49 protein-coding genes (1 of these 49 running past the window's edge) are annotated in these 57,671 nt (G+C 30.0%); 30 read left to right on the forward strand and 19 right to left on the reverse strand.

Annotated elements, in window-relative coordinates; genetic code table 11:
* A partial coding sequence (locus N2251_RS05270) for an HYR domain-containing protein (protein WP_260585671.1) occupies positions 1–3,189 on the reverse strand: 3,189 nt, incomplete at its 3' end.
* 33 nt (positions 3,190–3,222) lie between these two features.
* Positions 3,223–3,648 carry a hypothetical protein gene (locus N2251_RS05275; RefSeq protein ID WP_260585672.1) on the reverse strand — a complete coding sequence of 142 codons (426 nt, stop codon included), beginning with the start codon at positions 3,646–3,648 and terminating at the stop codon, positions 3,223–3,225.
* Positions 3,649–4,070: 422 nt separating this feature from the next.
* On the opposite strand from N2251_RS05275, the gene mnmE reads away from it, so the two are divergent.
* From mnmE to N2251_RS05335, 12 genes are all read left to right on the forward strand, one after another.
* On the forward strand, positions 4,071–5,465 hold the full coding sequence (mnmE, locus tag N2251_RS05280) for a tRNA uridine-5-carboxymethylaminomethyl(34) synthesis GTPase MnmE (protein ID WP_260585673.1): 1,395 nt from the start codon (positions 4,071–4,073) through the stop codon (positions 5,463–5,465).
* Between the two features lie 216 nt (positions 5,466–5,681).
* Positions 5,682–6,053, forward strand: a complete 372-nt coding sequence (locus N2251_RS05285; RefSeq protein ID WP_260585674.1) for a helix-turn-helix transcriptional regulator — start codon at positions 5,682–5,684, stop codon at positions 6,051–6,053.
* Positions 6,054–6,066: 13 nt separating this feature from the next.
* Positions 6,067–7,173: a site-specific integrase gene (locus N2251_RS05290; protein WP_260585675.1), complete on the forward strand. Its 1,107-nt coding sequence runs from the start codon at positions 6,067–6,069 to the stop codon at positions 7,171–7,173.
* 2 nt (positions 7,174–7,175) lie between these two features.
* A complete protein-coding gene (locus N2251_RS05295; protein ID WP_260585676.1) occupies positions 7,176–8,273 on the forward strand; it encodes a DUF6617 family protein in 1,098 nt (365 codons plus the stop codon).
* Between the two features lie 116 nt (positions 8,274–8,389).
* A complete protein-coding gene (locus N2251_RS05300; RefSeq protein WP_260585677.1) occupies positions 8,390–8,692 on the forward strand; it encodes a helix-turn-helix domain-containing protein in 303 nt (100 codons plus the stop codon).
* Positions 8,693–8,694: 2 nt separating this feature from the next.
* Complete coding sequence (locus N2251_RS05305; protein ID WP_072554958.1) at positions 8,695–8,979, forward strand: helix-turn-helix domain-containing protein; 285 nt, start codon at positions 8,695–8,697, stop codon at positions 8,977–8,979.
* Positions 8,969–11,263, forward strand: a complete 2,295-nt coding sequence (locus tag N2251_RS05310) for a DUF3987 domain-containing protein (protein ID WP_260585678.1) — start codon at positions 8,969–8,971, stop codon at positions 11,261–11,263. The genes N2251_RS05305 and N2251_RS05310 overlap by 11 nt, the downstream gene beginning before the upstream one ends.
* A gap of 108 nt (positions 11,264–11,371) precedes the next feature.
* The gene (locus N2251_RS05315) at positions 11,372–11,659 is read left to right on the forward strand and encodes a helix-turn-helix domain-containing protein (RefSeq protein ID WP_260585679.1); all 288 of its coding nucleotides are present in this window, start codon (positions 11,372–11,374) and stop codon (positions 11,657–11,659) included.
* 53 nt (positions 11,660–11,712) lie between these two features.
* A complete protein-coding gene (locus N2251_RS05320; RefSeq protein WP_260585681.1) occupies positions 11,713–13,764 on the forward strand; it encodes a site-specific DNA-methyltransferase in 2,052 nt (683 codons plus the stop codon).
* Positions 13,765–13,772: 8 nt separating this feature from the next.
* The gene (locus tag N2251_RS05325; RefSeq protein WP_260585682.1) at positions 13,773–16,586 is read left to right on the forward strand and encodes a DEAD/DEAH box helicase family protein; all 2,814 of its coding nucleotides are present in this window, start codon (positions 13,773–13,775) and stop codon (positions 16,584–16,586) included.
* 6 nt (positions 16,587–16,592) lie between these two features.
* Positions 16,593–18,656 carry a Piwi domain-containing protein gene (locus tag N2251_RS05330; RefSeq protein ID WP_260585683.1) on the forward strand — a complete coding sequence of 688 codons (2,064 nt, stop codon included), beginning with the start codon at positions 16,593–16,595 and terminating at the stop codon, positions 18,654–18,656.
* Positions 18,657–19,741: 1,085 nt separating this feature from the next.
* Positions 19,742–20,173, forward strand: a complete 432-nt coding sequence (locus N2251_RS05335) for a DUF6943 family protein (RefSeq protein WP_260585684.1) — start codon at positions 19,742–19,744, stop codon at positions 20,171–20,173.
* Between the two features lie 149 nt (positions 20,174–20,322).
* Here the strand turns inward: N2251_RS05335 and N2251_RS05340 are convergent, their stop codons facing one another.
* Positions 20,323–21,126 (reverse strand): hypothetical protein, encoded by an 804-nt coding sequence (locus N2251_RS05340; RefSeq protein WP_260585685.1) that lies wholly within the window; start codon positions 21,124–21,126, stop codon positions 20,323–20,325.
* A gap of 92 nt (positions 21,127–21,218) precedes the next feature.
* Here N2251_RS05340 and N2251_RS05345 point away from each other — a divergent pair, with 92 nt between their 5' ends.
* The 6 genes from N2251_RS05345 (at position 21,219) to N2251_RS05370 (ending at position 26,989) form a co-directional block, all read left to right on the forward strand.
* Positions 21,219–21,710 (forward strand): thermonuclease family protein, encoded by a 492-nt coding sequence (locus tag N2251_RS05345; protein WP_260585686.1) that lies wholly within the window; start codon positions 21,219–21,221, stop codon positions 21,708–21,710.
* 453 nt (positions 21,711–22,163) lie between these two features.
* On the forward strand, positions 22,164–23,042 hold the full coding sequence (locus N2251_RS05350; RefSeq protein WP_260585687.1) for a hypothetical protein: 879 nt from the start codon (positions 22,164–22,166) through the stop codon (positions 23,040–23,042).
* A gap of 156 nt (positions 23,043–23,198) precedes the next feature.
* Positions 23,199–24,434, forward strand: a complete 1,236-nt coding sequence (locus tag N2251_RS05355) for an alginate export family protein (protein ID WP_260585688.1) — start codon at positions 23,199–23,201, stop codon at positions 24,432–24,434.
* Between the two features lie 4 nt (positions 24,435–24,438).
* Complete coding sequence (gene ric, locus N2251_RS05360) at positions 24,439–25,158, forward strand: iron-sulfur cluster repair di-iron protein (protein ID WP_260585689.1); 720 nt, start codon at positions 24,439–24,441, stop codon at positions 25,156–25,158.
* Between the two features lie 690 nt (positions 25,159–25,848).
* Positions 25,849–26,499, forward strand: a complete 651-nt coding sequence (locus tag N2251_RS05365) for a hypothetical protein (RefSeq protein WP_260585690.1) — start codon at positions 25,849–25,851, stop codon at positions 26,497–26,499.
* Between the two features lie 43 nt (positions 26,500–26,542).
* A complete protein-coding gene (locus N2251_RS05370) occupies positions 26,543–26,989 on the forward strand; it encodes an RrF2 family transcriptional regulator (RefSeq protein ID WP_260585691.1) in 447 nt (148 codons plus the stop codon).
* Between the two features lie 27 nt (positions 26,990–27,016).
* Here N2251_RS05370 and N2251_RS05375 read toward each other — a convergent pair whose 3' ends face one another.
* The 6 genes from N2251_RS05375 to N2251_RS05400 all read right to left on the reverse strand — a co-directional run bounded on the left by N2251_RS05375 (position 27,017) and on the right by N2251_RS05400 (position 33,203).
* A complete protein-coding gene (locus tag N2251_RS05375; RefSeq protein ID WP_260585692.1) occupies positions 27,017–28,816 on the reverse strand; it encodes a hypothetical protein in 1,800 nt (599 codons plus the stop codon).
* A 321-nt stretch (positions 28,817–29,137) separates the two neighbouring features.
* Positions 29,138–29,857 (reverse strand): SCO family protein, encoded by a 720-nt coding sequence (locus tag N2251_RS05380; RefSeq protein ID WP_260585693.1) that lies wholly within the window; start codon positions 29,855–29,857, stop codon positions 29,138–29,140.
* Positions 29,854–30,624 (reverse strand): formylglycine-generating enzyme family protein, encoded by a 771-nt coding sequence (locus N2251_RS05385; RefSeq protein WP_260585694.1) that lies wholly within the window; start codon positions 30,622–30,624, stop codon positions 29,854–29,856. Before N2251_RS05385 ends, N2251_RS05380 begins: the two co-directional genes overlap by 4 nt.
* Before the next feature lie 11 nt (positions 30,625–30,635).
* A complete protein-coding gene (gene nirK / locus N2251_RS05390) occupies positions 30,636–32,096 on the reverse strand; it encodes a copper-containing nitrite reductase (protein WP_260585841.1) in 1,461 nt (486 codons plus the stop codon).
* A gap of 99 nt (positions 32,097–32,195) precedes the next feature.
* A complete protein-coding gene (locus N2251_RS05395) occupies positions 32,196–32,702 on the reverse strand; it encodes a c-type cytochrome (protein ID WP_260585695.1) in 507 nt (168 codons plus the stop codon).
* Positions 32,703–32,852: 150 nt separating this feature from the next.
* On the reverse strand, positions 32,853–33,203 hold the full coding sequence (locus N2251_RS05400) for a winged helix-turn-helix domain-containing protein (protein WP_260585696.1): 351 nt from the start codon (positions 33,201–33,203) through the stop codon (positions 32,853–32,855).
* Between the two features lie 188 nt (positions 33,204–33,391).
* On the opposite strand from N2251_RS05400, the gene N2251_RS05405 reads away from it, so the two are divergent.
* From N2251_RS05405 to N2251_RS05435, 7 genes are all read left to right on the forward strand, one after another.
* Positions 33,392–33,688 (forward strand): hypothetical protein, encoded by a 297-nt coding sequence (locus tag N2251_RS05405; RefSeq protein WP_260585697.1) that lies wholly within the window; start codon positions 33,392–33,394, stop codon positions 33,686–33,688.
* A gap of 3 nt (positions 33,689–33,691) precedes the next feature.
* Positions 33,692–36,016 carry a molybdopterin-dependent oxidoreductase gene (locus N2251_RS05410; RefSeq protein WP_260585698.1) on the forward strand — a complete coding sequence of 775 codons (2,325 nt, stop codon included), beginning with the start codon at positions 33,692–33,694 and terminating at the stop codon, positions 36,014–36,016.
* A 3-nt stretch (positions 36,017–36,019) separates the two neighbouring features.
* Positions 36,020–36,703, forward strand: coding sequence for a nitrate reductase cytochrome c-type subunit (locus N2251_RS05415; RefSeq protein WP_260585699.1), 684 nt, complete (start codon positions 36,020–36,022; stop codon positions 36,701–36,703).
* Positions 36,700–37,329 (forward strand): cytochrome c3 family protein, encoded by a 630-nt coding sequence (locus N2251_RS05420; RefSeq protein ID WP_260585700.1) that lies wholly within the window; start codon positions 36,700–36,702, stop codon positions 37,327–37,329. Before N2251_RS05415 ends, N2251_RS05420 begins: the two co-directional genes overlap by 4 nt.
* A gap of 59 nt (positions 37,330–37,388) precedes the next feature.
* Complete coding sequence (locus N2251_RS05425; RefSeq protein WP_260585701.1) at positions 37,389–38,516, forward strand: 4Fe-4S dicluster domain-containing protein; 1,128 nt, start codon at positions 37,389–37,391, stop codon at positions 38,514–38,516.
* 151 nt (positions 38,517–38,667) lie between these two features.
* Positions 38,668–39,888 carry a sulfate reduction electron transfer complex DsrMKJOP subunit DsrP gene (dsrP, locus tag N2251_RS05430; protein ID WP_260585702.1) on the forward strand — a complete coding sequence of 407 codons (1,221 nt, stop codon included), beginning with the start codon at positions 38,668–38,670 and terminating at the stop codon, positions 39,886–39,888.
* 114 nt (positions 39,889–40,002) lie between these two features.
* Positions 40,003–40,578, forward strand: coding sequence for a helix-turn-helix domain-containing protein (locus N2251_RS05435; RefSeq protein WP_260585703.1), 576 nt, complete (start codon positions 40,003–40,005; stop codon positions 40,576–40,578).
* On the opposite strand, the gene N2251_RS05440 is transcribed toward N2251_RS05435, so the two are convergent.
* The 4 genes from N2251_RS05440 to N2251_RS05455 are packed head-to-tail and all read right to left on the reverse strand — an operon-like array spanning position 40,575 to position 46,603.
* Positions 40,575–41,267, reverse strand: coding sequence for a phosphonatase-like hydrolase (locus tag N2251_RS05440; RefSeq protein WP_260585704.1), 693 nt, complete (start codon positions 41,265–41,267; stop codon positions 40,575–40,577). The two genes, N2251_RS05435 and N2251_RS05440, sit on opposite strands and share 4 nt — an antisense overlap.
* A gap of 5 nt (positions 41,268–41,272) precedes the next feature.
* Positions 41,273–42,433 carry a TIGR03364 family FAD-dependent oxidoreductase gene (locus N2251_RS05445; RefSeq protein ID WP_260585705.1) on the reverse strand — a complete coding sequence of 387 codons (1,161 nt, stop codon included), beginning with the start codon at positions 42,431–42,433 and terminating at the stop codon, positions 41,273–41,275.
* On the reverse strand, positions 42,423–43,706 hold the full coding sequence (locus N2251_RS05450) for a DUF5690 family protein (RefSeq protein WP_376740999.1): 1,284 nt from the start codon (positions 43,704–43,706) through the stop codon (positions 42,423–42,425). The genes N2251_RS05445 and N2251_RS05450 overlap by 11 nt, the downstream gene beginning before the upstream one ends.
* Before the next feature lie 44 nt (positions 43,707–43,750).
* Positions 43,751–46,603 (reverse strand): TonB-dependent receptor, encoded by a 2,853-nt coding sequence (locus tag N2251_RS05455; protein WP_260585706.1) that lies wholly within the window; start codon positions 46,601–46,603, stop codon positions 43,751–43,753.
* 232 nt (positions 46,604–46,835) lie between these two features.
* On the opposite strand from N2251_RS05455, the gene N2251_RS05460 reads away from it, so the two are divergent.
* The 5 genes from N2251_RS05460 to thrC all read left to right on the forward strand — a co-directional run bounded on the left by N2251_RS05460 (position 46,836) and on the right by thrC (position 52,717).
* Positions 46,836–47,192: a hypothetical protein gene (locus tag N2251_RS05460; protein WP_260585707.1), complete on the forward strand. Its 357-nt coding sequence runs from the start codon at positions 46,836–46,838 to the stop codon at positions 47,190–47,192.
* An 8-nt stretch (positions 47,193–47,200) separates the two neighbouring features.
* Positions 47,201–47,587: a YchJ family protein gene (locus N2251_RS05465; RefSeq protein WP_260585708.1), complete on the forward strand. Its 387-nt coding sequence runs from the start codon at positions 47,201–47,203 to the stop codon at positions 47,585–47,587.
* A gap of 315 nt (positions 47,588–47,902) precedes the next feature.
* Positions 47,903–50,344, forward strand: coding sequence for a bifunctional aspartate kinase/homoserine dehydrogenase I (gene thrA, locus N2251_RS05470; RefSeq protein ID WP_260585709.1), 2,442 nt, complete (start codon positions 47,903–47,905; stop codon positions 50,342–50,344).
* A gap of 71 nt (positions 50,345–50,415) precedes the next feature.
* Positions 50,416–51,348, forward strand: coding sequence for a homoserine kinase (locus N2251_RS05475; protein WP_260585710.1), 933 nt, complete (start codon positions 50,416–50,418; stop codon positions 51,346–51,348).
* An 82-nt stretch (positions 51,349–51,430) separates the two neighbouring features.
* On the forward strand, positions 51,431–52,717 hold the full coding sequence (thrC, locus tag N2251_RS05480) for a threonine synthase (protein ID WP_260585711.1): 1,287 nt from the start codon (positions 51,431–51,433) through the stop codon (positions 52,715–52,717).
* 652 nt (positions 52,718–53,369) lie between these two features.
* On the opposite strand, the gene N2251_RS05485 is transcribed toward thrC, so the two are convergent.
* The 6 genes from N2251_RS05485 to N2251_RS05510 all read right to left on the reverse strand — a co-directional run.
* The gene (locus N2251_RS05485; protein ID WP_260585712.1) at positions 53,370–53,945 is read right to left on the reverse strand and encodes a helix-turn-helix domain-containing protein; all 576 of its coding nucleotides are present in this window, start codon (positions 53,943–53,945) and stop codon (positions 53,370–53,372) included.
* 1 nt (position 53,946) lies between these two features.
* Entirely contained in the window at positions 53,947–54,405 is a 459-nt protein-coding gene (locus N2251_RS05490; RefSeq protein WP_260585713.1) for a hypothetical protein, read from the reverse strand.
* A gap of 4 nt (positions 54,406–54,409) precedes the next feature.
* A complete protein-coding gene (locus N2251_RS05495) occupies positions 54,410–54,865 on the reverse strand; it encodes a DUF3471 domain-containing protein (RefSeq protein ID WP_260585714.1) in 456 nt (151 codons plus the stop codon).
* Positions 54,747–55,775 carry a serine hydrolase domain-containing protein gene (locus N2251_RS05500; RefSeq protein ID WP_260585715.1) on the reverse strand — a complete coding sequence of 343 codons (1,029 nt, stop codon included), beginning with the start codon at positions 55,773–55,775 and terminating at the stop codon, positions 54,747–54,749. Before N2251_RS05500 ends, N2251_RS05495 begins: the two co-directional genes overlap by 119 nt.
* A 401-nt stretch (positions 55,776–56,176) precedes the next feature.
* Positions 56,177–57,355 carry an alpha/beta hydrolase-fold protein gene (locus N2251_RS05505; RefSeq protein ID WP_260585717.1) on the reverse strand — a complete coding sequence of 393 codons (1,179 nt, stop codon included), beginning with the start codon at positions 57,353–57,355 and terminating at the stop codon, positions 56,177–56,179.
* Positions 57,356–57,365: 10 nt separating this feature from the next.
* Positions 57,366–57,671: the 3' end of a LytR/AlgR family response regulator transcription factor gene (locus tag N2251_RS05510; protein WP_260585718.1), read on the reverse strand. Its footprint extends 417 nt past the window's final position; only the last 306 of its 723 coding nucleotides appear in the window; its start codon lies off the right edge, out of view — the gene reads right to left on this strand; it ends in the stop codon at positions 57,366–57,368.

Below are 57,671 nucleotides of genomic sequence, written 5' to 3' on the forward strand. Positions count from 1 at the left end.
ACTCRATGCTACTGTTGGACACGTTATTTCTGGTTTGATATTATCAATTACAACTACTTCGAAACTACATGCTTCTGATGTGTTATTGTTATTATCCATCGCCACAACACTTACTGTTGTTGTTCCTACTGGGAAATCATATGGAAAACTAATCTCATTCCCTTCAATACTATATACATAACTTGTAATGGTCGTACAGTTATCTGTCGCTGTGGCTTCAAAAGTTGCYGTGTAATCACATTCGTTTATATCTACATTATAACTCGATGCTACTGTTGGACACGTTATTTCTGGTTTGATATTATCAATTACAACTACTTCGAAACTACATGCTTCTGATGTGTTGTTGTTATTATCCATCGCTACAACACTTACTGTTGTTGTTCCTACTGGAAAATCATATGGAAAACTAATCTCATTCCCWTCAATACTATATACATAACTTGAAATGGTCGTACAATTATCTGTCGCTGTGGCTTCAAAAGTTGCYGTGTAATCACATTCGTTTACATCTACATTATAACTCGATGCTACTGTTGGRCACGTTATTTCTGGTTTGATATTATCAATYACAACTACTTCGAATATACATGCTTCTGATGTGTTGTTGTTATTATCYATCGCTACAACACTTACTGTTGTTGTTCCTACTGGAAAATCATATGGAAAACTAATCTCATTCCCWTCAATACTATATACATAACTTGWAATGGTCGTACARTTATCTGTCGCTGTGGCTTCAAAAGTTGCCGTGTAATCACATTCGTTTACATCTACATTATAACTCGATGCTACTGTTGGACACGTTATTTCTGGTTTGATATTATCAATTACAACTACTTCGAATATACATGCTTCTGATGTGTTATTGTTATTATCCATCGCCACAACACTTACTGTTGTTGTTCCTACTGGAAAATCATATGGAAAACTAATCTCATTCCCATCAATACTATATACATAACTTGTAATGGTCGTACAGTTATCTGTCGCTGTGGCTTCAAAAGTTGCCGTGTAATCACATTCGTTTACATCTACATTATAACTCAATGCTACTGTTGGACACGTTATTTCTGGTTTGATATTATCAATTACAACTACTTCGAAACTACATGCTTCTGAAACATTATTACAATCATCTTTAGCTATTGCTGTAACAATTGTTGTTCCTACTGGAAAACTATATGGAAAACTAATTGGGACTCCATTAACTTTATATACTATTGTTGCTTCACTACAAGTATCCGTCGCTGCCGCAATAAATGTACCTTCATAAGCACATGAGTTTTCGTCTACATTATAATTAGTTGATACTATAGGACAAGTAATTGTTGGTACTTTTTTGTCTTCAATGGTAATCACTTGAACAAACTCATTACTTTTTCGTCCACAAATATCTGTAAATACCCAAGTATTAGTATAAGTTCCAATAGTAGGACAATTATTAGATTCAATAAAGTCTCCTGAGACTTTAGTCATTATTAAATCACAACTTAACGTTGGTTTTAATAATTGAGCCGCTTCTAATTCGCCTGTATCATCACATGATATTTTTCTATCTAATGAATTTACTACTGTAATCCAATCTGCTTCTGCTGGACGGTTAATTTTAATAGTTATAGGTTTTTCATCTCCAATTCCACAGTTAATCGTAGTGCTTGAACTTTTTGTTGTTTGTGTATTTGTATTCTTTATTCCCTTATAAGTTGCTAGCATTTGCAACTGAAACTCCTCAGAACATTTGGCTTCTAAAAAATAACATTGTTCTTTTACTTTTACTTGATAATTTATGGTATATGCTTGATCTCCTACATCTGTAATTCCGTTCAAAGAAGTAAACGTTAATTTTCTTGTTGTTGAATTATAATTATAAGAAACATCCGATGGTAAATTTATTATAGGTTCCATTAAATCTACTTCTTCAGGAATATCAACAGTTGTAACTAAATCTTTAACGTTATCATTTCCATTATTTTTAATTTGAAAAGACATGTTTACCAAACTACCTACATTAACAGAAGCTCCATTAGCAGGAGTACTTGATAAAACTAAAGGTGCTAAATCTGGTTTCCAAACATCAACAGAAAGTCCTATTAAAAATAACCCATAAGTTTCTTGATTTGATATTAGTTTTATTTTAGCAGATTGTTGATTGTTACCTATAACACTATTATTAGGGTTACTTAAAGGAAATACATCAGCATCAAAACCTAATGTATTTTCACTTGATGGATATCTGTTTGTAAAATTATTTCCGTTTTTCGTTATCTTACTATTAAAAAAATTGTCAGCACTTCTTATTACTTGGTTTGAACTATTAGTATAAGATAAATTTTCCCAACTGTTATTAACTTTTTGAATTTGTAATTTATCACCAGACAAATCTCTATCACCTTCTAAAGCCCCAATTACAATATCTGCATTTACTTGTTGGTTTCCTGGTAAGGTTGTAAAACCCGTAAATGATATTGTTAATTCACCTAAGGCTTTTGTCATATGACCATAACCATCAAATAATGAAATATTCTTAGCTGGTAGCACTGGGCTTTCATATATAAAAACAATTTGCCATCCTCCTGAAGTTCCTGTATTACCCCCTCCATGAGATGTTAAACCGCCTTTTTTAGCTTTAACATTTGCTACTTGATAGATTCCGTATGCTGAATTTAATGAACTTACCTGATTCGTTATATCTTTAAAACAAACATAAGGATCGTTTACAAAATGTTCGGTTCTTCCTCTGTAAATAACTTGATCCGCAGTAATCGTTTGATAACTTACTTCGCCTGGAAGTTTTATTTTAACTTGATTATAATTCCAATTTGGTTCATCATTTATATCCGTTTCTTCCATATCTGCGGCAGCCCAATATAAATACGCTTTTTTAATACCTAAACAAGCTAATGATGGTTCTGGGTTTATAAATTCTGCATTACTAGAATTAAACGTATTTTCATTATCAATATCAACAAAAACATTATTCGTAAAATCGTGATTTCCTGCTGATCCATTATAACTATCTGATTTATGTCTTGATAGTACATTATTTGCAATCATCGTTACATTACCGTTTACGGCTTCTGAAAAACGAGGTTTAAAAGTTGCTTTTTCCTGAGCACTAATATTTCCTATATTAAAAAGAAACACCAAGCCTACAGAAAATAAAATTAAGTGAGTAATTTTTTTCATAATTAAAAGAGTTTAATAAGCATTTGTAATTGCTTAGTTATAGTTCTTGGTATTTGGTATAAATGTTTTTAGAGTTAACTTAGCTGAAGAAGAAGTCTTGGCTGAGCTATTTTTAAAGGAAGATGATTGGTTTTTATAAACCTCAATTTGAGAGCAATTCCAACTATCTAATTTAGCGTTATAAGGTTTCGTTATTTTTATGTGAAGTGTTTTTTTGCTGTTTGAGGCTATATTAATAGCGTTTTTAATAGATAGCATGTTCTCATCAAATACCGAATATTCTAATGCTGTTTCTATGTTTTTTTGATTTTTACACAAAGAATTAGAAACAACTATATTGTATAAAGCTGTTTCATTACTGGTATTCTTAATTTGAATTTTGTGTATTTGTTCTTTTTTTGAATTCGGTGCTTCACTATACTTTAATAATGAAATTTCTACTTGACTCTGAGAACTCATTAAAAAAATATTAAAAAAAAGAAAACTAATTGCTAGAGTAATTTTATGCTCCATATTTACGCATTTTATTTATTTAAGATTTAAACCTTTATAACTTTGGCTATAAAGCAGGGATCAATAACAGGGATAAAAGGGAAATATAATTGTAAACGTTTACTATTTATTAAATCATAAAAAATAAGACATAATAGATAGGGTATTTTTTTAAGGAGGATTAAAAATTAATACTAATAGGGTTTAAGTATTAATTATAAGAGGTAACCATTTTTTAGGTCTTTAAAATGGATATATCAAATGTAGTATATATTTTTAGTTTAAAAAACAAGATTTAAATAAAAGGGGATTTTCCCCCTCTTTGTATATGAAAAAAATTCCTCCCCTATAAATGATATTTTTTAATTGTTAATCGGTAATTTTGTAACATGATTCAAAACGATACAATTATTGCTATGGCAACTCCATCTGGTGTTGGAGCTATTGCTGTTATTAGACTTTCAGGAGAAAATGCTATTACTATTGTCGATAGTTTTTTTAAATCTGTAACCAATAAAAAATCATTATTGAATCAAAACACACACACCATTCATTTAGGGCATATTGTTGATAATACAACTATTTTAGATGAAGTTTTAGTCTCTGTTTTTAAAAATCCACGTTCTTATACTGGCGAAAATGTGGTAGAAATTTCGTGTCATGGTTCTGTTTTTATTCAACAAGAAATCATTCAGTTATTTTTAAAAAATGGCTGTAGAATGGCTGATAATGGTGAGTTTACCATGCGTGCTTTCTTAAACGGAAAAATGGATTTATCACAAGCGGAAGCTGTGGCCGATGTAATTGCATCTAATTCTGCTGCAAGTCATCAAATGGCTATTCAGCAAATGCGCGGCGGAATTACCAACGAGTTAAAAGAATTACGTGTACAGTTATTAGACTTTGCTGCTTTAATTGAACTAGAATTAGATTTTTCTGGTGAAGATGTTGAGTTTGCTGATAGAACCAAGTTTAAAGAATTAGTTGCAAAAATCACTTTTGTTTTAAAGCGATTAATTGATTCCTTTGCTTTTGGAAATGCCATGAAAAACGGAATTCCTGTTGCCATTATTGGGGAACCAAATGTTGGAAAATCAACTTTATTAAACACTCTTCTAAACGAAGAAAAAGCAATTGTATCGGATATTGCTGGTACTACCCGTGATGCTATTGAAGACGAATTAATTATAGACGGAGTTGCTTTTCGTTTTATAGATACTGCAGGAATTAGAGAAACTGAGGATGTTGTTGAGAATATCGGAATTAAAAAAGCCTATGAAAAAGCAGAAAATGCGCAATTGATTATTTTTTTAATCGATTCTAATAAATTTTCTCATTCTAGTGAAGAATTTTTACGAGAAATAAAAACTATACAAACTCGTTTTCCTAACAAACGTTTATTAGTTATTGCTAATAAAATTGACACCTTATCTTGTCATGATTCTGCTATTTTACAATCAGAAATTGATCATTTAATTTTACTTTCTGCAAAACAAAAAACGGGAATCGACGAGTTAAAAACCGAGCTAACTTCTTTAGTAAATACAGGAGCCTTGAGTAATAATGAAACGATTGTAACCAACTCTCGTCATTTCGAGGCTTTAAATAATGCTTTAACTGCTATCACTTCTGTGCAACAAGGAATCGATTTAGAAATTTCTACCGATTTATTTTCTATAGATATTCGAGAATGCTTACGTCATCTAGGAAACATAACAGGGGAATATGACGTTGACAAAGATATACTTGGGCATATTTTTGGAAACTTCTGTATCGGAAAGTAATTATCTTTCTCTTGTTTGCTAACTACCTGTTATTGTTGACTTTGTTAGTAATTACTTGCTCTTATTTGTTGCCCATTATCTCTTTATTTCTTATATTTGTTGCACAGTTGTTGCCTTAACTACTGTTTTGTTGCCCAATCTTGATGGCAACAAGTCATAGCGAAATGATGCACCATATCGCTACATATTGACCCATAAGGCTACACAATGCAACAAATGAGTAGTAACATTCACATACCTAAAACTTGTCAATTCTGCGGTAAAGCATTTATTGCAAGAACCACAGTAACAAAATACTGCGGAAACTCTTGTGCTAAAAAAGCATACAAGAAACGTAAACGTGATGAGAAAATCCAATCTGCAATTGATGATACAAAGGAAAACCTGCAAACTTTGCAAACTATCAATATCATCACACCTCAAAACCTTTCTCAAAAAGAGTTTTTAAGTATCATAGAAGTATCAGAACTTTTAGGTGTTAGTAGATGGACTATTCAAAGAATGGTTAAAAGAGGTCAATTAACAGTCAAGCAAATTGGCAGGAAGAAAATAATGGCAAGAAATCAAATCGACAATCTATTCATCTAAAAAACGGCAAATTATGAAAGTTACATTAAGAAAAAGGAAAAAGGGAAATAAGATAAGTTTATACCTTGACTATTATAGTAAAGGAAAAAGGCAATACGAATATCTACAACTCTATCTAATGCCTGAACCAGAGAATGGAAGTCTTACAAAACAGCAAAAAGATGAAAATAAAAAAATACTTCAATTAGCCGAAAGCATTAAAGCAAAAAGACATTTAGAAATTCACAACAGTATTTATGATTTTCAAGATAGCGAAAAACTAAAAGGTAATTTTTTAATGTACTTTGATACACTCACAGAAAAGAGAAAAGAAAGTACCGGCAATTATGGAAATTGGGATAGTGTTGGAAAACACCTTAAAAAATATTGTCCTAATGATATTACTTTCAGTAGAGTTAATAGAGAATGGGTTCAAGGTTTTAGAGATTATCTTGATGAAGAAGCAACTTCAAAAGGTGGCAAGCCACTTTCTCAAAATTCAAAATATTCTTATTTCAATAAATTAAGAGCAGCACTAAAACAAGCAGTTAGGGATGGGATAATGAAATACAACCCATCAGAACAAGTAAAAGCATTTAAACAAGGAGAAGTACAACGAGAATACCTAACATTAGAAGAATTACAAGCAATAACCAAAACAGAATGTGAAATCAAGCCACTAAAAACTGCGTTTTTATTTTCTTGTCTTACAGGATTAAGATGGTCAGATATTAATAAATTAGTTTGGTCAGAGGTTCAGCATTCAGAACATATGGGAAATCATATTCGGTTTAGACAAAAGAAAACCAAAGGAGCAGAAACTCTTCCTATTTCTCAACAAGCAAGAGATATGCTTGGAGAAGAAAAAGCACCAGATGAAAGGGTTTTTGTTGGTTTAAGATATAGTGCCTGGTATAATGTAAAATTATTACAATGGATGATGAGAGCAGGTATTACAAAAAACATAACGTTTCATTGTGCAAGACATACTTACGCTACGCTACAGTTGTCTTTAGGCACAGACATTTATACAGTATCAAAATTATTAGGTCATAGAGAATTAAAAACTACTCAAATTTATGCCAAAGTAATAGATGATAAAAAGATTGAAGCAGCAGATAAAATTAAATTAGACTTATAATTATGGAACTAACAATATTAAGAAGCATACTATTAGGTCAATTAAGACCTTGGTTATCTCGTAATCAAAACAATAAATTCTTCACTACCAATTTAACACCTCAATTTCTTAATCCCATAAATGGGATTGACGAATATTACAACTTGCTAAAAGATATTTATAAAAGTGATAGAGAATTATTTCAAGATGATAGTTTAACGATCTATTTAAAGCAACCAACACTAAATATAAAACAGCAAATTAGTGAGCCTTTAATTGTATTGCCACAGCCAACTGCAACAAATCCAATAGAACGGTTTTACTATGCTTTAATAATTAATGAAGTAACTCGTGTATCAAACAACATTTTACAGGCTATAATTAGAGATATTAAGGATATAGATAGAAAATATATAGTCAACTCAATAAAATCAAACATAGTTTCTTTTTTATCAATTATTGGAGATAACCAAAGTGTTATCAAAACACAAGACCCAACTTCACAAAATATTATGGACGTATTGCAAAGCAATACAGTCCGTTTATTACTTGAAATAGAATTACTATATCCGCATTATTTAAGTAGCATACAGTCTGATAAATACCAAATATTTAGCGAATTTCTTAAAACAGATATACCAAAGGAAGAAGAATATTATATAGAAAAACCATTATTAAAAGAAATTAGTAACCTATCTACACAAGTATCTAAAAAAATCATCACACAAAATTTAGATATTCCAGATGCTTTTTCTTTCAAATTTAAAGGAGATACAGAGAAACTTAAAACTGTTATAAGTCAATTAGTCTTAAAGTGTGATTTCATAAAAGCACCAACAACTGAAAACCATTTATTTGAAGTATTTACATCTAAAAATCTAACAGAAAACAGCCCTAATATTTATCTTAATTGTCAGACAGTAGTTTTCAAATATTTTATAGAATCTATTAAAGTATATTTTAATAATTTTAATCCTACACAAATGGAAAAAAGTAAATTGTTTTACAGCAAGGATAATCCCGAAAAACCACTAAAAGCACAAACGATTTATTCAAGTGTTTCTAATGATTATGATGAAAAAAAAGAAGAAATAAGCAATTACATTAATCATCTGAAATAAAGAACATTGAGATGATTGAGATTACTCATTGAGATATTAATATCTCAATGATTATCAGCACGTTACGAAATAAGTTTGCAACAGAAATTATTGTATAACTTATTAAATCGTAACAGATGAACAATGAAAATTTAATCTTAGAAAAACTTTCTCAATTAGATAGAAAGATAGAGGAACAAAACCTCTTAAAAAAAGAAGTCCTTAACTTCAATGATGCTTGTAGTTATTTAGATATAAGTGCTTCGCACCTATATAAACTAACAAGTCAGAAGAAAATCCCACATTTCTGCCCACAGGGCAAAAAACTCTACTTCAATAGACAGGAATTAGATATTTGGTTACAACGTAACCGACAATCTACTGATGCTGAAATCGAAATGGCAGCAGCCAATTATGTTATCCAAAATAAAAGAAGATAACTATGGGCTACTATCATCCTTCACACGAAAAGTTAGAGCAAATAGAAGAACGTTTAGACGATTTACTTCTTATGCTCAAAGACAAGCAAAGAACAAATCCTGACCAAGTATTTTTCGATACACAGGAGTTCCTACAAATTATGAATATCAGTAAACGTACCGCCCAACATTGGCGAGATAGCGGACTAATTGGCTATTGTCAGATAGGTTACAAAATCTATTATCGTCTTTCAGATATTCTCGAACTATTGAACAAGAATTTTAAATCTCCTACCAATGGGAAATAAATCAACAGAAATTATGGCATCATCAACAATATTCAAAAACTTTAACCAACCCATTGAAACTAAATCTTTGTTACTCATAACAAAAGATATAGTAGAGGGAAAATATAAAGACTTAATCTCTCCTATTCGTATGGCAATAGGTATGGGAAAAGACGGCAGAGTAGATAATTTAAAAAAGTCGCTTCCTGCATTTACACCATCAGGCATTTTTGAAGGTGGTAGAAAAATGGAATACTTAAAAATGTACAGCGGTTTTGTACATCTTGACTTTGATAAACTCTACCCAGAAGAATTAGAAAAAGCAACGGAAATTATAAATAATATTCCTTTCACTTTTGCTTGTTTCACAAGCCCAAGTGGTAATGGCCTAAAAGTATTTATTGAAATAAATACAGGCATAGAACACCACAAAACGGCATACCAACAAGTTCAAGATTACTACGAAAAAGCAATTGGGATTGAAGCAGACCCAAAATGTAAAGACATTACTCGTTTGTGTTTTGTTTCTGATGATCCTAACGGATACAGAAACATCAACAATCAAAAATTCATAGTAGATATTGAACAAATAGAACAACAAGAAATCAAACCAAAATCAACACCAACTAAAACAATTCAAAATGATATTTCTACAACTTCAGATATATTTCAACAATGTATCCAATTCACCGAAAATAAAGCAACTTATATTGAAGGCAACCGAAACAATTATATTTATCAACTGGCTTGTAACTGCAACAGGAGAGGTATTGTATTTGATGATGCTTTGCATCTCATATCAAATACATACGACCTAAAGGATAGTGAGTTAAAAGCATCTGTAAAAAGTGCCTACACTAATAACAGTAATCAATTTGCAGAGTTTCAAAACTACAATCAAAACAAGCCCATTGCAACAAGTAGCAATGTTTTACAACAGCAACTACCACAAGAACCAACAGAAGATTACCTAAAAAACACACCAACCTTTGATAAAGATATATTTGAAAATCTGCCAGACATTTTAAAAGAAGGTACAAGAGCATTTTCAGACGTAAGGGAAAGAGACGTTTTTTTTACAGGTGCATTAACTATTTTAAGTGGTTGCTTACCTAATGTAGAAGGTGTTTACGCTCAAGAGACTGTTTACCCTAATTTATTTTCATTTATCATAGCACCTGCAGCAAGTGGTAAAGGTGCTTTAAAATTTGCTAAAGTATTGGCAGACCCATATCAAGAAAGAGTTTTAGAAGAAAGCAATAAGGAAAAACTAATCTATGATGCAGAATTAGCCGAATACAAGACAGCACAAAGAAACAGAAAAAAGAATGATGAAACAGTTGCAGAAGAACCAGTAAAACCACCTTTTAAAGTTGTTTTTATCCCTGCAAACACTTCGTATGCAGCAATCTTAAAACACATTCAACAGAATGATGCTAAAGGGATTATTTGCGAAACAGAAGCGGACAGTATGGGTGCAGTATTTAAACAAGATTGGGGTGGTTATTCTGATATGCTTCGCAAATCATTTCACGGAGAAACAATATCTGTTTCAAGAAAAACCGATAACGAATATATAATAATCAAAGACCCAAAATTATCTGTTGCACTTTCAGGAACACCAGGACAAGTTGCCAATATTATTTCATCAGCAGAAGATGGTTTATTTAGTAGGTTTTTATTCTATACTTTTAAAGTAGAGCAAAAATGGAGAGACGTATCGCCTTACGGCAATACTATCAATTTAAACGACCATTTCAAAGCACTATCCAATGTTGTATTACAATTAATAGATTTTCTACAATCTCAAAAAACAGTTATTAATCTAAGCCAAGAGCAATGGGAAACAATCAATATAACAGGCGACCAATGGTTAAGAGAAGTAACCATCTTCACAAGTGAAGAAGCAAGTAGTGTAGTTAAAAGATTAGGTCTTATTTTATATCGTTTTACTATGATTTTCACAGCACTTCGTAAATTTGAAAACGGAGATATGACAGAAGAAGTATTTTGTACTGATGAAGATTTTGAAATGGCTTTACATATTGCAAATGTTTATCTACAACACAGTTTGTTAATGTATCACAACCTACCAAAGAAAGAAGAAACAGGAGTATTTAAAGGGAAGAGTAATAAGAAAAAGTTTTTTGAGGCTTTGCCTAAAAACTTCAAACGAGAAGAAGCCATACAATTAGGTGTAAAATATAAATTAAAATCTCGTTCAGTAGATGAATTACTTAAAAACCTACTAAATACACTACTTACACAACCAAGTTTTGGTCATTATGAAAAAGTAAGTGTTTAAAGTTTTTGCAAACTTTGCACCTTTCACATTTATACTTGTATTTTTTTCTTTTGTTTTCATTACATTTGTCTTTTATTGACAACTCATAATAGAACAAATAAATAAGTGATGAATAAATTCGGAGACTTAATTCGTACAAAAAGAGAAGAACAAGAAATGTTGCTCAGACATTTATCTGCCCAATTAGATATGGACACAGCAATGTTAAGTAAAATTGAAAGAGGAGAAAAAACAGCACGAAAAGAACATATCAAACAACTTTCGAAAATATTCAATTTAGATTACAACGAACTTATTTCTTTATGGTTAGCAGATAAAATACATCTAATTATTAAAGATGAAAAAAATGGCTTACAAGCATTAGAGATTGTAGAAAAAGAATATAAAAAAAAGTAGCAAACACATTTTGAATAAATGCTTTTGCAAGTGTTCAATCAAACAAAATAAATATGAATATAAAATTTAAAAACCACCTTATAAGCCTTTTGCTTCAAGACGATAGACTTAGAGACGAGCAAGGCGAACTAAAAGGAAATCTCGTAAAAGAGTTTGCTAATACCATTGATGAAAAATTGATTACTTTATTATTGGGAGATGAACAATGCAGAGATACATTTTTCTTAAAGATAAAAGATGCCTATGTGTTTAAAACCAATGAGTTTAAGTTTTTTTTAGAAGATAATAGTATAGACAATTCTTTTACGCAATACAGCAATAGAATAGGTTTAAGTAGTGGTGGTAAGTTTTTTAAAGACAATACAGATGTAGTGTTAAATTTTCCTTTTAAAGATTGCATATTAGAAGGTGGGCAAAGTACAGAAGATGGCTTAGATACTTATTTTGAGTATGATGATGCAGAAGAAGATTATACAGAAAAACAAAGTAAACGAAAAGAGATATTTTTTAATGAAGTTTTAGCCAAAGACGAAATAGACAGACTATTAGAACCAAAAGCATTTACCAAAATTACAAAATACGACAGTAAAGGAGAAAGCAAGCCAACCCAATTTAACCGAAACGAAAAAGGCACTATCACAGACAACCTAATTATAAAAGGAAACAACCTATTAGCATTGCACGCTTTAAAGCAAGAATTTAAAGGAAAAGTGAAACTAATATATATTGACCCACCTTATAATACTGGTAACGATAGTTTTGCCTATAACGATAATTTTAACCACTCTACTTGGCTTACTTTTATGCGTAATAGATTGATGGTAGCAAGGGATTTATTAAGAGAAGATGGTACTATAGCCATCAGTATAGACCATAATGAAGTTGCCTATGTTTTAGCATTGCTTGATGAACTATTTTCAAATGAAAATAAAAAAAATATTATTAGTATAAAAAGAAGTTCCGTATCGGGTGCTAAAGTTATTAATCCTGGTGTTGTAAATGTTAGTGAATTTTTATTACTGTACTCAAAGAATACAAAAAATTGGAAACCTAATAAAGTATTTAAAGCAAAAGCAAGAGATAATAGATATAATAACTTTATCGTAAATATAGAAGATGATTGTGAGAAATGGGTTTATTCAAGTGTTTTAGATGCATTTTCAAAACATTTAGATATACCAAAAAATAAGTTAAAAAAAGAATTAGGTGCTGAATACGATATTAAACTTGAGGATTTCTTTTATTCAAATAAAGAAAAAATAATACGTTTTGCTGGTTTAGATGATAAAAGTATTTCAGCAGGCGTTAAAGAAGTAAAATATCAATCAAAAGATGATAATACTAAAACATATTTATTTAAAAGAGAAAATTTTAAAGACTATTATCTATATAAAGGTAACGCTATATTATTCTTTAAAGACCGTTTAATCAAGATTGATGATAAATGGCATTTTGGAGAAATGATTTCTGATATATGGGATGATGTTTTGCCTAATGATATTCACAATGAAGGTAGTGTTACTTTAAGAAAAGGGAAAAAGCCCGAGAAATTGATTTCAAGATTGATTGAACTTCTTTTAGATGATGACGATATTGTTTTAGATTATCACTTAGGTAGTGGAACTACAGCAGCAGTAGCACATAAAATGAATAGACAATATATTGGATTAGAACAATTAGATTATGGCGATAATGATAGTACAAAAAGGCTTCAAAATGTTATAAATAATGACCAATCTGGTATATCCAAAACCGTAAACTGGAAAGGTGGTGGTTCTTTCACTTATTTAGAATTAGCCAAAAACAACCAAACAGCCAAAGAAGAAATTCTAAAGTGTAATAGTTATGATGAGTTAATGCAGTATTTTGAAACTATGTACACTCAATATTTTTTACATTACAATGTGCGTATCAAAGAATTTAAAGAAGTAATAAGCCAAGAAGAAAACTTTAAAAATTTAGCATTAGACAGGCAAAAAGAAATATTTGCCAAAATGTTAGACCTTAACCAACTCTATGTAAACCTTTCAGAAATGGAAGATAGCAGATATAAATTAGATGCAAAAGATATTGCTTTAAGTAAAGATTTTTATCAAATAAAATAATAACAACAATGGCAGATAATAAATTTTTATACGAGCAATTATCAGATAAAATGCGTGAATACCGTTTGCATTATTCTGAAGTGCCTAACTATATTACCGATAATGTAAAGTATAACTTATTTGATTGGCAACAGAAAGCCTTAGAATACTTTTTAGACTACCAGCAGGTAAAAGAAAAAGAAAACCCAAATACAGCCACACATTTGTTATTTAATATGGCTACAGGTACAGGTAAGACTTTAGTAATGGCAAGTTTAATCTTGTACTATTACAAACAAGGGTATCGTCATTTTTTGTTTTTTGTAAACCAAAATAACATTGTAGGTAAAACAGAAAACAATTTATTAGATCCTACACATAACAAGTACCTATTCAAAGACCCAATAGTAATAGATGATAAAACAATAAATATAAATAAAGTAGATACTTTTTCAGATACTACAGATGATATTGAAATCATATTTACATCTATTCACAAACTACACAATGCAGTATATCAAGTAAAAGAAAACGCAATCTTTTTAGACGATTTACAAAACAGAGATATAGTAATGTTAGCAGATGAAGCACATCATCTTAATTCAGATACTAAAACCAAAGCAGGCGAACAAGGCGAATTAGAAATAATATCTGAACTAAAAAGTGGTGCTAATGCAAAAGAGGTAGAAAAAAGTTGGGAGCATACAGTAACTAACCTAATTTTACAAAGAGGTAACAAAAATAGTACAGAGTTAAACAAGAATGTATTATTAGAGTTTACAGCAACTGTTCCAACCAACGCAAATATTGTTAAAAAATATATAGATAAGATAGTTTACAAATTTGAATTAAAAGACTTTTTAAAAGCAGGTTACACCAAAGAAATAAATTTAGTTTCCTCTTCTTTCGATAAAAAACAAAGAGTATTACAAGCCTTACTTTTTAATTGGTATCGTTATAAAATGGGGCTTAAATACAATCTCCCTCATTTTAAACCAGTAATTCTTTTTCGTAGCAAATTTGTAGATGCCAAACAAGAAGAAAATGTAGGAGCAGATTATGAATTATTTAGAACAATTGTAGATGATTTATCAACTACCGACTTTGCTTTTTTAGAAAACGTAACTATAGAACCTGGTAATGAATTATATAAAAAAGGACAAAGTAGAATTGTAGATATTGCTAATTATTTAAAATCAGAAAAAATACATCATAGCGAAATAATCACTTATTTACAAGATGCCTTTAAAGACAACAATTGCATTATTACACACTCTAAAGAAAAAGTAGCATCAGGAAGAAGAGGTGAAGATAAAACCACACCAGAGCAAGATCAACTTTTAAATAGTTTAGAAGACAAAACAAACAAAATTACTGCAATATTTACTTGTATGCGTCTTACAGAAGGTTGGGATGTATTAAACTTGTATGATATTGTAAGAATGTATTCTGGTCAGAATACAGGTGGTACAAATAAAAAGAAAGCAGGTAAATCTACTGTTTCAGAAGTGCAATTAATTGGTAGAGGTGTTAGATACTATCCTTTTAGTTTTGAAGACAATATTAACAACAAGAGGAAATTTGATAAAGAACTTAATCACGAATTAAGAGTATTAGAAGAGTTTTACTTTCATAGTGATAATGATGAAAAATACATAAGTGAATTAAAATTAGAGTTAAAACGTCAAGAATTACTTCCAGAAAAAGACAAGCAATTAAAAATCTTTGATATTAAGAAAGAAATTAAAGACGATAAAAATTCTTTTTATCACAAACTCAAAATATATAAAAACGAGTTTAAAGACAATCCTAATAAAAGAAAACGAACATTAGAAGAATTAAAAACAGATTGGGAATACAATGCTAAAATAGAAACTATTGCTGTAAGAGAAACAAATATCAAATTAGAAAAAGAGGAAGAGGATATTACTCGTTATGCAACAGGTAATAGTAAAGATGGTAGAACAATACCTTTATTGTTAAAAGATTTCCCTAAAAACATAGTATATAAAGCATTACATATACAATCTAAAAAAGACCAATCTATTTTAAGGTTCAACAATCTAAAAAATGAATTAGCCATTACGTCTATTAATGAAATCTTTGAGGATAAGTACATAGGTAACTTTAGTCTTTCAGTAACAATTTACGATTTTAAAGAGGAATTTAATAAATGTAAAACAGATGATGAAAGAATAGCAACTTATTTTAAAGTAGTATCTCCAAAGGACAATCTTAACATCTTATCAAAGTTTTTTGAAAAATTAGTTACTGAATTAAAACGTATATCTAAACCAAGAATTGGTACAGATTTTAGTGCTGTTCCTTTTAAATATTATTTTCAAGAACCTAAACAAATTTCAGTACAAGAAGATGCAGAAAGTTATAATTTAGAAAAAGAATTAGTACAAAAAGATTGGTATGTATTAGATGCTTTTTATGGTACATCAGAAGAAAAAAGTTTGATTAGTTTTCTAAAAGGTAGAATGGACAATTTCAAAGATAAATATGATGAAGTTTATCTACTAAGAAATGAAGAAGTCTATAAAATATACAACTTTGAAGATGGTACAGGCTTTATGCCAGATTTCTTGTTATTCTTAAAAACAAAAGAAGAAAACCTATACTATCAAGTATTTATAGAACCTAAAGGTGGTCATTTATTAGAAAAAGATAAATGGAAAGGCGATTTCTTAAATGAAATTACAGAAAAATATAACGCTAAAACCATATTAAAAGAAGAAAATAAAAATTATCGTTTAGTTGGATTACCGCTTTACAATAAGGCTTCTGAAAATGTATTTAAACAGTCAGTTATAGAATCTTTAAACATTCAAATATAATTGATTATGCAAAAACTCACACTAAATATCATCCCATTCAACCATCCCTCTACTAAAGTAGAGTTTGGTTTTTATAAAGAAAAGAAAGACGGTTATTATCCTTTAAAAAAGTTTGAATATCCAAAATCTTTATGGGCTAAATATGAAGAAGAGTTACAGGATTGCAAAAGACTATATTCTAATTTTAAAGATACAGCAGATTGTGATTTTATTGCAGAAGTAGATTTTAATACAAGTTGGGCTTTTGCTAATCATTATTACACTAAATCTATTTATGATTTCTTTTTAAGAAATGCAGATGCAGTTAATTTTGGTTTTGTAAATGACGTAGAAGTATGGTTAAAAGACAGTACAGTAAGAAATAATGAATACACTACTTATAAAAAATATTCATTAAGGGTTCAGTATGCCAATGTTTCCAAAGGTATGGAGTTAGTGGTTACTTTTGATGGCACTTCTTTAGTCCATAAAAAAAGCATTGCAGCGTTCGATAATTTACGTCCAGAGTTAATAAATAAAGTCTTATTTGAAAATGAAATATATAGTTATCAATGGCAAAGTCAAGAATTAAAACTAAATCTCGATAAAGTATATCCAATTCTTAGTAAAACATTATTAGATGAACTTACTATTGATAGACCTTTTAAACGTGAACCAAACAAATACAAACCATATCTTAAAGAAATAAATTTCTTTTACGATACTTATTTAAATACAGAAGTATTTAAAAACATAATCCCTTTAGTTGGTAATGGTTATATCTCTATTAATAATGATGATCCAAACAATTTACAAATATTAAAAACTAAAAACAGTTCAAGTGAACTGTCTTTTGGTAAAGGTAAAGGTAAAGAGCCAAAGAAAGACTTTTTAAGGCTAAAGCCTTACAAACCAACTGATGATGCAAACGTTCGTTTTGTGTTTATTTATCATAAAGACGATAGAAAAAAATATGTTACAAAACTATTCTCAATACTTCGTGATGGTTTAAAAAATGGAGAGTATGTAAACTTTCCACCAATGAAAGATGCAATTGCACAAAACTTCTATATGGAAGAAAGTAAAGGTTTTGAATTTACAAGTGTTGATACTGCATTACAAGAAATAACACAACAATTATCTAATTTTGAAAAAGTTGACAATACGCTTTATGTTGCTTTTTATATAAGTCCTGTTAGAAAAGATGAAAAGGACAATCAAAGATTAATGTTGTATTACAAAATGAAAGAGTTATTTCTAAATCAAGGTGTCACATCTCAAGTAATTTATAAAGAGAGTTTATTCAACGCTAATTTTAAATGGTATTTACCCAATATTGCTGTCGCATTATTGGCAAAAATAAATGGTATTCCTTGGAGATTAGATACAGATACAAAAGATGATTTAGTGGTAGGTGTAGGTGCTTTTTATTCAGTAACTCAAAAAACTAAATATATTGGAAGTACATTCTGTTTTAATAATGATGGTACTTTTCAAGATTTTAATTGCTTCAATTCTAACGAAACCGAAAAATTAGGTGGAGAAATTAGTAAGGCAATTATGAAATATGTAGTAGATAATCATAAACAAGCAAAAAGATTAGTAATACACTTCTATAAAAAGATTAGTAAAAAGGATTTAGAGCCTATCTACGACATTCTGCATACGTTTAATTGGAATATACCAGTTATCATTATTACTATCAATAAAACACTTTCTAATGACTATGTAGCGTTTGATTTAGATAGTCCAAATTTGATGCCTTTAAGCGGTTCTATCGTTCCAATTGGTAAAGAACAATATCTATTATTTAATAATACACGATACAACACAAAAGAAACAGTAACAGACAATCCTTTTCCAATTAAACTTACATTTTCATCATCAGATGAAGAAGTTTTAAAAGATATACTTCTCAAAAAAGATTTAATAGACCAAGTGTATCAATTTAGTAGAATGTATTGGAAATCGGTAAGACAACAAAATTTACCTGTTACAATCAAATACCCAGAAATGGTTGCAGAAATTTATCCTTTCTTCAAGAATGATAGTTTACCACCTTTCGGTCAAAAGAACTTATGGTTTTTATAAACAAGCATTTATCTAAACAACAAACATAGTATTTAATAGGTGTGCTACGCACGACTTTAATATCGGTTAGTTCCGTAGGTTTTCCCACAGGCTATAAAAATCCAACGTTATTCGTGCCTCATAACTCTTCTGTCTTTTTATACCCTTCCGCTTTCCCACCGCATAGTTGTTTTTTTTGTCACACTTCTTGCAGAAAAAGCAACAAGTCGTATTGTTCGCCAATGCCCGCAATGAACAAACTTGTGCCAAAAAAAACAACCCAAAGTTAAGTAACATAATGTGGCATTATAGTACATACCCAAAAGGGCTACATTGCATTTCGGGCTTCGCCTATGTCCTATAATAACATTATGTTAAATAACCGCACAATCCCACGCATAAAACCTACTTCACCAACCGAAAGACCACAATTCCCCACCACCCTTTTCAGCGGTCAGAAAAAAAATAAACTATTCATAATTACGGCTTTTAGAGGTTTCATTACACTCGTTCATTTCGTGCCTACATTCACTCACTACAATCAACCACTAACGCCTACAACAGCCACGCAAGAGTAACTCATTCTCTACATTACACTATGCCAACGCACAATTCCATTACGCAAACCGAATATTTTCTCCACCCAAAAAGAGTTTACAGTAAATTGTAAAGTTTGCAAACTCTGCAACCCTGCAAAATATTCAGTTTACTTCATTTCATCCCACCCAATAGTTCCATTTCGTTCAATCGTCACACTTGCCACCAAATGCCAACGCTTTTAGAATAGGTATAGTTTATTTTTTTTCTGGTCATATTTCCCCAAAGGAATTGAAAAACATTAGGTAGTCATCAAGAAACATAGCGGTAGATAATATTATAACAAAAGAATAAAAAAGAATGCAAGAGTAAGCGGACGGTTTGGTCTGAAAAGGTCAAGCCCTACGGGTTTTGAAAAAAATCTCCACCCAAAAGGGTAGTATTTTTCTCAAAAACCTTGTCAGCCCAACCCTTACCACTTGTTAAACGGCTTTCTTTTTTTTTCGTTTTTTTCTTTGTCAAAAAATTTTGTGAAGGGGATTTCGGAATACAACTAAAATCCGTTTAAAATGACAAAATTCTATCTGAAAACCAACAGCAAAACAGCCGAAACAAAAAAACCACACTTCTACATTCTGAACAAAGGGATGAATAGCGGAAAGCCTTTAAAAGAGCCTTGTCCGAATTGCTTTGTACTTACAGCAAATACAGAAGAAGAATTACAGAGTTTATATTGGTTATGTTTTGGATTATGGAAAGCAAAATCATTTCATTATTATTTAAAAGGTTCTGTAATTCCATTTATCACAATAAACGATATGCGAAAAGCAATTGCAGGCGGTTACGAAATAGCAGAAGAAAATAAACCTGTATTTAAAAAATCTGTAAAAGCACTTCAAATTTTAGAAGATAAAGAAAAACAGTATCATCAAAATATCCAATTAATACAAGATGCAAAAAGGGCTATTTTTTACCGATATATTTCGAGAAGAAGAAAGTAATGTATTTCGCAATTAAGTCCACTAAAAGCCAAGTATATAGTATCTATGATTGCACCACCTTAATAAATCAATGAAATAGAATACAGCACAAAAAAAGCCTACTCAATGAGCAGGCTTCTTTAATCAACTATTTTCTAAATTACGGCATCTTAGAAAATATCAACAATCTTCATTGCATTTCCTTGATTGAAAATGTAATAGTTTGAATTAACTTCTTGATAAAATTCAATACCAACAACATTAATCAAATTAACATCTGGTGTCATTGTTGGAGTACCAGGCAATGTTGCGATTAATGATTGTAAAGGAGTAACAGTATCTACAGGTAAATATGCAGAATACTCAACATTTACTAATTCATTTAATGCTTGTTCTTTTGGTTCGTATACACCTGTTATAGTATTAAATTCAAAATCTGATATTACAGAAATTGAGTTAATAATTCTGAAATGACTTGCACCAGCAGGGATATTTAAATAATTCAAAGGGTTAAATGGTGGAACATCTAAAGTTGAACTATCTCTACCTGCAGAAGGTGTTAAAGTGAATGGAGCATTTAAAGCACCACTAAAAGAAGTAAATCTATTAAACTCAAATCCTTTTAAGTATTGAGGTACTTGCGAAATAAGTACGGCTCTTTTACCTCTTGCTTCTGAACCATCTTCTAAATTGATTTTTTTCATTACAGCAGTTAATCGTCCTGTTACTTGACTATCTGCCATAGATTTCATCAAACTTGATACACCTACTCGAATAGATTTACCAACCATTGCACAGCCACCAAATTCATTCATATTTTCTCGTGTTCTTTGGAATGCAGGGTCATTTTTTACTTGGTCGCCAGTTGGTCCACCAACTAATCCTGCAAAATATCCATCATTTCCTTTTATCTTGAAGTGTCTAATATCACCAAGAGTACCTACATATTTTAGGGGTCCTTTCTGTCTTGCCATTTTAATTTATTTTTTTGTTAAACATTAATTTATTATCATTACAAATATAATTACAAGTATCTGATTATCAATACTTAAACAAGTGTAAACAAATGCAAACAAAGGCTAATAAACAAATCTTAGTAAGACCACATTACGAAATAGTAAAAGTTGTAGATGGGGATGGATTAATTGTAAAAAATATTTTCACAAATAAAGAGGAAGAAATAAGGCTTTTAGGAATTGATGCTCCAGAACTTAAAATATGCAAAAAACTCAAAAAAGATGAAAGAGAATTACACCTACCAAGTCAATTTTTAATTGAGTTAGGATATAGATCATTTAATTTTTTAAAAAAGAAAGCAAAACCAAAAACGAATATTACAATAATTCAAGAAGTCAAAAACCAACAGGACAGATTTGGAAGAACATTAGCCTATATTATTTTACCTAACGGCAAAACACTTAACAAAATACTAATCCAAAAAGGCTATGCAAAGCCATACAACAAGGTTTATTGTTATGAGTTACCATTGTATCAAAAACTAAATCTAAAGGCTAAGAGAAAGAAAAAAGGTTTATATTTGACAACAGATATTTTTTAAAAATCACACTTTTATTTATCGTGCTATTTCCTTTATTATCAATAGTTTGTTGCCTTTATGTTGCCCTATCTACACAACTACTTGATACACAGTATCGCTTCACATTTTGTATCGGAAAGTAGATTTATTTTAACTTTACCTTTCATTAATCTATTTCAAATTCTACAAATTACTCAAAATAAGGTTTTTTCTATCCTAAAATTTTAGGTACTCTTAATAATAAATTTAATTACTCAATAGTAAATTAAGAGCTAATCGGATTGTTAATGGTAAGTGTATGGATACTTATAATATAAGTATCCATAATAGCTAATTAACATACAAATACGTGTTTTTTTAATTAAATACATATATATAATTTATTTTTAAAGTTAATTTATTACATAAACAATAAATTAAACATTGTATTCGTTATCAAGTTAATCAACCATAACCTTCAAACCCTTCAAAGAAATGAAACATTTTATTAAATTAATGACTTTAGCTATTTTAATTTCGCTGCATAGTTGTAACGAACAAGAAATAGAAAAAAACTCACTATTAAATGCTGCCTCTCCTGAGGTAGGTCTTTTACCGAGTGATTTTACTAGCAATAATACAGCACATGATTGTGCTACAGTATCACAATTTGGGTCAAATTCTTATTGGTCTAATACATTAGTAAATACTAGTGAAACAAATTTTTTAAAACAACAAAATAACAACGCATCAAATCTTTTTGGTTTAAGTAATGTTACGTTATATTTTGCTGCTGGTAGTGGTACATTTAATGCATTGTCATACGGACCTCCTAATAATTATATTATTTGGGGTGAAGAAATGCTAAGTGGTGCATTAAATTATGGAAGAGCTGCTGTAGCATATATTGCTGCTCATGAAGTTGCTCATCAAGTACAGTTTAGGCAAGGTTACCCTTCGGTAAACGGAGCCTCTAACACAGAGCTAGAAGCTGATGGTTTTGCTGGGTATTTCTTAAGAAAAAGTTATACTTCAACTTGGTCAAATGTTATTCCTGCTTATAATTTTGCTCAATCTATTGCGGGGCCAAGTGGATCTTCTCATGGATCTGCTACACAAAGGCGATCTGCTTTAAGATTAGGCTGGTTAATAGCCGATCAGAACACCTTATCTAACAGAGATATTGATCGCTACTTTTTTTACTACTACAACAGTTATGTATTACCTGGTAGTCTTAGAACTAGTGAAGTTAAAAAACTTAAAAACATGGATGAAAATCTACATAAGTTTATGTTAACTAAAATAGAAGAGTTAAGAGATATTCATTCAGGAAAAATATCTGAAGAAGAATATGCTAACTTAAGTAATAACTAAAATAATATTAAATAACGGTTGATTTTTTTTAGAGAGAAGGATTAAAATCCTTCTCTCTTTCTTATTTATTACATCGATTTATAGAACATGATCTTTATCATTTTTTATAACACTCTTTCTACTGAAATTTGTTCAGACAATCTAAAATAAAAGATTATGATAACAAACAAATTTCTTAGTTTCATATTAATTATAACAACAACACTAACATACTCACAGTTAAAAATAGATGCAGAAATTCGCCCACGTGTAGAATATAGACATGGTTATAAAACATTGTTTCCTAACAATGCTAATGCCGCTTTATTTACCTCACAAAGAACTCGTTTAAACTTCTCACAATCAATTGAGAAACTCAATTTTTATGTAAGTATTCAAGATGTAAGAGTTTGGGGAGACGTGCCTCAATTAAATAGCGCAGATAATAACGGATTAAGTTTGCATCAAGCTTGGGCAGAAATACTTTTAGATGCAAATTATTCTTTAAAACTAGGGCGTCAAGAAATTATTTATGATGATAGTAGAATATTTGGTAATGTAGGTTGGGCTCAACAAGCTCGCAGCCATGACTTGGCATTATTTAGGTACAAAAAAGGAAGTTTTAAAGCCGATTTAGGATTAGCTTTTAATCAATCAAAAGAAAACTTAACAGGAACAGATTTAACAACTCCGAATACCTATAAAGCAATGCAATATGCATGGTTACATAAAGATTGGAATAATTTTTCTGGTAGTTTTTTATTCTTAAACAACGGTTTACAATCTACTGACGGACTTAAATACAGCCAAACAATTGGTACGCATTTAAAAAAGAGAAAGAATAATTTAAGTATAGCTGCTAACTTATATTATCAATTTGGAAACGATGTTGCTAATAATGATTTAAGTGCTTATTTAGTAGGTTTAGAAGTAAATTACAAGGTAACTGATAAAACAACAATTGGTTTAGGTACAGAATTACAAAGTGGTAACGATTATAATAGTACTACAGGAAAAAACAATGCTTTTACTCCTTTTTATGGAACAAATCACAAATTTAATGGTTTTATGGATTATTTCTACGTAGGTAATCACGGTAATAATGTTGGTTTACTAGATATATATGCAAAAGCAAAATTTAAATTAAATACAAAATCTAGCTTAACAGTATTTGTGCATAATTTTTCTGCAGCAGCAGATATTAATACCTCTGTTTCTAAACAATTAGGTACAGAAATAGATGTAGTATACGCTTATAAGTTTACTAAAGAAGTCGGCTTTAAATCTGGATATTCACAAATGTTAGCCTCAGAAAGTATGGAAGTTTTAAAAGTAAATTCAGATAATAATACAAATAATTGGGCTTGGGTAATGGTTACTATTAACCCTACATTATTTACATCTAAAAAATAAAATTATGATAGTATCAAACGAAAAAACAGTAGCCGCATATGTTACCGAAAATATAAAAACAGCCCATATATTTAAAAAACATGGAATAGATTTTTGCTGTGGAGGTAATATTTCAATAGAAAAAATTTGTGCAAAGAAAAATGTAAATCAAGAAATTTTAGAAAAAGAACTTGCCCAGGTTGATGCTGTAAAAGATGTTATTGAAGATTATAATAAATGGGAGTTAGATTTTTTAATGATTTATATCGAAAATGTACACCATAATTATGTTAGAGAAAGTTTACCATTAATTTCTGAATATGCAAATAAAGTTGCCAAAGTTCATGGGCATCATTATACCGAAGTTGTAAAAATTAATCAACTTTTTCATGAGGTAGCCAACGAGTTACTATCACACATGCAAAAAGAAGAACAAGTCTTATTTCCTTATATTAAACAATTGGTTGATACAAAAAAGGCAGGAAATAAAGCCGTTACTGCTCCATTTGGAACTGTTAATAATCCTATACAAATGATGGAGCAAGAGCACGAAAATGCGGGAGACATTATTAAAGAAATAGCATTGTTAACTAATAATTATACGCCTCCTGCAGAAGCTTGTAATACTTTTAAAGCATTGTATGCTAAATTAAACGAATTTGAGCAAGATTTGCACCAACATATACATCTCGAAAACAATATTCTACATCCGAAAGCTATTGCCTTAGAAAAACAATTACTATAATTCATTTTTATTATTTACACTTAAACAAGGAGTATTCAATTGAATACTCCTTGTTTATATCAACAGAAAGTAAGCCCTCAAAAGATATAAATAACAATCGTTTTATCCTGTATTTTTACAAATATGATTTCTTCATTCAATTTCTTACAAAAACACAGTAACATAGCTTTAGGATATTTTGTTTTAATTGCTTTTCTCGGAGTTTTACTTCGGCTATTTTCGATAATAGATTTACCTATAAATTATCGTTTTACTGTACATTCACATTCACATGTTGCTTTTTTAGGCTGGGTTTATACTGGTTTAACTACGCTTATTTTTAAAATGTACCTAAGTAAAGCTGCTATTACATTTAAGTATAAACTACTATTTTGGTGCACACAAATTATCGTTATAGGCATGTTAATAACGTTTCCTTTTACAGGGTATGCTTTTTTTTCTATTTTATTTTCTAGCCTCTTTTTAATAACCTCTTATGTATTCACTTTTTTATTTTTTAAATATACTTCAACACTACAAAAAAAAACATATTCTTATAAATGTATTCGTATTGCGTTGTGGTACATGATTATTTCTAGTATAGGGCCTTAGGCATTAGGAATTATTATAAAAACTACAGGTAGTAGCTCTGATTTATACAGAAATGCAATCTACTTTTACCTTCATTTTCAATATAATGGATGGTTTATTTTGGCTCTTTTCGGTGTTTTCTTTTATGTTTTAGAACAACATAAAATTCTACTTCCGAAAAAAACATTTCAATTCTTCTTTTGGCTGTTAAATATCGGAGTGGTTTTAACCTTCGGAATTTCTTTATTATGGATGAAACCAAACATCTTAAGTTATCTATTTTCGAGTTTAGGCGCTTTAATACAATTAATTTCTTTTTATATTTTAGCAAAGAAATTATTCTCTTTTCAAGAAAATTTTAGAAATACATTCTCTACCCTATTTCTTCAATTATTAAAATTAGTTTCCTTACTTTTTTTATTTAAATTGATATTTCAGTTCATAGGATCAACTCCATATTTTGCAACTATAATCTCTTCAAATGTAGATTTAATAATTGGTTATTTACATTGGGTTTTTCTTGGGGTTGTAAGCGTTTCTCTTCTACTTTTTTTATATCAATTTAATTTGATTCGTTTATCTAAAAAAAGCATCTTATTTTACTTGATAGGTTTTATTTTAACTGAAATTATCATTTTTTATAAAGGGCTTGTTGTTTGGTGTAATCTTATTTTAATTGAGAATTATTTTATGTATTTGGTGATGGCTAGTTGCATATTTTTATTAGCAATATCTATGATTTTACGGAATCAGTTTAAAAAAAATAATTAAAGACTTAAACTTCTTTTTTTAGTACTTTTATATAAAAATAGAGATGCTATCTAACGCTTGTAAATACGCTATTCGTTCTGTACTTTATTTGTCGGTAATAATTGACGAAAACAAAAAAGTAGGAGTTAAAAAAATTGCAGAAGAATTAGAAGTTCCGCAACCTTTTTTAGCGAAACTATTACAGCAACTTACAAAAAACAAATTAGTTTCTTCTTCTAAAGGACCTACTGGAGGGTTTTATTTGAATAAAAAAAACTTAAAAAACACCGTTTGGGATATTATAAAATGTATTGACGGAACTACAAAGTTTGATAACTGTTTTATGGGTTTATCATCTTGTAGTGATTTAAATCCTTGCCCTATACATTTTACTGTTGCTCCTTTTAAAAAGAAACTCATGAACGATTTTAAAGATAAAAACATTCATGAGTTTGCTGAAAAAATTAAACTAAAAGGAAGCCATATTTCTTTAAAAGACTTTGAAGTTTAATTAAATGTTGAAAGTTTTGCTTTATACTTATTTTAACGCCTCTATTTCTAAACATAATGTGCTTATAGTATTTTTACTTAAGTTTAAATCAGCTAGAATTGAAGGCGTAATTTCTATAGCTTTATAATATTCTTCACGAAAAAGTTGGTTATAATAATCTAAACCATCTTTTAAATTACTAACAAAATTTTTAAAGTATTTAAGCTCTTTAGTGCTGTTTTTTAGTGCGTTTTTTTCTAATTTATTTTTTAAAAAATCAACATAAATATTTAGCTCTTTAACAAATAAATTTGGCCTATTGTTACTCGTATTATTTAATGATTTCCCATAAATAACTGCGGTAATTTCTTTTAAACTCATCATTTTAGAAAAGTAAGCAATATTTGGCCCCGGACACACAGAAACACCTTTTCCTTCTGTCTTTGTATCTAAGTCATATGCCAATAAAGCTGAAGTTCCTAAACCAACACAAGTACAGGTTTTTTCAGTTATTTTATGATACGCTATTTCATATTCATTTTTAGTAAGCTTTTCATTATCTAATGCTTTTATTTTTAAATGTTGAAACTGCCTTGATGCTGTACAAATTCCTTTTTCAGTAAATTCTTTATTTAAAGCTATAAATTTTTTAGGACAGGCACTTCCTGGTCTTCCTTTATCTATGTTTGATGACTTTTCTAGATCTTTTGTATTGCCTCTTAAGTTATTAAACGGAATACCTAAAGGAGAAATGTCACTTAAATAAATATCTTCTTCTTTGGCTTCAATTAATTTATTTAAAGTTTCTTTATCAACCGTTGTCGCCTCTGGAACCAGTAAAAAAGGAGTTCCCCAACCAATAGAATCAATTTTATAATGATCTAATAAAAATTGATGTTCATCAGCAGTACCAACGCCTCCTTGAGCCGAAATTTTAAATTGCAAATTTGTTTTCGGAATTGGATATCCTTTTTGTTTTAAAGCATTAAAAAGTAATTCTTGTATTGATTGTTGTAATTCTTCTCTTTTAATTTTAAATTCTTCTAATACAGGTCCTAGTAAATAACCATCAGTTGCAAAGGCATGCCCTCCACAATTTAAGCCAGATTCTATTCTGTATTCTGAAACCCAAATTCCTTTTTTGGCTAAAAATTTACCTTGGATTAAAGCAGAACGATAATCGCTTACTTTTAAAATGATTTTCTTTTTAATATGTCCTTTTTTATCAGGATAAAACCCTTTAAACTGTTCTAAATACGTATACAATCTTGGATTCATTCCTGCAGAAAATACTACAGACGAATTAACATCACTATTAGCAAAGCCTCTTAATGCAGCATGCGCATCATTATATTCAATAGGTAATTTCTCATCTTTGTGGTAACTTTCTTTATCAAGTTTGGTCATGATATTTACATCAATTTTACCCATTGATAAATTTTCTTTTAACCACGTTGCAATTGTTGTTAGATTGAAACTGTTTGCTGTTAATTTTTTAAACTCTTGTTTTAAAGAAGAGGTATCTGGAAGCGTTTCAAAGAACTCATAAATATCTTTTTTTGTTTTGGTGATATTCTTTTTAAATTCTTCAAATTTGTCTTCAGAAAGTGTTTTCATTAAATTCAAATACGAAGTAATTCTTTTTGCTCTAAAATCTTCCATTTTTTCAGTAATCTCATCATATGGAATTCTAAATTTTAAAGAATACATTTTTCTTATCTTTTCTAACAAAATATCATCTACTAATGATATAACAGAATCTATTCCGAACCTCGAAACTTTTAAAGGAGAATCTATTGTAAACCCTATTCCCATTACAGGAATATGAAATGAATGTGTTTTTAACATAATTTATTATTGTAATAATTAAACAAGCAAGTTATTAGTACTCAACTTTTTATTATATGATAAATATCATGCTTAAACCATTATTAATAATACGGTTATAAAATGAAATAAAAAACACAACCTTTCCTAAAAGAATATGTCTTTTTTATTCTACAAACTGGTTATCAAAAAAAATGGCTAGGTAATTAATGCTAAACAAAGCTAACAAGAATTGAAAATTAAATTTTAAAGTACCTCACACAATAATGCGTCAAGTAAAACTTTAAGTTAAGACAACTTATTACATATTTTATAAAACAGTGCCTTAACTAAGTTCATGTACTATTTATTTACTGTTTCAATAATTTTTGAAATTGTTTCCTTATTATCTACTCCCAACCCTTCTTGTTGATGTACTAATTCTCCTGCTGGATTAAAAACACTTATAATATTTGAATGCGAAAAATCTAACGGAGAAATTTCTTTATATTTTACCGCCAAAACATTAGCAAACTCCCTAACAGATGTTTTTGTTCCTTGTAAAAAGATCCAATGCTCATCATCCATAAGGTTTTCTTTTGCAAATGCTTTTAATCGTGTTGGCGTATCTGTTTCAGGGTCTATGCTTACCAATACATAGCTTAAATTGTTATTGTATTTTTTAGGAATCTGATTTTCTATATTTCGCATATCTGCAACCAACCTTGGGCAAGCTGCTTTACAGGTTGTGTAAATCATAACCATTACCAGCGTTTTTCCCCTTAAATCTTTTAATTCAATGGTATTTCCTTCTTCTGTATTCCATTTTGAATCTAAATTAAAAATAGATTCGTCTGATATTTTATCAGTGATTTCTTTTTTTGAAATGCTAGCCAATGGTTTTAAATCCATTTTACAAACAACGCAACTACCTTGAGTTATAAATGTTTTTTCTCCTTCGCATTTCATCGGACATTGATATGCCACGTTGCTTTTATTTATTGATGTAGTTACTTCTTTTTTACATGATACAAAAGCTATTAACAACATTAATACAACTACAATTCTTTTATATTTTTTCATTTTTTAACATCTTTTACGCACCTAAATCCTAAATTTTTCATGGTGTATTTTGCTTTTAAACTTCCTCTAATAGCATATCGCATAAACGCAGCATAATTCATTAAATCTGTTGCTCCAACAGCTGCACTTCCGCAGAATAAATTACTATCATTGTCAACATCCTTTCGAGATTCACCAGATACTAAAACCGAATTAAAATCAGCTGTCCACTCCCAAACTAAACCGTGTAAATCATACACTTTCCAATAATTTTTAAAAGTTGACCCGACATCATTATTAAAGCTTTTAGGCTTTTCGTACCAGCTTAAAATATAAGCATTGTAATTTTTTAACTTTCTAGCATCAGGTATTTTTTTATTCGCCATTGCTACATATTCCCATTCATCAATTGTTGGCAAACGTTTTCCTTGACATTCACAATATGCATTTGCTGCAAACCAACTAATGCTTGTTATTGGTGCTTTAGCTGATTGCTTATTACCAAATTCTGAATCTGATTTCCAATTTCTAAGATAACCACCATCTGCAAATAGTTTTTTTACTTTTGATCTTTTCCATTTTGGATTTTCTTTTACAAACTTTACATATTCTTGATTTGTAACTGGATAAACATCCATCAGAAAACCTGAAATAGTAACTTTCATGGAATCTCTTCCGTATAAAGGAATGTAAGTACTCCCTTTTATATTAACCATTTTAGATTGACAACTCATTTGAATTGTAAAAAAAGGAAACAAATAAATTATCAATCTTAAAACAGTTTTCATTAATTTAAAATTTAGTGAGTACTTTTTACTTCTTGTACATCAATTACTTTTACGTTTGTTTTATTATTATCCCAAGAGTTATAAATATACGTTAACACATCTGCAACTTCATCATCAGCTAATGTTTGCTTGGTCATAACACTATTGTATTTTTTACCATTTACCGTAATTTCACCTGTTTTTCCATGCAGTACAATACCTATAGCTCTTTTTACATCTGCATTTAAATAATCTGATTTTGCTAAAGGAGGAAATGCATTCGGAATTCCTTCTCCACTTGCTTGGTGACATGCAAAACATGTTTTAGTGTAAATTTGTTTACCTGAAGCTATTTTTTCTGCTAAAGATTTTTCAGAACTTCTTTTAGCAACTTCTTTTTTAGTAACATCTGGCATTTCTTGTAATGTACCCCCTTCTGGATTGTATATTCCTTCTTGTTTTACACCAGAATACAATTTTTTACTTTCTTCACCTTTTACTTTTAACATCCCTAAGGCTCCTTTATTAAAAGCTCTAAAAATTGCGTGATCTACTAGTATAAAAGTACCTGGAACATCTACTTTAAAATCTACAATTGCTGCTCCACCTGCCGGAATTGATGTTGTTTGCACATTAGTATTAATTAAATCTCCCCCTTCAACATGAACACTGTCAAAAATTTCACCAATTACGTGAAATGAAGACGTTAAATTTGGTCCTCCATTACCCACATACAAACGTACTGTTTCACCTACATTTGCCGTAATGGCATTATCACCTGTTAACGCACCAACTTTACCATTAAACACTACATAATCTGCATCTTCTTCTACCGCCTTTCTCATATCAAAAGCTTGTAAGCCTGGTGCTCCATTTTCTCCTTTGGTATAAAAATCTCCTTGCATAATATAGTATTCTTTATCAACTTTAGGTAAACCTCCTTCTGGTTCAACTAAAATTAAACCATACATTCCGTTAGCAATGTGCATTCCTACAGGAGCTGTTGCACAGTGATATACATACAAACCTGGGTTTAAGGTTTTAAAAGAGAATGTTTTTTCATGACCTGGTGCTACAAATGATGATGTTGCTCCACCTCCTGGACCGGTAACCGCATGTAAATCTATATTATGCGGCAATTTATTATCTGGATGATTTGATAAGGTAAATTCTACCTCATCACCAACTCTTGTTCTAATAAAACTCCCAGGTACAGAACCTCCAAAAGTCCAATACATGTACTTAACTCCATCAGTCATGGTTCCTTCTTTTTCAAGAATTTCCATATTGACCAATAATTTTTTCGCTCTTCTATTTCCTACAGGAGCAGGTACATGCGGTGGTGCTGTTAATTCAGCTTCTATAGTACCTTTAACAACTATTTCAGCAGCGTTTTTCATTGCTGAATCCTTACCTTCTTTCTTATCATTACTACAACTTGTAACTAATAATGTTACCGTGAAAAATAATGCGCTTAATTTTAAATATTTCATCATACTATTTTTGTTATAATTCTTTTAATTCTACAGTTTCGATATTTTTTTAATTTTCTACTCTCAAAACATTAAGTATAAAAACATAATTAATTGTTGTTATAATGTTCTAAAGAATTCTAAAATCTGTCTGGCTTCCTCTTTCGATAAATTTTGATTTGCCATTGGAGAACCTTTAAATTTGACTAATAATTCTTTAGCTATTGGATCTTTTTTAACCATTTCTTCAGGATTCATAATCATATTCATTACCCATTCTGGAGAACGTCTTTTTAAAACACCTGTAGGATTTGGTCCAATAAACTTTCTGTTTGTTCTATGGCAAGAAGAGCATTTGTTTTTGAACAAAAGTTTTCCTTTATCAGCCATCATTTTATCAATTTTTGTGGTTATTGTAATAGATTTAATAGGACCAATACCCTTGTTATTTAAATCTATCGTACCCGTTTGTTCAATTTTCTTTTCAATTGTTTTAACTGGTACAGTTTTAATAACTTCTTTTTTTTCTTTTGATGAATTATATGAAGGTGCTGTTTTCTCTTTTCCTCCACAACTAATAAATATAGACACTAATATAAATAAGAATCCCTTTTGTAGTTTTTTCATTTTTAAATGATTTTTATGTACCTCAGCTACTTTCCTTCTGTATATTATCTAGTAGCTTTTTTTATTTTATACAAAATTAAAGCAGTTAGTAATTTAAAAATATGATTAATATCATATTAAAAGACTTTTTTATCTTTTATTGAGATAAACTTACAGAAGTTTACAAAGTTGTTTATCTAAATATTTCCAACAATTATTATTAACGGTATCAAATACAGCTATCATTTTAATACCATAAGGTGTTAATTTTGTTCCTCCTCCACTAGCTCCGCCCACACTTTTTATAACCATGGGTTTACTTGCATTTTTATTAACAGAATCTATTAAATTCCAAGCCTTCCTGTAAGACATTCCGAGCTCTTTTGCTGACTTAGATAAAGATTTAGTACTGTTTAACGACTTTAATAATTTAACCCTACCATCACCTAAAAAAACATTGTCATCAACTTCAATCCAAATTTTGCTTTTAATTTTATATTCCATAAATAAATTCTTATTCATCAAAAATAAATACAACAAAATAGTATAACTATGATATAAGTCATCTTTCTGATTTTACTATTTATAATAGAAATAAATTAGTTATTTATTTCATATTAACATAACAACTAAATGCTTGTTTTATAAGAAAATTATACGATTTCGTTATACCCCACAAAACATAACGTACTGAAATAATGATATTTATCATGCAATTACTCTATCAAAATCCGCTAATTTGTAATACACTTAATCAATTATTATTTATGCCAATTAAAAGTTATTTAGCACATCCACATGAAGGAAAAAAAGAAGAGTTGCAAAAAGCACTCTCTTTTGTTAGTGGATGTGAAATAATACCTGCCGAAAACAAAAACGTATTAGTTCTTGTTACCGAAACAAAAGATGATACAGAAGATAAAAGTTTAAAAGAAACTATAGAAACCCTAGATAGTTTAAAGTTATTAGCCTTGGTTTCTGGATTTAATACACCAAAAAACAAATAAGATATGAGCGCCTCTTTAACAAGTAGACGAAGTTTTATTAAAAAAATGGCTGCAACTGCAGCAATGACAGCAGCAGCAACCATGTTTCCTGGAATTATTTTTGCGAGCGAGCAACTTGCAGGAATACCTACAGGTAATTTAGATTGGAAAAAAGGGCCTTGTCGTTTTTGCGGGGTAGGTTGTGGTATTTTAGTTGGTGTAGAAAACGGAAAAGCTATCGCTGTAAAAGGTGACCCTAATTCCACAGTAAATAAAGGACTTTTATGTGTTAAAGGTTACCACCAAACTATGTGTATTCAATCTAGCGACAGATTAACACATGCTTTAGTAAAAAAGAATGGTAAGTACGTAAAAACTCCTATTAGCGATGCTTTAGATATTGTAGCTGATAAAATGAAAACTACCATAGATAAACATGGTAAAGATTCAGTTGCAATGTATACCTCAGGGCAATCTACAATTCCCGAAGGTTATATCGCTTCTAAATTGATGAAAGGAGCTATTGGTACTAATAATTTAGATTGTAACGCTCGTTTATGTATGGCAAGTGCTGTAACCGGATTTTTAACCACTTTTGGTGCCGATGAACCTATGGGTTGTTATGACGATATAGACCATGCTGATTACTTTATTACTTGGGGAAATAACATGGCAGAAATGCACCCAGTATTATTTTCAAGAATGTTATCTCAAAAAAATAGTAGAGGTGCTAAAATTATCGATTTTGCTACACGAACAACCCGTTCTAGCATGGCTTCTGATAAATCAATTTTATTTGAACCTCAAACAGATTTAGCGGTAGCTAACGCTATTTGTTATGAAATAATACATAATGGATGGGTAAATAAATCGTTTGTAGAAAAACATTGTAGTTTTAATAAAGGAACTACAAATATAGGCTATGGTTTAGAAGACAATTTTAAATTTAAAGACAAGCCTGAAAAAATAAACTTTGAAGAATACAAAGCCTTTTTAGAAGATTACACACCTGAAAAAGTAGCAAAATACTCTAAAGTATCAGTTAAAGACATTAAATATTTAGCTGCTATTTATGGAAATCCAAACAGTAAAGTAGTTTCTTATTGGTGTATGGGAATGAACCAACACACCAGAGGAACTTGGATGAACAACTTAGTATATAACATCCATTTACTAACGGGTAAAATTTCACAACCTGGTAACGGACCTTTCTCGTTAACAGGACAACCATCAGCATGTGGTACTGCTCGTGAAGTGGGAACTTTTACACATAAGTTACCGCACGGAGTTGTTATGAATAAAAAAGACAGAGAAATGGCTGCCAGAATTTGGAAAGTTCCTGTTGAAAAAATTCCATCTAAACCAACCTATCACGCAACAGAAATGTTTAGAGCTGTAGATAGAGGAGAAATTAAATTTATTTGGACACAAGCTACGAATCCATTAGTATCCCTTCCAAAAACAAGTCGTTATCGCCCTGCGATGGAAAAAGAATCTTGTTTTGTAGTGGTTTCTGATGTATTCCCTACTCCTACTTCGGATGTTGCTGATGTTATTTTACCTGCAAGTTGGCATATCGAAAAATCTGGATTGTATGGTAATTCTGAAAGAAGAACTCAACATTGGGATAAAATGGTAGAAGCTCCAGGAGATGCAACTCCAGATGCTTGGATGTTTATTGAAGTAGCTAAACGAATGGGGTATGGAGATTTATTTCCGTACAGTAAAGAAAATCACGTAGAAGAAATATACAACGAATACCGTCAGTTCCATGAAGGCGCAAAACACGGAATGGCACCTTTAGAGGTTTTAAAGAAAGAATCAGGAGCAATTTGGCCTTATGTTGAAGGAAAATCTACCCAATGGAGGTTCAATTCAAAATACGATCCTGCTTGTACTAACGGAGAAGATTTTCATTTTTATGGAAAACCTGATGGTAAAGCAGTTATTTGGCAACGTCCTTACGAACCTGCTCCTGAAATGCCAGACGAAGCTTATCCGTTTTGGTTAAACACAGGTCGTGTTATTGAGCATTGGCATACCGGTTCTATGACCCGAAGAATACCCGTTTTACATAAAGCTGTACCAAATGCTTATGTTGAATTACACCCAGAAGATGCTAAAAAAATGCAAATTAGAAATGGGGAAAACATAAAAGTAACCTCAAGAAGAGGCTCTTGTATTTTGCCTGCATCTATCAACGAAAGAGGATTACCAACAAGAGGGCAAGTTTTTGTACCTTTTTTTGATGAAAACATGATGATTAATGATGTTACTTTAGATGCTTTTTGTCCGATTTCTAAAGAACCAGACTACAAAAAATGTGCTGTTAAAATAGAAAAAGCATAAGTTATGAGAAAACGATTAGGTATCATATCGCTATTTGTATTGCTTTTTATTGCTTTTATAACTATTTGGAATTATAGTTATTACCAAGGGCAAGAAGAAGCTTATATCCCAGTAAAAGAAAACGAAACAGCACCTATAATTCCTACCGAAGCTGGTGTTTTTAAACGAGCCGAACATGCTTTAGATTATACCAATATGCCTGTTGATTTTGAGCATCAAAGGAGTTTAGATAATTATTATGATAATAGAGCCTATCATGGTGCGCCTCCAAGTATTCCGCATGCAATAGAAGAACGCCAGAATATAGGTGATAATACTTGTTTAAAATGTCATGAAAACGGTGGTTTTGTAGCTAAGTTTAACGCTTATACACCTGTAACTCCACATCCAGAATTGGTAAATTGTAAACAATGTCATGTACCTCAAAAATCAAAATCGCTATTTAAATCTGGTAATTTTGCAAAGGTACACGCTCCTAAAGTTGGTAACAATAATGCTTTAGTTACAAGTCCGCCCGTAATACCACATCAAACACAATTACGCGAAAACTGTTTGGCGTGTCATGCAGGACCAAGTGCTCCTAAAGAAATTCGTGTTTCACATCCAGAGCGAGTTAATTGTAGGCAATGTCACGTACCAAATACCAAAGAACTTACAGCCGTTAAAGATTTTATAAGAAAACAATGATAAACACAAATTACATAAAACATTTTTGGATTTTAAGTATCACTTTTTTGTTGATAACCGCCTCTTGTAAGCATAAAGAAAATGAGTATCATAGTGTTACCGATAAAATTGAAGCAAAAAGTAAACATTATAACGGTACTTCTATTTCATCAGAAAAATATATTGGAAATTTAAAATTAGTAGAAGTAACCGAAAATGGTATTACTTTTTCTATTCCCAAACGAAAAGGCGAAATAAAATCATACGCTTGTACCGAATGTCATAGCAAACCTTTACAGCAAATGCAACGTAAAGGATTAAAAAAAGCACACTGGAATATCAAATTAAATCATGCTGATGCCAATACAATGAGTTGTACTACTTGCCATGATGGAAGCAGTATGAATAATCTTAAAAGTATAACAGGGCATAAAATCGACTTTAATAATAGTTATAAATTATGTAGTCAATGTCATCAAAAACAATATAAAGATTGGAAAGGTGGTGCACACGGAAAAAAAATAGCAAGTTGGGCGCCTCCAAGAGCATCGATGACTTGTGTAAACTGTCACAATCCGCATTCGCCAGGTTTTGATACCAAATGGCCAGCGCGATTTAATACTAAAAAAGAAAAACAACGACAATAAACCTAACATTTGTTTAACATCATTTTTTGATGCTAACAATTTTATAGAAAGTATAATATATGAGTGGAATTGGAAAATATTTTAGGTTGAATTTAAATAGCACCACCAAGCAAGAATCTTCTGGAGGATGTGGTTGTGGTAGCACTTCTAACGGATGTGATTCTAATAAACCTAAAGAAGAGTTAAGTAACGAAGAGTTTTTTGAAGCCGCAGTTGATGCTGCTATTGGTGATGAAAGACATAAAGATGGTTTTGATCAAGTTTTTGATGTAAAAATGGACCGTAGATCTGCCTTTAAAAAATTAACTGCAAGTTTATTAATTGGAGCCGGTGCAGCTTCGTCATGTACCAGTATAACCGCTAGCGAAGAATCAAAAGAGAAAGCACAAATAGATTGGGAAGAGCAATTTAAAGGGAACTATAAATTGATGGATGACAAAGAGAAAAACGCAACTGTTGATCGACTTGTGCGCTCTTATCAATTACGTACCGGTAAAAATATTAGCATGTCTAATAAAAATGCCGAAGAAGATGTGTTGTTTGGGTACGCTTTTAATATCTCAAAGTGCCAAGGATACATGGATTGTGTAAGTGCTTGTGTGGAGGAAAATAATCAAGATAGAAATTCGCAAATGGAATACATCCGTATTCATGAAATGAAAGACGGAAAAGGGTTTAATTTTAATGAAGCTGATGATAATTATTATCATGAAGTTCCTGCTGAAGGACATTTTTATATGGGAACTCAGTGTTTTCATTGTGATAACCCACCTTGTGTAGAAGTTTGTCCTGTACAAGCTACTTGGCGAGAAGAAGACGGAATTGTAGTGGTTGATTACGATTGGTGTGTAGGTTGTAGATATTGTATGGCAGCTTGCCCTTACGATGGTCGTCGTTTTAACTGGAGTAAACCAGAGGTTCCGGAAGCTGAGGTAAATAAAAATCAGCATTATTTAGGAAATAGAATGCGTAAAAAAGGGGTGATGGAAAAATGTACTTTTTGTGTACAACGTTCTAGAGCTGGTAAAAATCCTGCTTGTGTAGAGGCTTGTCCTACCGGTGCACGTATTTTCGGAAACTTGTTAGATCCTAACAGTACCATTCGTTGGGTATTAGAAAATAAAAAAGTATTCAGATTAAAAGAAGATTTAGGTACTGAACCTAAGTTCTGGTATTTTATGGATTAATTGGTTTTGCGTTAGGGATTGCAGTGATATCCTTTTATTTGTCACTTTGAGCGAAGCGGAAAAGTTGTCAAATAAAAGATTTAACGAAAAGCCCGACCGTTAGGGAACGCCCAAAATAAAATATAAATGAAGCGTTATAATAAAAAATAAAATGAGAAGACTTAAAGTTTTTGGAAGTTTAATAAAAGACAGTTTAGATGTTATTACCCGAGGATCTAAAAGATATCATATCTGGATGGGGTTTTTAACTTTAATAATGCTAATTGGTATGTATTGTTATTCCATTCAATTAGAACACGGATTGAGTGTTACCGGAATGACAGATCGGGTAAGTTGGGGATTGTATATTTCTAATTTTACTTTTTTAGTTGGGGTGGCTGCAGCGGCAGTTATGCTAGTAATGCCAACCTATGTTTTAAAAGATGTAGACTTTAAACAAGCAGTATTAATTGGAGAAGGTTTAGCGGTTGCCGCATTAATTATGTGTTTAGCTTTTGTGGTTGCCGATATGGGAGGTCCTTCTGTTTTATGGCATATGATGCCTGTTATAGGTGTTTTTAACTTTCCAAATTCAATGTTAACTTGGGATGTTATTGCCTTAAACGGTTACTTATTTATTAATATTAGTATTCCATTTTATATACTATTTAGGCATTATCAAGGAAAAGAATCTAAGAAAAATGTGTATTTACCAGGAGCTATTATTTCTGTTTTTTGGGCAGTAGGAATTCACTTAGTAACCGCCTTTTTATATCAAGGATTACAAGCAAAACCTTTTTGGAATACGGCTTTACTAGGACCTCGTTTTTTAGCTTCTGCTTTTGCAGCTGGACCTGCTTTAATTATTTTAGTTTTAGCAATTATTAGAACGTACACCGAGTTTAAAATAGAAAATAAAACCATAAAAAAACTAGCTTTAGTAGTTACTGTTGCTGCTCAAATTAACTTAATTATGTTAATCTCTGAGTTATTTAAAGAATTTTATGCGCCTACACACCATAGTGAAAGTGCTTATTATTTATTTTTTGGATTGCACGGTAAAACTGCGTTGTTGCCTTGGATTTGGACAGCTATTACCTTAAATGTAATCGCAACCGTATTATTAACGTTTCATAAACTTCGTAATAATTTTAAAGTATTATTTTTTGCCTGTACAATTTTATTTATTGCAATTTGGATTGAAAAAGGGTTCGGCTTAATCGTTCCTGGATTTATTCCTGGACCTTACGGAAAAATAGCTGAATATACGCCTACAGGAATTGAAATTGGTGTTACTTTAGGTATTTGGGCAATGGGCGCACTTATTTTTACGGTATTGGCAAGAACGGCAATTCAAATTGAAATAGGAAAGATGAGGTATCAAAAAAAGTAAACAACTAATTTTTACAGCTAAAAATTACAATTATAAAAATATATTTTATTTCTACGAAAAGAGGTTGTAAAAATTGTAAAATAACAAAAAACCTTATTTTAGCAAATAAAAAGCATGAGTAATTTTTTAATTGGTATTGGTAAACGTATCAAAATTATCAGAAAAGAACAGAAATTAACTATTAGCGAAGTTGCTTCAAATGCTGGCGTATCGAATGGCTTAATTTCTAGAATAGAAAACGGAAGAACCATACCTTCGTTACCTGTTTTATTAGAATTAATAGGAGCTTTAAAAATTGATGTTAGTACTTTTTTTAAAGATATAGAAAATTCACAAGCAAGTAATTATATTCATATTACAAAAGAGCAACAACAATTAATTGAAAAAGAAGTTGAAGCTAAAGGTTTTACTTACAATCATATTTTTAGTAAAAGTTTATCTGCCATGGGATTTGAAGCTGTTATTTTAAATATAAACCCTAATTCAAAAAGAGAAAAAGTAGTTACTGACGCGTGGGAGTTTAAATATATTATTAGCGGGAGTTGTACATATTATATTGGCGAAGATGAAATTATTGTAAATAGAGGTGATTCGCTATATTTTAACGGAAAAACACCTCATTTACCATTTAATCATACAGCACAAGATTGTACAATGCTTGTGCTGTATTTTTTTATTGATACTGATTAAATTCTCTTAAAAATATCTTTTAAATTTACCAACGATTCTAAAATATATGTTGGTTTTTCTTTTTCTAATTGTGCTTTTGTTTGTGCGCCTGATAAAACACCCACTGTAATTCCGCAACCTGCATTTTTCCCTTCTTCTATATCAATAGCAGAATCACCGGCTTTTAAAACTTTTGAAGCATCGGTTACACCTAATAACTCCATTGCTTGAAATATCATATCTGGATTCGGACGTCCGTTTACAACATCACTTGCTGTAATTAGAACATCATAATGTACTTTTTCATCCCACTTTAATTTATCTAATAATAAAGTAGCTGTTTTTCTATCATATCCTGTATTTAGAACTACTTTAATACCATCGGCACGTAAATCTAATAAAATGTTTTCAACACCTTTTATCGGTTTTACTTCTAAAGTGGCATACGTAACTGTTAACAATTTTTTAAAATTATCAAAAATAATTTGAGAATCTTTTAATTTATCAGACTTTAAATATGTTAAAACATCTTTAATTGCTTTGTGTTTTTCTTTTCCTGCTCCATATTCTAAAACCGTTTCTAAAGACACCTTAACATTAGCGGCTACAATTGCTTTATGTAATGTTTTATATACCACATTTTGTTCATCTACTGTTGTTCCTGCCATATCAAAAACAACCATTTCTATTTCTCTCTTTGCTTTGCTCATCATCATTATGATTTATTAAATATTTTATTGATATTTTCTTTTGAAAAACCAGCACTTCCTGTCATTCCTTTTCCTCCAATACCTGTTACAACATGTACATTATTGCTTATTGTGTGTTCAAAAATATCTTTTTCTTTACATTGACTGTAAAAACCTGCCCATTTATACTGAATATCGTAAGTTGGTAAGTCTATTATTTTTTTAGCTTCTGCAATCATAAAATTATCAATATCCTCATTTAAGTCAAAACCTAAATCATCGCTATTTTTTGCAGTAGCGTATTCGTGAGAATCTCCTAAAATTATCGAACCATCCGTAGCTTGTTTAAATAAAATATGAACACCATATTTTTTCTGAAAACTATCAGGATCTTCTTTTGCTTTAATTTGATTCCAAGAAGCACATTCTTCAAAAGCCTCATACCTTCGGATTGTTGAACCTGTTAAAATAGAACCATCCAAAGTATAATTTTTTTGAGGCTTAGTTTGCATCATTTGTAATTTAGAAACTACCAAATCGCTATTATTATAAATTGATGGATACAATGTTTTAAAATCTACTCCGTTACAAATAATAACTTTTGATGCTTTATATAACACACCTATTGAAGATGTTACCACCACTTCATTATTAATTTCTTCCGTATTAATTACAGTGGTATTGTAATGAATATCAATATTTTTTTCTGCGGATAAAAAAGAATGTAAACGATGAATCATCGTTTTTGGCTCTACAGTTACTTCTTCAGGAAAAAACAATCCTGCTTTACAATAATCTGCACGTAATCCTGCGTATTTATCTAAACATTGTGCTTTCGTTAATAAATTTGAAGTATAATTATTGTTTTTATTAATTTGATGTAATTCTTCAATTAACTGAACTTCTTCATTATTAGAAGCTAAATAAACCGTACCGTTTTGACGAATTGTTACATCAAATTGACTTTGAATATCTTTATAAATAGCTAAACTTTCTCTTCCATAGTTTTGCCATTTTTGATTCATTCCCGAAGGTACAACTTGTCCGAAATTACGAACCGTTGCTCCTTGTGGCTTATTATCTCTTTCTAAAATTGCTACTGATAATCCTTTTTTTGCTGCGTGATAAGCGTGAAAAGTTCCTAAAACTCCACCTCCAACAACGATTAAATCATACTTATTGTTCATATACTAAATCTTTTAATTGTACTGGTTTTTTGTATTTGTTTTTAAAAAACTGAAAGCAATAAATTGTTATTGCTAATCCTATAAATGCTAGAAAATATAATGCTTGTGTAAAAAAGGAAAGCCAAGAAATATCTCCTTTTCCAAAATTTTTATAAAGAAGAATCAGAATGCTTCCTAAATATCCGAAGGCATCGGCAATGTAAATTAAGAAACCTACGTTTCCATTAATTTTAAAAGTTGCAATCATTCTATCAAAGAAAATTCCGTTAAAAGGTACGTAACAACTGTATAATCCTATTCCTGAAATTACCATCCAAACTAATGGTGTAATAACTTGTTGTTGATATAAATATGTTGATACTAAAATTGAAACACACCCAATAATCAACACATAATGGTAATACATAAAAGCTTTATAATTTTTAGTAATACTACCTATCATCCCTAAAACAACTAATACAATAATAGCTATTGGTATTTCAGAAATACTATAAATAGAGGCATCTGTATAACCTAAAGAATCCCATATTTCTCTGGCAAAATTGTCTCTAAAATCTCTAATTGATGTTAATAGCATAAAGAAAAATACTATTAAAGTTAAAGGCAGTGCGTATTTTTTAAATAACAGCTTTCTTTCTTGTTTGTTTAATGGTTTTCTTACAGCTCTTAATAATTTATCTTCTGTTGTTGGTGGTGGTAATTTTTCTAACAACCAGGCAAAAAACAGTAACGGTAGTATAAAAAATAACCCTGTAATAAATGGCATCCAATATTCATCAAACTGAAATTTATCTAATACCATTTTACCTATTGTTTTAACAGCTCCTGAGGAAACTATAAAACTAGATGATAAAATTACTCCTAATAATTCGGTAGCTTTTCTTCCTTCTAGATAAGAAAATACAATTCCCCAAATCATTCCTAATGGTAATCCGTTTAAAAATAAAAAGAGAATATTATAAGGTGCTGGAATAACTGCAAAACCTAACAATGCTAATTCTGCTGAAAAAATAAAACCAACTAAATAAAGCATTCTTTTGTGTGATTTCATTTCTGAAATTACTTTTATGCCTACAAATTTTGATAATGTATAGCCAATAACTTGAGCTACGATTAATAAAATTTTATAATCAACGCCCCAAAAAGCTAAGTTTTCAAATGTTGCTACTGTAAAAGGTTTTCTAAAAGCATACATACAAAAATAAGTACCGAATGCTGCAATAGAAGCTTGTAATAAAAAACGTAAACGCATGAGTTCTTTTTTTAACATCATTAGCCCTCAATTACTGAGGGCTTTATGACTGTATTTAAAAACCACTATAAAGTGAATTTAACACCAATGTTTCCTTTAACACCGTAATATTCTACTTGTTTCGGGCGGTCTTGGCTTTTACCGTAATGATAAATCAGGGGGTTATTTAAAATATTATTGAAATCAGTATATATTGTCCATTTTTTTCCTATTTGATAAGATGCTGAAAAATCTAACGTATTATATTTTCCGTAATACACATCATCAATATCTCTTTCACCGTAAGCAATAGCGTATTTTCCTTTATGATTAAAAGCTACTCGAGTATTAAATCCGCCTTTTTCAAAAAATAATTGCGCATTAAACAAACTACCTGCTTGATAAGCCATCGCTACTTTTCTACCACTTGCTTTTGTCATTTCAGAATCCATAAACGTAGCGTTTAATTGTGTTCCAAAGTATTTTAAAAATCCTGGTAAGAAATCAAAACGTCTGTTAATTCCTAATTCTAAACCACCAATCCATGATGCTGCTCCTCCATTTACAGGAGTCGTAAATTCAACACCTTCTTTTCCGTTATAAGTTCCTTGATAGGTATCATTATAAATAATATCTGTAATCGATTTATAAAAAACACCTGCATTTACAACACCTACATTCTGAAAGTAATATTCTCCTAATAAATCAAAATTCCATGAAAATGTTGGATTTAAATCTGGATTACCTCCTTTAAATTCATTATCAAAAGAAATAAAAGTTCCTGATGGAGAAATATCTCCAAAATTAGGTCTTGAAAAACTTCTTGTTGCTGCAAAACGAATATTTAAATCTCTTTGAGGAGAATATTTAACGTGTAACATTGGTAATACTGCCCAATAATTTTTAATTTTTATCGACTTTGTTAAAACATCATTTTCAACAACATATCCTGATACTTTTGTTTCCGTTTTTGTAGCTCTTAATCCTCCTAAAATAGTCCACTTTTCAGAAGCTTTTAAAGTTCCCATACCATAAAAAGATAAATGAGTTTCATCTACATTAAAGTTTCTTCCTAATCCTCTATTATATTGTAAAGCTGATGAATCATCTTCTAAAACGCTTAAATTTGCTTTGTTTGACGTCCAGAAATTATTCATTCCTTCGGTAGATAAAACAGGTCCAAAAGTTGATTGAATATTAGACCCCATTTCATTTAAATAATCAACTCTACCTGGTTGCTGAATAACATATTGAGAAGAATCTGATAACACTGGAGTTTCTCCTGCACCATTCCATCCGTAGTATAAATCTTCAAAAGTTGCTCTACGATCTTTATCTCGATATTTAGTACCTACTTTAATTTTGAAGTTATCATTAATCGTATGTTCATAATTTAATGAGGCTGCTATATTATCTCTTTCTTTTATTGATATTTTGTATAATTCTAAATCTGAAAACTTCATTTTAGTTGCATCCATTTTAAATTTAGAATCGCTAAAAAATCCAAATAAAGCATCGGTATCATTATAATCTAATTTTCCACCATCTGCTTTCCAATAAGCTCTATCATCACCAGCACCACCAGCATCTTTTGGTTTGTTATCTAAATATTCAGCATTGATACCAACACCATCTTGTTTAAATTTTACAACAAAATAACTTTTATCTTGTGCTGTTGGCGTATTTCCATATTTAAATTCATTAGCATAAGAAGCAATGCTCCAATCGAATTTTCCGTTTTCAACAAGATGTCTTCCTCCTATTTCTTTTCCAAAAAGCTCTGTAATTAATTCGTTATGTATATTTTGTAATTCTACTCTTGTAGTACTTGTTCCTGAATCGAATTTATCAAAACGAATTCTATGCTTATAATGTTCCTCAGTATCCGATAAAGTTCCATAAACTCCTCTAAAATACATTTTATGAGCAGGTGTAAAATTATATTCCATCGAAGCGTTTAATCCCATGGTAACTCTTACACCGTTATAATCTCTTAATTCCATTCTAAAAACACCTTCGTCTCCTTTTCTACGTGCTTCAAAATTATCAGTACCCCAGCTTCTATTCCAATACGAACCATTTACGATATATCCGAACTTACCATCTTTACTTTTATTACCAATAGTTAAAGAAGCATTATAAATTGGTTTACCCGATTTTTCATTAAAACCTCCTCCAATATTTACATTTAAAAGTTGTTTGGTTGGTGCTGTTTGCGTGATGAAGTTAACACCTCCACCAATACCGTCTGATTCCATATCAGGTGTGTATGCTTTGGCTGCTTGTACGTATGAAATTAATTCTGATGGAAAAAAATCAAAAGCCGTTGCACGTGAAGTGGTTTCTTCTTCGGCTGTTGGAAGTCTATTTCCATTAATAGTTGTTGATGTCCAAAAAGGAGGCAATCCTCTTACTGATACAAAACGTCCTTCACCTTGATCTCTTTCAATAGATAAACCTTGAATACGTTGTACTGTTTCGGCTGCATTACGATCTGGTAATTTACCAATACCATCAGAAGCAATCACATTCATTATACTCATTGATTTTTTTTGAATACTCAAAGCTTTTGCTTCACTATTTCTTCTTGCTCCTCCATTAATTACAACTTCTTCTAATGCATTTGAAGAAGGTAATAAAGCAACTACACCTATATTTTTACTAGCATTACCAATAATAGAAACATCTACTATCTTTGTTTGAAAACCGATGTAAGAAATTTCTAATTTTATAATACCATTTTTAATTTTATTTATCACAAAATTACCATCAAAATCTGTGTACACTCCTTTTGTAGTTTCTGCTACCGAAACACTAGCTCCTGGTAAAGGAAAATTACCGTCAGTTACAATACCTGAAACATTAGCTTCTTGTGAAAAAACGGCATTACTTATAAAAAGAACTACTAGTGTACTTAATAAAAGTTTAAATTTATTCATTTTTTTTAGTTTTACAATAGTTAAATTATCTAATGCAAATCAAGTTATTTTTTTACTATTTGTAAACTTTAAAGTGTTAAGAAAACTTTTACAGAAAGATATTTTAATGTAATAAAATTGTTAAGTAAATTATTTTAATTTTTAAACTTATGAATATTACATAATAAAAACCCTAATAATACCCTATGGTTTCTACACAAAATAATGTAGTTTTACACTTTATTATATAATAATGACAATACAAAATTTAGTAGGAAAATATAACATTATTGGTAATAACCAAGATGCAGAAAAGCACACTTATAAAGGTGTGCTTTCTTTAGTTTTAGATGCTAATAAGCGAATTAATGCTACATGGCTTATTAATAATGAACAAGAACAAATTGGTACTGGTTTTTTTAAAAATAATATTTTAGTCATCAATTTTAACTACAAAGGTGCCGACAAAAACATTTATAAAGGAGTGGTTGTTTATCAATGTATTTCTAAAGATATTTTAGATGGTTTTTGGTCTGAAAAACACGGTAATCCGTTATACTTAGGTGAAGAGCGTTGTTTTAGAATAAAAGAAAACGAACTTTTAAATTAGCTTTTTTTATGCAATGTCCTTGTAATCCGTCAAAAAAATATAGTGCTTGTTGTGAAAAAGCACATCAAAATATACAAACTGTTTTAACTGCGGAACAATTAATGCGATCGCGATATAGTGCATTTGTATTGGCAAATATTAGTTACTTACACGAAAGCCACCACTCCACTACTCGACCTACACAAAAAGAAAATAAAGAGATTTTAAGTTGGACAAAATCTGTAGAATGGGTAAAGTTAGAAGTTACAAATACAACTAAAGGAACATTTACAGATATAACCGGAACCGTTGAATTTAAAGCTTATTTTATAGAAAACGGAGCTATTGATGTAATTCATGAAAACTCTTCTTTTTGTAAAGAAAATAAACATTGGGTATATTTTAAAGCGGATTAACCCATGTACAAAATTACACAATAATTAGTCTTTTTGTTATTTCAATGATAAAAACGTAATAAAAATCAAAATTATTTAAAAAAAAGAGTACATTTGACCCAATGTTAAACAACAAAAGAAATATCAATTCTTCAGAGATCGTAAACTTTACGACTTCTTTTGTTGGCTCTACCATTATTTCTACTACAATTATTATTACCCTTTAAGGGTTTATTTACTACATATCATCCTGTATATATTTATTTTTTCAAAAAATTGAAAACAGATAAATAGCATCAAAAAAATACATCATTAATTACATTTATATCTTTTAAAATGAAAGTTTTAAAATTCGGAGGTTCATCAGTAGCCAATAGTCAAAACATTAATAAAGTACTTCAAATAGTAACAAATACTGCTTCAAAAGAAAAAATTGCAGTGGTCGTATCTGCATTTGGTAAAACTACCAATAAATTAATTGCAGCTGCAAATAATACTGCCAATAATAATGCTTCGTACACCATACTTTTTGATGAAGTAAAAGAACTACACGTACAAGTTATTGCAGATTTAGTAAACAATACTGCACAAGATAAAGTACAACAAAAAGTTAGCACATTATTTAACCAATTACAAACGTTACTAGAAGGTTGTTTTCTTTTAAAAGAAGTAACCCCAAAAACAATGGCAACTATTAGTAGTTTTGGCGAATTATTATCTTCATATATCATTTCTGAAGCTGCTAAAAACACCTTAAATGCTACTTATAAAGATAGTAGAGAACTTATTAGTACTTCTAATTTTTTTGATAAAGCTCAGGTAAATTTTGCTGTTACAAATAAAAATTGTCAAGATTTTTTTAATAACAACTCACATCAAGTTACAGTTTTACCGGGATTTATTGCAAAATCAGAAAGTGGTTTAACAACAACTTTAGGAAGAGGTGGTTCTGATTATACTGCAGCAATTTACGCTGCTGCATTAAATGTAAGTGAACTACAAATATGGACAGATGTAAGTGGAATGTTTACTGCAAATCCTAGTGTGGTTAAACAAGCTTTTCCAATATCTAAAATTTCATATCAAGAAGCGATGGAGTTATCGCATTTTGGAGCAAAAGTAATCTACCCTCCTACTATACAGCCAGTATTAGAAAAAGAAATTCCGATTGTTATTAAAAACACTTTCGAACCAGATAATGTGGGTACGTTAATTAGCAAAGAAGCTAAAAGTAAAAACCTTGTAAAAGGAATTACTCATATAGAAAACATCACGTTGTTAACACTAGAAGGTAGTGGAATGGTTGGAGTATCAGGTATATCTAAACGATTATTTGAAACGCTTTCTATTCAAGATGTTAATGTTGTTTTAATTACACAAGCCTCTTCTGAACATTCTATTTGTGTAGGTATTTATGATGAGGATACCCAAAAAGCAGCCAAAGCAATTAACGATGCTTTTGAGATAGAGATAGAACGTCATAAAATAAAACCTGTGATTGTAGAACAAGGTTTAGCTATTTTAGCTTTAGTAGGTGACAATATGAAAAATCATCAAGGTTTAAGCGGACAAATGTTTGGTACTTTGGGTAAAAACAATGTAAATATTAGAGCCATTGCTCAAGGCGCTTCACAAAAAAACATATCCGCAGTTATTGATAGTAAAGATGCTAAAAAAGGATTAAACATATTGCATGAACAGTTTTTTGAAGAAAAAATAAAACAATTAAACTTGTTTGTTACAGGTGTTGGTAATGTTGGTGAGCGTTTATTAGCCCAAATACAACAGCAAGAAAAGTATTTAAAGGAACATTTAAAATTGAACCTTAGAGTTGTTGGAATTGCCAATTCTAAAAAAATGGCTTTTGATGAAAATGGTATCAATTTAAATAATTGGAAAAATTTATTAACAAACGGAACACCTGCAACTCTTGATGATTTTTTTGCCAAAACAAAAAGCTACAACCTTCGTAATGCTGTTTTTGTAGACAATACTGCGAATCAAAAAGTTTCAGAAATTTACGAAAAATATTTACGTAATAATATTGCCGTAGTTACTTGTAATAAAATAGCTTGTGCTTCTGATTTAAACAACTACAAAACATTAAAAACAGTATCAAAAAAATACAAAGCACCTTTTTTATTCGAAACCAATGTTGGCGCAGGTTTACCTATTATCGACACGTTAAAAAATTTAGTTGCTTCAGGTGATAGAGTTCATAAAATACAAGCCGTTTTATCGGGTAGTTTAAATTTTGTTTTTAATAATTTTAATGCTGCCAATACATTTCATGATGTTGTTACCGAAGCTCAAAAAGAAGGTTATACAGAACCAGATCCTAAAATTGATTTAAGTGGTGTTGATGTTGCCAGAAAAATATTAATTCTTGCTCGTGAAAGCGGATATAATTTAGAATTATCTGACATTGAAAACAACTCTTTTTTATCAGAAAAAAGCTTAAAAACTACTAATAATGATGATTTTTATGCCAGTTTAACCGAATTTGAAGCGGATTTTCAACAAATTTTTAAAGAAGCAAATGATAAAAATTGTCGCTTAAAATATGTTGCTGAATTTTCTGATGGTAAAGCAAAAGTTGGGCTACAACATATTCTGGCTAACCATCCTTTTTACAACTTAGAAGGAAGTGATAACATCGTGTTATTTTTTACTGATAGATATCCTATAAATCCACTACAAATAAAAGGTGCTGGTGCTGGTGCAGATGTTACCGCATCAGGAATTTTTGCCGATATTATTAGAGTAGGAAATAATTAAATTTTAAGTTAAAAATATATCAAGAAGAAACTGTAAATACAGCTATCAACTTGCTATTAATTGCATAAAAAATGAAATATATAAAAATATTTGCCCCAGCCACCGTTGCCAATGTTTCTTGCGGATTCGATTCTATGGGATTTGCTGTAGACACCATGGGTGATGAAATGACTTTTAGAAAAACAGCTAAAAAAGGAGTTGAAATAACAAAAATTACTGGAGCAAACGGCTTAAGTTTTAATCCAACAGAAAATGCTGCTGGTGTAGTAGCTTTAGCAATGTTAGCAAAGCATCCTGTTAATTTTGGTATTGAAATAACCATGCACAAAGGTTTTTCTCCAGGAAGCGGTTTGGGTAGTAGTGCCGCTAGTGCGGCTGGTGCTGCTTTTGGTGTAAACGAATTATTAAACAAACCTTTTTCTGTACTAGAATTAACAAAATTCTCTATGTTAGGAGAAGAAGCTGCTTGCGGTACTCCAATTGCCGATAATGTAGCAGCTGCTGTTTACGGAGGTTTTGTACTTATTAGAAGTTACGATCCTTTAGATATTATAAAACTACCGGTTCCTAATGAATTACAATTGGTAGCAATACATCCACAAATAGAAGTAAAAACAAAAGATGCTCGAGACGTTTTACCTAAAAACGTTCCTTTAAAAAGTGCTGTTACCCAATGGGCAAATGTTGGCGGATTAGTAAGCGGTTTATACACCAACGATTATCAATTAATTAGCAATTCGTTAATCGATGTTATTGTTGAACCTGCTCGTAAACATTTAATTCCGCATTTCGATTTAGTTAAAAGTCAAGCCATCAAAGCAGGTGCTCTTGGTGCAGGAATTTCAGGATCTGGCCCTACCATTTTTGCATTGTGTAAAGGCAAAGAAATTGCTAAAAAAGTACAAGAAGCTATCCAAAAATCTTATGCAGACAAAAACATTGATTTTACACTTTTTTCATCAAAAATAAACACAGAAGGTATTCGGGTTTTAGAATCAGAATAATAACAACTTTTACTCATAAATTATTGCTAAACGCAACAACACAAACAACACAAACAACACAAACAACACAAACAACACAAAAATGAACTATTATAGTCTTAATAAAAAATCACCTAACGTTAACTTTAAAGATGCTGTAGTAAACGGATTAGCATCAGATAGAGGTTTGTATTTTCCTGAAAACATTACACCTTTATCAAAAGAATTTATTAAAAATATTGATACCTATTCTAACAACGAAATAGCTTACGAAGTCATTAAACAGTTTGTAGGAGATGAAATTCCAACTGAAACACTAAAACAGATTATTAGTGAGACTTTATCTTTTGATTTTCCAGTAATTCCAATAGATGAAAACACAAATACTTTAGAGCTTTTTCATGGTCCTACCATGGCTTTTAAAGATGTTGGTGCTCGTTTTATGGCACGTTGTTTAGGGTATTTTAACAGAAATAATAACAATAAAGTTACGGTACTGGTTGCTACTTCAGGGGATACTGGCGGAGCAGTTGCGGATGGATTTTTAGATGTAAAAGGTGTAGATGTTGTTATTTTATATCCTAGCGGAAAAGTAAGTGACATTCAAGAAAAACAATTAACTACTTTAGGTAAAAACATTACTGCTTTAGAGGTTGATGGTGTTTTTGATGATTGTCAGGATATGGTTAAAACTGCTTTTTTAGATGCTAAAATTAACCGTGTATTAACTTCAGCAAATTCAATTAACGTTGCTCGATGGTTACCGCAGATGTTTTACTTCTTCTTAGCTTACAAACAAGTTTACAAACAACAAAAAGACATTGTTTTTTCAGTGCCAAGTGGTAATTTTGGGAATATTTGTGCAGGTATTATGGCTCAGAAATTAGGCTTGCCTATTAAACATTTTGTTGCTGCAACCAACATAAACGATACCGTGCCTAATTATTTGGCAAATGGAATTTACAAACCAAAACCATCAAAAGCAACAATTTCTAATGCGATGGATGTAGGAAATCCTAGTAATTTTATCCGTATTCAAGAATTATTTAAAAATGATATTAAGGCATTAAAAAACACTTTTTCATCTTATTCTTTTTCTGATGACGAAACACAAGAAGCGATGAAAATTATTTATAAAAAAAGCAACTATATTGCTGATCCTCATGGAGCAGTCGGATATTTAGGCGCTAAAGAATATCAAAAAGAAAATCCAAATGATGTATGTATCTTTTTAGAAACCGCGCATCCTGTTAAGTTTTTAGAAGTGGTAGAAAATTCATTAAATATTAAAATTGCAATTCCTAAACAGATTAAATCTGTTATAGATAAAGAAAAAAAATCTATAAAAATTAGCTCTTATAATGATTTAAAATCTTTTTTGAATGCTTAAAAAACCCACCTCCAAAAGCAAAATGTTTTTGAAGGTGGTTTTTAAATATTTTTTACTGTCTAAATAGTAGTATATTTTTAAATCCTATTTAGGTTTACTAAAATTAAGGAGTTAAAAACTATTCATTTTACACAACTGCCCTTATTAATCTCAATCTCTTCAAATAGGTAAATAAATACTACTTTTACCTATTAACACAACTTAAATCTGTCCTTAAAATATTTTGATTCTTGATAAAAGTAAACTTGATATTTCAATCTTACCCAATCATTATTTATTTAAAAAAATCTCATCTAAATACTCCAATTCAAAGATTCATTATTTTTAGATGTGTGTAATGCGTAATTGTGTCTAAAAAACAATGGAATAACTACTGTTTTTTTTTAATTCCTTGATCACCATCATAGTGATGCCCTATTTTAATTAAACTATATTTAATTTTTCAAATTCTGATTCATTTTTATAAATAATAGTAATGTCTATAATCGGTTAAAATTTTAATTAGGTATAGATTACTTCCAACATCTTATGCCCTACATTTAAGATCATTTTAATATTCACTTTTTATAAAATTAAAATTTGTAATCCAATTAGCTGTTTATTTTATAATTAACTTATTATTTATGAATAAAGCACAACGAATTTTATTAGGTTATTTTAAAAACTTTATTCCTGGGAAATAAAACACCTCCCTTTCATTACTAATTCGTAATGTATTTATCAATATTGAAATGAAATTGATGAAATATAAAATGCCTATAACAATAAAAAATATATTTAAATTCATATTCTTTATAAGCCCAATTTTTGATAAAAAAAACATTAATATTGGGATGAAAAATAACACAATTGTCCATGTTATTTCAAAATTGATTAAATCTCCTCCAAGTTTATTGATCTTCTTAATTTTCCCTTTTTTGGAAGTCCAAATTATAAATGGAATTAATATTCCTAATAATGGAAAAAATAGAAAGGTTAATGCAGAAAGATTAAGATATATCAAATATTTTTTATCTTCTTTTATTGACCAATCAATCAATTCGTCTGGACTTACATTTAAAGCATTTGCTAAACGTTTTAATGATTCACCAGTAGGGTTAGACTCCCCTTTTTCAATTCTCTGAATTGTACGTAAACTTAATCCTGATTCTTCAGCAAGAAATTCTTGAGATATTCCTTTTTGATTTCTTAATTCTTTAACTCTAATTGCTAAATGGTTTTTATCCATTTTATTGTGTTTTTATTTTTAATTCATTTTTTTGTCTCATAATTGTAATAGTTATTATTCCTAAAATAAAAGCAGGTATAATTTGAACCAAAGAACCATATACTACATGATTTAATAAAGCTTGTTCAAAACTATTATAGTATAATCCATAATGAGTACCTATTTCCCATTTTGTATCTACCCACCAAAGAATTGCAACAGGAATTCTAGAAAATGGGGAGAACACAACTAAACTTAACAACAAAATTCCAATTGCCTTTTTCTCTTTATAAACTTTCATTCCTAAATAGATTGCAAAACCTAAGGTTAACCAAAGTAATCCGATTAAAAAAATAGCATATTCTGGTAAGCCAATCAACTCCAAACAATATCTAACTGGTGTTAGAAATAATGAAATAATAATTGGAATTTTAGCATAATCAACAGCTTGTTGTAATATTATTTTTTTACTATGTACCATATAATTATCTTTTTTTAGCTGTAATTTTACGACCAGATTGATTCATGGTTAAACTTATCATCTGATTATCCTCTTTATTAAATATAACTTCAACTTTTAATTCTTTTACAAAAAAGTGATTTTCTTTTGCTGCAAATAACGGAATTCTTTTTGTTTGACCCGGTGCTAGTAAATACAAATGATTTGTTTCATCAATACCAATTGTAAGAGAAACATTTGATCTTACTTCATAAGAACCCACATATTCTCTTAGTTTTTTAAGATCGACTTTAATTGATTTTCTTTCTGAGGTAATCTTTTTATCTACTTTTGGAATAAAAATAAACTGACCTGCTACTTCTTTAGCTAAAGAACTGATTTTTTTTACAATTACAATTAGATAAAGCCGTAATATATACCTTCTCTTTCGGTAAAAACACAGAAAGAGATATAAATCCTTTTGTGCTTCCTGTATGTGCAATTACTGGAGATTTACCTAATTTTGAAAATCTAAATCCGTATCCGTAAGGTATTTTTTTACCATTATTTAAAAGAGTTGGTGTCATCGCTTTTTTTATACTAGACGCTTTTAAAAGAGTGTTAGAAAACAAGGCGTTTTGCCATTTCAAAAGATCGCTAGTAGTTGATAAAATTCCACCTGCAGAATACGCTAACGACAAGTTCATATCATCTACTTTTATGAATTTATTTCTTTCAACCTTATAGCCTAAAACACTTTTTTGTATAATTTGATTCTTTTTTCCATAGGAAGAAGAATTCATGTTTACTTTATCAAAAATATGTTCTTTTATAAATTCACCATACGATTTCTTAGAAACTATTTCTATAATCTTTCCTAATAAAATATAGCCAGCATTACTATATTTAAATTGCTCTCCAGGAAAAAATTCTAGAGGTTCGTTTTTAAAATACGCTATGAGTTCTGTTGGAGACACATCAGTTCTAGAAATAAAATTTTTATCACTTAAAAGGGTTTTATTTTTTATTCCTGAAGTGTGATTTAATAAATGATGTATGGTAATACCTTGCCCAATACCAGCATACTCTGGAATGTATCTTCCAATTTTATCTTTTAAATTAAGTTTACCTTGCTCTGCTAGTAATAAAATAGAAATCGCAGTAAATTGTTTAGTAATTGAACCTATTTGAAAAATACTTTTCGTTTGTAAAGAAGTATTTAACTCTAAGTTAGCTTTTCCTAAAGCTTTGTGATAAATCGTTTTTCCATCTTTAGCTACCAAAAAAGAAATTCCAGGTTCATTATCATTATAATTTAAAGAAATTATTGAGTCAATTTTTGATTCATAGTTTTGACTAAAACTTAAAAATGTAATCAAAAAGAAAGTAATTGATGTAAAATAGTTTTTCATTTATTTGTGTTTAAAATTTGCTATGCAAAATTAAATACAATATACAGTGACACTTACGCCAAGCTTATGACATTATTATGACATCTGAGGTAATCCTAATAAAAACAGATGATTTTAAGCTTAATTTCATGAAATATTGAGAATTATAAATCAGTAACTGTTTCTTTTTTATCAAGATTTTGATAAAGAGAAACTAGATAATTTTGAAACTCTTCCTACATTTTAAGTCCTCTTTTATTTTTCATGTAAGCTATATTTAACTGTTTTACTTCTCTGCTAAAAAGAATATTTATTTCTGCTACAAAAAACCAATTATATGAATAGCTTAAAAAAGAAAGTACAGCAACGTAGAAATACGTTTACAAACGTTAAAATATTTAGTTCTATTTTTAAACAAACAACTAATTTAGTTGCTTTATCATTTTTAAGGCGTTTTTATTATCCGGATCTAAATCAAATGACTTTTTATAATTCTTTAAAGCATTTACCTTATCACCTATATTAAAATATACTTCTCCTAAACTATCAAAAGCATTAGATGATTTTGGATAATTCTTTGCATTTAATTTAAAGTATGTCAATGCTTTCTTAGGGTTATTAATTAAAAAGCTATACCCTAAAGAATTTATATCGTTTTCTGGTGGTAAAAAACTTCCATTATAGTTGTTTTGATAATAAAGTTCAATTTCATCAATAGAACTACTATTCATATTTTTCATTTTCAAACCTTTGTAAATAAATTGCATTCCATGATACAAACTCATTAGTGCAACTGTCCAATGGTTTTCTTCTTTAAAATATTCTAGAGCAATATTTGATGGTGAAAAACCCTTGTTTTTTAAAGTTGCATTAAAGTTTTCGTGACTGTTTATATTGGCAGTAAATACATGCGGAATTCTATCAAAATTTTCAAATTTATCTGCGGTAGATAAATAAAATCTTTTGTTTTTTATTTGATTTAAATCTGTTTTCTCTAATTGTTTCACTACTTGTTGATTGTCCCACCAAAAACTTGGATCCATTGAAACAAAACCATTAAATGTTGTTTCTTTTGATAAAAAAGCAGATCCTACTAACAAACCGCCATGAGAAATACCAACTAAGGTTTTAAATCCGTTAGTTCTATATTTTTTTTCAACTTTAGGTAATAATTCTTGTTCAATAAATTGTAAAAAAATTGCGCTTCCTCCTGTCGTTTTATGGTTTTCTACAGCACTAGATCCATTTAAATTGGTTAAATATTTTGTTGGTGTATAATCTCTGTTTCTATCTACGTTTGTAATGGCAACAATAATCATTTCAGGAATTTGACGTCCTTGTGTCATATGGTTTAGTATTCCCGAATGAGAGTGATAGCTCATTTCGCCATCTAATAAAACTAAAATAGGATACTTTGTTTCACCTGTTATATAAGAACTTGGTAATTCAAGAATATAAGTACGTTCTTCATTTAAAACTTTAGACTTAATTTTATAAGTTTTTCCTATTGAATAAGAAGTTGCATTTTGTGAAACTACTGTGTATTGCAAGAACATCAAAAACACAATAAGCATTTTTGTTACATAATTTTTTTTAGTCATCTTTTTGAATTTAAAGGCTATTCCAATTTTTAAACTTTATAGACTGTCTACTTGAAGCTTCTAGAGTTTCGCCTGTTATTAATTTAATTTGAAGTTTGTTATTAAAATATGGGTGAATTTCTTTAATAAAGTGAGTATTTATAATTTGACTTCTGTTTATTCTAAAAAAAACAGTGGCATCTAATTTTTCTTCTAATAATTTTAAAGACCGTTTTATCATTGCTTTTTGATCACCAAAATACAAACGAACATAGTTGCCTATAGATTCTATAAAATAGATTTCTGATAAAGGAATAAAAAAGCATTTTTCGCCATC

The sequence above is a fragment of the Tenacibaculum haliotis genome (assembly GCF_025215075.1).
Taxonomy (GTDB): Bacteria; Bacteroidota; Bacteroidia; order Flavobacteriales; family Flavobacteriaceae; genus Polaribacter; species Polaribacter haliotis_B.

Bases quoted from the DNA above. Each gene is read 5' to 3' on its own strand.
- N2251_RS05310 (WP_260585678.1), top strand. From the start codon at position 8,969: ATGGGAAATAAATCAACAGAAATTATGGCATCATCAACAATATTCAAA.
- N2251_RS05405 (WP_260585697.1), top strand. From the start codon at position 33,392: ATGCAATTACTCTATCAAAATCCGCTAATTTGTAATACACTTAATCAA.
- N2251_RS05485 (WP_260585712.1), bottom strand. From the start codon at position 53,945: ATGGATAAAAACCATTTAGCAATTAGAGTTAAAGAATTAAGAAATCAA.
- N2251_RS05490 (WP_260585713.1), bottom strand. From the start codon at position 54,405: ATGGTACATAGTAAAAAAATAATATTACAACAAGCTGTTGATTATGCT.
- N2251_RS05400 (WP_260585696.1), bottom strand. From the start codon at position 33,203: ATGAATAAGAATTTATTTATGGAATATAAAATTAAAAGCAAAATTTGG.
- N2251_RS05440 (WP_260585704.1), bottom strand. From the start codon at position 41,267: ATGAGCAAAGCAAAGAGAGAAATAGAAATGGTTGTTTTTGATATGGCA.
- mnmE (WP_260585673.1), top strand. From the start codon at position 4,071: ATGATTCAAAACGATACAATTATTGCTATGGCAACTCCATCTGGTGTT.
- N2251_RS05460 (WP_260585707.1), top strand. From the start codon at position 46,836: ATGACAATACAAAATTTAGTAGGAAAATATAACATTATTGGTAATAAC.
- N2251_RS05425 (WP_260585701.1), top strand. From the start codon at position 37,389: ATGAGTGGAATTGGAAAATATTTTAGGTTGAATTTAAATAGCACCACC.
- N2251_RS05300 (WP_260585677.1), top strand. From the start codon at position 8,390: ATGAACAATGAAAATTTAATCTTAGAAAAACTTTCTCAATTAGATAGA.
- thrC (WP_260585711.1), top strand. From the start codon at position 51,431: ATGAACTATTATAGTCTTAATAAAAAATCACCTAACGTTAACTTTAAA.
- N2251_RS05445 (WP_260585705.1), bottom strand. From the start codon at position 42,433: ATGAACAATAAGTATGATTTAATCGTTGTTGGAGGTGGAGTTTTAGGA.
- N2251_RS05285 (WP_260585674.1), top strand. From the start codon at position 5,682: ATGAGTAGTAACATTCACATACCTAAAACTTGTCAATTCTGCGGTAAA.
- N2251_RS05450 (WP_376740999.1), bottom strand. From the start codon at position 43,706: ATGATGTTAAAAAAAGAACTCATGCGTTTACGTTTTTTATTACAAGCT.
- nirK (WP_260585841.1), bottom strand. From the start codon at position 32,096: ATGAAATATTTAAAATTAAGCGCATTATTTTTCACGGTAACATTATTA.
- N2251_RS05385 (WP_260585694.1), bottom strand. From the start codon at position 30,624: ATGAAAACTGTTTTAAGATTGATAATTTATTTGTTTCCTTTTTTTACA.
- N2251_RS05435 (WP_260585703.1), top strand. From the start codon at position 40,003: ATGAGTAATTTTTTAATTGGTATTGGTAAACGTATCAAAATTATCAGA.
- N2251_RS05455 (WP_260585706.1), bottom strand. From the start codon at position 46,603: ATGAATAAATTTAAACTTTTATTAAGTACACTAGTAGTTCTTTTTATA.
- N2251_RS05505 (WP_260585717.1), bottom strand. From the start codon at position 57,355: ATGACTAAAAAAAATTATGTAACAAAAATGCTTATTGTGTTTTTGATG.
- N2251_RS05305 (WP_072554958.1), top strand. From the start codon at position 8,695: ATGGGCTACTATCATCCTTCACACGAAAAGTTAGAGCAAATAGAAGAA.
- N2251_RS05395 (WP_260585695.1), bottom strand. From the start codon at position 32,702: ATGAAAAAACTACAAAAGGGATTCTTATTTATATTAGTGTCTATATTT.
- N2251_RS05275 (WP_260585672.1), bottom strand. From the start codon at position 3,648: ATGAGTTCTCAGAGTCAAGTAGAAATTTCATTATTAAAGTATAGTGAA.
- N2251_RS05375 (WP_260585692.1), bottom strand. From the start codon at position 28,816: ATGTTAAAAACACATTCATTTCATATTCCTGTAATGGGAATAGGGTTT.
- N2251_RS05320 (WP_260585681.1), top strand. From the start codon at position 11,713: ATGAATATAAAATTTAAAAACCACCTTATAAGCCTTTTGCTTCAAGAC.
- N2251_RS05420 (WP_260585700.1), top strand. From the start codon at position 36,700: ATGATAAACACAAATTACATAAAACATTTTTGGATTTTAAGTATCACT.
- N2251_RS05330 (WP_260585683.1), top strand. From the start codon at position 16,593: ATGCAAAAACTCACACTAAATATCATCCCATTCAACCATCCCTCTACT.
- N2251_RS05335 (WP_260585684.1), top strand. From the start codon at position 19,742: ATGACAAAATTCTATCTGAAAACCAACAGCAAAACAGCCGAAACAAAA.
- ric (WP_260585689.1), top strand. From the start codon at position 24,439: ATGATAGTATCAAACGAAAAAACAGTAGCCGCATATGTTACCGAAAAT.
- N2251_RS05370 (WP_260585691.1), top strand. From the start codon at position 26,543: ATGCTATCTAACGCTTGTAAATACGCTATTCGTTCTGTACTTTATTTG.
- N2251_RS05475 (WP_260585710.1), top strand. From the start codon at position 50,416: ATGAAATATATAAAAATATTTGCCCCAGCCACCGTTGCCAATGTTTCT.
- N2251_RS05415 (WP_260585699.1), top strand. From the start codon at position 36,020: ATGAGAAAACGATTAGGTATCATATCGCTATTTGTATTGCTTTTTATT.
- N2251_RS05345 (WP_260585686.1), top strand. From the start codon at position 21,219: ATGCAAACAAAGGCTAATAAACAAATCTTAGTAAGACCACATTACGAA.
- N2251_RS05465 (WP_260585708.1), top strand. From the start codon at position 47,201: ATGCAATGTCCTTGTAATCCGTCAAAAAAATATAGTGCTTGTTGTGAA.
- N2251_RS05340 (WP_260585685.1), bottom strand. From the start codon at position 21,126: ATGGCAAGACAGAAAGGACCCCTAAAATATGTAGGTACTCTTGGTGAT.
- N2251_RS05380 (WP_260585693.1), bottom strand. From the start codon at position 29,857: ATGAAAAAATATAAAAGAATTGTAGTTGTATTAATGTTGTTAATAGCT.
- thrA (WP_260585709.1), top strand. From the start codon at position 47,903: ATGAAAGTTTTAAAATTCGGAGGTTCATCAGTAGCCAATAGTCAAAAC.
- dsrP (WP_260585702.1), top strand. From the start codon at position 38,668: ATGAGAAGACTTAAAGTTTTTGGAAGTTTAATAAAAGACAGTTTAGAT.
- N2251_RS05500 (WP_260585715.1), bottom strand. From the start codon at position 55,775: ATGAAAAACTATTTTACATCAATTACTTTCTTTTTGATTACATTTTTA.
- N2251_RS05315 (WP_260585679.1), top strand. From the start codon at position 11,372: ATGAATAAATTCGGAGACTTAATTCGTACAAAAAGAGAAGAACAAGAA.
- N2251_RS05290 (WP_260585675.1), top strand. From the start codon at position 6,067: ATGAAAGTTACATTAAGAAAAAGGAAAAAGGGAAATAAGATAAGTTTA.
- N2251_RS05295 (WP_260585676.1), top strand. From the start codon at position 7,176: ATGGAACTAACAATATTAAGAAGCATACTATTAGGTCAATTAAGACCT.
- N2251_RS05355 (WP_260585688.1), top strand. From the start codon at position 23,199: ATGATAACAAACAAATTTCTTAGTTTCATATTAATTATAACAACAACA.
- N2251_RS05350 (WP_260585687.1), top strand. From the start codon at position 22,164: ATGAAACATTTTATTAAATTAATGACTTTAGCTATTTTAATTTCGCTG.
- N2251_RS05410 (WP_260585698.1), top strand. From the start codon at position 33,692: ATGAGCGCCTCTTTAACAAGTAGACGAAGTTTTATTAAAAAAATGGCT.
- N2251_RS05325 (WP_260585682.1), top strand. From the start codon at position 13,773: ATGGCAGATAATAAATTTTTATACGAGCAATTATCAGATAAAATGCGT.